This is a genomic window from Nocardioides sp. (assembly GCF_035547795.1).
In the GTDB taxonomy this organism is placed as follows: Bacteria; Actinomycetota; Actinomycetes; order Propionibacteriales; family Nocardioidaceae; genus Nocardioides.
In genome coordinates, this window is record NZ_DASZUF010000064.1 from 1 (window position 1) to 40740 (window position 40740).

Consider the following 40740-nt stretch of genomic DNA (forward strand, 5'->3'; position numbering starts at 1 on the left):
CTGCCCGAGCTGAGCCGGCCGCTGGTGCTCGACGCGGCCGCGGACCCCTACGCCCGCGCCCTGGTCACCCTGGTGGGCCGGGCGGTGCGCGCTCGCGTGCCGGTCCCGGCCGAGGAGCGCGCCGTGCTCGAGCTGGTCTCCGTGATCGCCACCGAGGGCCGGGTCGGGCTGCCGATCGCCCACCGGGCCGCTGCCCGGGCATTCATCGACGACCACCTGGCCGACCCGCGCCTCTCCGCCGCCGAGGTGGCGGCCGGCGCGGGCATCTCCGAGCGGCACCTGTCACGGCTGTTCGCCGAGGCCGGCACCTCCGTGCCGCGCCACATCCTCGGCCGCCGGCTCGACCTGGCGCACAGCATCCTCGCCAGCGCCGCGGACACCGACGTACGGACCGTGGACGTGGCCGTGCGCTGCGGGTTCACGTCGATGTCGCACTTCTCGCAGGCCTTCCGCCGGCGGTTCGGGATCACCGCCGGCCAGGCCCGCCGTCAGCAGCTGAGGTAGGGGTCCGCCCAGGCGCTGGTGATCCGGGCGGCGCGCTGGGCCTGGCCCGGCTTGGTGAGCAGGTGGTCGGAGCCCTCGAGGGAGACGAAGCTGCGCGGGTGGCGGGCCAGCTGGAAGATGGCGCTGGCATTGTCGATCGCGACGGTGTCGTCGGTCGGCGAGTGCATCACCAGCAGCGGCAGCCGCAGGTTGCGGATCGCCTCGTGCAGGTCGGCCCGGCGCACGTCCTCCACGAAGGCCCGCTTCAGGGTCAGCGCCTTGTGACCGCCGACCAGCCACTGCGCGGCCCCGTCGGCGAGCACCCGACCGACCACGGCGTCGTACTGATGCTCGACATGGCTCGGGTCCACCGGCGCCCCGACCGTCACCACGGCCCGTACGCCGGGCGCGCGGCAGGCCGCCGCGATCACCGCGGCGCCTCCCCAGGAGTGCCCGACGAGCAGGTCGGCGGGGGTGCCGCGATCGGCCATGAACTGGGCCGCCAGCACGGTGTCGTCGACCTTCACGGTGAACGAGCCGTCGCCCCAGTCACCCTCGGAGTCGCCGAGGCCGAGATTGTCGAAGCGCAACATGCCGATGCCCTCGCTGGCCAGCTGCCGGCAGATCCGGGCCGCGGCCGGCGAGTCCTTGCCGAGGGTGAAGCCGTGGGCGAACAGTCCCCAGCCTCTGACCTCTCCTTGAGGCAGGTCGATCAGTCCGGCGAGGGTCGGTCCGGTGGAGCTGGAGAAGTGCACGCGTTCGGCCACGGGGAGAATGGTGCCCGATTCGTGGCCGCACGCGAATCTCCGGTAATGTCTGCCCACGGCTTGGCCAGGTAGCTCAGTTGGTACGAGCGATCGACTGAAAATCGATAGGTCGGCGGTTCGACCCCGCCCCTGGCCACCACCCGTCGAACGCCCCCGATCCGTCGGGGGCGTTCGGCCTTCGTGGGCGGGATCAGCCGCGCCGGGCCTGGGCGTACCCGAAGGAGCCGTCGACCTGGACGGTCACGTCGAAGCCGGCCTCGGCCAGCCAGCCGCCGACCTCGTCGGCGGTGGCCGAGCGCCCCACCAGGTCGGCGGCGCGACCGGCGGCGAGGATCGGCCGGTAGCGCAGGCCCGCGTCCGAGCGCAGCCAGGTCAGCGCGATCCGGTCCCGGCTGACCCTGGCCAGCTCGCGTACGGCGGCCCGCGGGTCCGGGAAGCAGTGCAGCCCGGTGAGGCTGAGGCAGAGGTCGACGGAACGGTCCTGCAGCGGCAGCGCGGCCACGTCGGCCTCGAGGGTCTCGACGACGACACCGAGCCGGGCCGCCATCCGTGCCGTGCGCCGCAGCATCGCGGGCGCGATGTCCACAGCGACGTAGCGCAGTGGCGGCGCGCCCACCAGCCCGGACAGCGCCACCCCGCCGCCGCAGGGGACATCGAGCACCGTGCCACCGGCCGGTACGTCGCGGATCGCGGCGATGGCGTCGTACATCCCGGCGAGGTCGGTGCCGAACGCCACCCGGCCGACCGCACCGGCGAGCAGGCGGTGACGCATCCCGAACGTGTAGACCGTCGCCCACGGATGATCCAGTCGCCAGGTGTCGCTCACGTCGCTGCCGCGTCGCCAACCGGTCACGGGCTCAGGCTAGTTGCTCTCCTTTGTCCGCTGCGAACAAAATCCGGGACCCGATCCACGCCGTCTCCACAGGAAACCGCGGGTGAAGACAGCCAGCATGGGCTCACCATGGATCTCATCTACCCCGCGGTCATCGCCGCCGCCCGCGCCTGGGTGAAGCTCGGCGACGTCCGGATCGATCTCACCGGCACCGAGCGCATCCCCACCGAGGGCGGCGCCTTGCTGGCGATCAACCACCTGTCCTACGTCGACTACGTGCTGGCCGGCTACCCGGGCGCCGAGCGCGGTCGGCTGACCCGGTTCATCGCGAAGCGGGAGGTGTTCGACCACCCGATCGGCGGCCCGGTGATGCGCTCCTTCCACCACATCAGCATCGACCGCGCCTCCGGGCGGGAGGGCATGCAGACGGCGGCACAGAAGCTGCGCGAGGGCGAGCTGGTCGGGATCTTCCCCGAGGGCACCATCTCGCGCAGCTTCCTGATCAAGGAGCTCAAGAGCGGTGCGGTGCGGATCGCCGCCGACGCCGGCGTACCCCTGATCCCGGTCGTGCTGTGGGGCACCCAGCGCTTGCTCACCAAGGGCCAGAAGGCCGACTTCTCCCGGCACCGCACCATCGGCATCGAGGTGGGCGAGCCGATGCACCCGACCGCGATCGACCCGGCCGCCGAGACCGCCGAGCTCCGGGCACGGATGGAGGAGATGCTCGACCGGCTGATCCGCAAGCACCCGGCGCAGGAGCAGCCGCCGGGCTCGTGGTGGCTGCCGCAGGCCTACGGCGGCTCGGCGCCCACCCTGGCCGAGGCCGAGCAGATGTACGTCGAGGAGCGCCGGCTGCGAGCCGAGCGCAAGGCGGCCCGCGCCCGCGCCGGCCGGGGGTGATACGTCAGGCGATCGCAGCCCCCAGGTCGCGCAGCACCGCGCTGACGATGCGCTGCGAGGCACCCACGCTGTCGACGATCCAGGCCACCATCTCCGGGTCCTGCAGGGCCGGCACCTGAGTCAGCGCCTCCACGTGCTCGTCGTCGAGCGAGATCAGCAGCAGCACCAGCCACGGCCCACGGTCGAGAGTGCGTGCCGCCTCGATCACCATCGACATGACCTGGGGATCCAGCGTGGCCGGCACGTTGGCCAACGCCGGCAGCGTCTCGGCGGGCAGCTGGGACATGCCGGGGATGGCCGCCTCCCAGGCCCGGATGCGGTGCACCGTGTCGACGAACAGGTTGCGCACCGGCGCCTCCTGCTGCGCCACCTGGGCCAGGATCCGCGCCACGCTGGTGGTCGAGAGCGACTCGACCAGCATGACCGCCTCGTCCAGGTGCGCCGAGATCGCCATCGCCTGCACGAGCGAGCCGAGCCGCTCGTCGGGGAGCAGGTCGATGACCCGCTCGAGGTCGGCGGGCTCGTCGGCGTACAGCGCGATCTGGAGCATCTCCGCGCCGCCGATCAGGCCGACCAGCTCGGTCAGCGGCTCCAGGGCGACCACCGGAACCAGCCGTGCGGCGGTGACCCACTCGCGCCGCCGCAGCAGCAGCCGGCCGACGTCGACGATGAAGTCGTCGGCGAGCTGGGCGACCAGCGGGCCGATCCGGCGGGGGTCGAGGTGGGGCGCCATGTCCGCGATGAACTCGGGCTCCAGATGGCGGGCGATCTTCACCGCGTCCTCGACCGGCAGGACGCCGGCGACGCGGGCGGCGATCTGCGGGCCGAGCGCCTTCTGCGCGATCGCCGCGGTCACCGAGGGCGGCACCATCTTGCTGACGCCGGCCAGGCGCTCGAAGCGGGCCTCGTGCCGGCGGTACGTCGCCGCCAGCAGCTCGTGCCGCAGCTCACGGATCACGGCGGCCGGCACTTCGGCGAGGAACGAGAACTCGCTCGGATCGCTGCCGAGCACGTGCGCGATCTTGGCGACCTCCAGGCGCGATCCGGGATAGGACATCAGGCCTCCATCCCGAGCAGTCCCCGCGCCGCCCCGCGCACCGGCCAGGGCAGCGACTCCAGCGTCTCGCGGACGCCGACCTCGATCGCGTTGTCCTCGACGGCAACCATGGTGGCCACGGCGGCGTCGAGCTTCCACAGCTGCCCGGCGTCCAGCGACGCCAGGTCCGCCAAGCGTTCCGGATCCACCCCGAGTCGCCCGGCAAGCGAGGCAAGGACTTCTTCGTTCACGTTGGGCCTCCCTCCCAGACCGCTCATCGTGCGACGCCCGTCACACCTGAGACAAAGAGACACGGATACTTCTCCCTCGTGACACCGCCACGCTTCGTCCCGTTCGCCCGGCTCCGCCCGATCGCGCTGGTGGCAGAACCGGTCCAGACCACCAGCGACGGCCCCTGCCCGCAGCCGGCACCGTCGGCGGCGCTGGTCGCGTCCGGCATCACGGGGCGGGTCACCATCCGCTGGTCCTCGGGCGCCGACCACCTCGCCGCCTCGTACGCCGACGGCCTGGTCACCGTGGCGGTCACCACCGCCGGCCGCACCAGCACCCATCGCAGCCGCCGCCACGGCCGCGTCGACAGCACTCCCGACCAGCTCGCGCTCACCCTGACCGGCACTCACCTGACCGCGCTCACCCGCGCGAACGGCGCCTGGACCGCCCGCGCCCGGATCGACCTGGCCGATCGGATCGACACGCGGGACGAGTCCTGGCTGGCCGGCCTGGCGGTGAGTCACTCGGGTCGGGTCGACCGGGTCGAGGCGGGCGGGTTCGGCCAGCTGGGGCTACGGGACCTGCGGGTGGTCAGCCACGCGGACGGGACGCCGTACCTGCTGGAGGGGCGGGCCGTGCTCAGCGCCACCAGCGCCGGGCCGGGCTTCTTCGACACCGCGCACACCTCGGTCTGGACGCTCGACCCGGAGACGCTGGCGCTGGAGCACCGCAGCGACCTGTTCTTCCGGCGGCCCGACCGACCCGGCGTGTACGGCGACCACGCCACCCACCTGGTGCGCGACCCTTCGACAGGCTCAGGGCAGGCACGCTGGCTGGTCGCCACCAGCACGTGGGGCGACTTCGACCCCAACCGCCGGGGCGCGAGCGTGGGCGTGACGCTGGCCCACACGGACGCCGACCTGCTGGCCGGGCGGCACGTGCTGGACACCGAGCCGCTGGCGCTGCCGACCGACGGCTTCGCCTCGGTCGGGGTCTGGGACCCGCACCTGGTGCGCACCGACGACGAGTGGCTGGTGGGCTACGTCAGCGCCCGCCGGTTCTTCCGGTTCCACCCCGTGCTCGCGGGCGGGCCCAGCCTGGACCGACTCACCCTGCGCGGCGTCGACGCCCGGCGGCGCGCGACCGAGGGCACCACGCTGGCCCGCCTAGACGGAGCCTGGCGGGTGCTGGCGAGCGACGGCCGAGACGGTCGACGCGGACAGCGCGAGCGCTACCCGGTCTTCGACCTGGCCATGAACGAGCTCGGCGCGATCGAGGCGCCGTACCCGACGAACATCCCCTGGCCGACGCTGCTACCGGTCGGCGACCGGCTGCTGCTGGTCGGGTTCGACGGCACGCGGGCCGGCGGTGAGCTGCTGGGCTACGGCACCCACGGCGACGTGGTGATCGCCGAGGGCGCCGGCTGACGCCTCAGTCGCGCGAGGACCCCCGGTAGTCCGGCCACTCCTCGACCTCTTCGGTCTCGGTGTTGTCCGTGTCGCCATGCAGCTCACGCGCCAGCGCACCGAAGTCGGTGTCGTGAGTGCGGTACTTCAGGTCGCGTGCGACCTTCGTCTGCTTGGCTTTCGCTCGGCCGCGCCCCATAGGGTCCAGCCCCCTCGCACACTTGGCCGGGATAGCTCCCGGGACTGTCTCAAAGAGTTCTCGTGGGGCCAACGCTACCTGCTGACAGGGCGTTCCCGCACACTCGCGGCGCCAAAATGCGTTCGCGGGCGGTGAACGTCACGTCAGCGGCCCCGCAGAGGTCACCAGCCGGGGTGCTGGCCGACCAGCTCGACCCGCCCGCCCGGGGTCGCGTCGACCTCGCCGGCGACCCACGCGTCGACGCCGTGTTCGGCCAGCAGCGCGAGTGCGGCGTCCACGTCGTCGGGAGCGGTCAGGGCGACCATGCCGACACCGCAGTTGAGCGTCATCTCGAGGTCGGCCTGGGCGATGTCGCCGGTACGGCGCACCAGGTCGAAGATCGGCGCCGGGGTCCAGCTGGCGCGGTCGATCCGGACCGAGACCGTGTCCGGGAGGACGCGCTCGAGGTTGGCCGCCAGGCCGCCGCCGGTGACGTGGGACATGGCGTGCGTCCGGGTCCCGCGGGCCAACGCCAGGCAGGCCTTGGCGTAGATCTTGGTGGGCACCAGCAGCTCCTCGCCGAGGGTCCGGTCGAGCTCGTCGACCCGCTGGTCGAGGGAGTACGCCGGCAGCAGCACGTGCCGCACCAGGGAGTAGCCATTGCTGTGCAGCCCGCTGGCCGCCATCGCGATGACCACGTCGCCGGCGGTCACCCGCTCGGCGCCGAGCAGCGCCTCGGCCTCGACCACACCGGTCGTGGAGCCGGCCACGTCGTACTCGTCGGGCGAGAGCAGGCCCGGGTGCTCGGCCGTCTCCCCGCCGACCAGCGCGCAGCCGGCCTCGACGCAGGCCTCGGCGATGCCCTTGACGATCGCGGCGATCCGCTCGGGGACCACCTTGCCGGTGGCGATGTAGTCGGTGAGGAACAGCGGCTCCGCGCCGCAGACCACCAGGTCGTCGACGAGCATGCCGACCAGGTCGAAGCCGATGGTGTCGTGCTTGTCCATGGCCTGCGCGATCGCGACCTTGGTGCCCACGCCGTCGGCCGAGGTGGCCAGCAGCGGGCGCTGGTAGGCCTTGAGGAACGATGCGTCGAACAGCCCGGCGAACCCACCGATGCCACCCACCATCTCGGGACGGCGGGCCTTCTCGATCCACTCCTTCATCAGCTCGACAGCGCGGTCGCCGGCGTGGATGTCGACGCCGGCTTCGGCGTAGGCGTTCGTCGGAGTGGTCACGGACGTCTCCTCGGGGATCGAGCTGGTCGAGATCAGGGGTTGTTGAGGACCGGGAGGGCCTTGCCGACCGTCGGGGACTGCAGCGACACCTCGAGCAGGTGCTTGCCGAGCAGGCTTTCGTCGGGGAGCGCCACCGGGTACTCGCCGGTGAAGCAGGCGGCGCACAGCTGGTCGGCGGGCTGGCGGGTCGCCCCGATCATGCCCTCCAGTGAGATGTAGCCCAGCGAGTCGGCGCCGATGGAGGAGGCGATCTCCTCCACGTCGAGGCCGTTGGCGATCAGCTCGGCGCGGGTGGCGAAGTCGATGCCGTAGAAGCAGGGCCACTTCACCGGCGGGCTGGAGATCCGCACGTGCACCTCGAGCGCGCCGGCCTCGCGCAGCATCCGCACCTGGGCGCGCTGGGTGTTGCCGCGCACGATCGAGTCGTCGACCACGACGATCCGCTTGCCGCGGATCATGTGCTCCAGGGCGTTGAGCTTGAGCCGGATGCCGAGCTGGCGCAGGGTCTGGCTGGGCTGGATGAACGTGCGGCCGACGTAGGAGTTCTTCACGAAGCCCTGGCCGAACGGGATGCCAGACTCTTCGGCGTAGCCGGTCGCCGAGGGGGTGCCGGACTCGGGCACCGGGATGACCAGGTCGGCCTCGACCGGATACTCGCGAGCGAGCACACGGCCCATCTCGACCCGCGACTCGTGCACGTTGCGGCCGGCGATGTTGGCGTCGGGGCGGGCCAGGTAGACGTACTCGAAGACGCAGCCCTTGCGCTCCGGCTCGGCGAATCGGTAGGAGCGCAGCCCGTCCTCGTCGATGACGACCATCTCGCCCGGCTCGATCTCGCGGACGACGCTGGCGCCGACCGTGGCCAGTGCGGCGTCCTCGGAGGCGACCACCCAACCGCGGTCGAGCCGACCCAGCACCAGCGGCCGGATGCCCTGCGGGTCGCGGGCGGCATACAGCGTGTTCTCGTTGATCCAGACCAGGCAGAACGCGCCCTTGACCTTCGGCAACAGTTCCAGCGCGCGCTGCTCCAGGCTGCTGTCGGGGTGGTGGGCGAGCAGCTCGGTGAGCAGCGAGGTGTCGTTGGTCGAGACCGGCTCGGCGGCGCGCACCGGGTCGCCGGCGCGGTCCGGCAGCCGGCCGACGAGCTCGCGCAGTTCGTGGGTGTTGATCAGGTTGCCGTTGTGCCCCAGCGCGATCGAGCCGTCGGCGGTGGGCCGGAACGTGGGCTGGGCGTTCTCCCAGGTGCTGGCTCCGGTGGTGGAATACCGGGCGTGACCGACGGCCAGGTGGCCTTTGAGCGAGTTCAGCGTGGACTCGTCGAAGACCTGCGAGACCAGACCCATGTCCTTGTAGACCAGGATCTGCCGGCCGTTGCTGACCGCGATGCCGGCCGACTCCTGACCGCGGTGCTGCAGCGCGTAGAGCCCGAAGTACGTCAGCTTGGCGACGTCCTCACCCGGAGCCCAGACGCCGAAGACGCCGCACTGGTCCTGGGGACCCTGGTCCTGCGGGTCGAGGGCGGTGGTCAGACGACCATCGCCCCCGCGGCGCGGGCCACGACTGGTGGAGGGCACGCGCCGATTCTACGGGCCGGTCATGGATAGGGCCGAAACGACGACAAGGTACGGCGGCGTGACGCACCCTGGTGCGGTGTCACCAGCCGCCGCGCCCGCCGACGAGGTCACCGTTGCCACGCTGCAGCTGATCGTCGACGCCACCGCGCTGCTGGGCGGCTTCGGTCGCGCCGCCATCCACCTGGTGCGGCCGGACGGCCGGCTGGAGGCGGTCGCCGGGGTCGGTGACGGGGCCGAGTGCCCCGACGGCCTCGACGCCGTACCGAAGCTGATCGAGCGGGCCGAGCCGTGGGGCCGGTTCCGCTTCCGGCCAGCCGACGGCGCGCCCGACGACGGACGCTGGCATGACGGCGACCTGCTGTTCGCCCCGCTCGTGGACGCCAGCGGGGACCTGCGCGGGCTGTTCCGGCTGGACCGCCCCGTCAGCGGCCGGCGGCCGGATCCGGCGCTGCGCGACCGGCTCGACCTGTGTGCCGAGCAGGCCGGCAGCGCGATCGTGACGGCGCTGGAGCGCGAGCGCGTCGCCGAGCAGGTCCGTCACGCGGAGGCCGCCCGGGCACTGGTCCGCCGGGCCACCCACCACGTCGCCGGGGACCAGCCGGTCGAGTCGATCCTGACCGAGCTCGGCGAGGCGCTGGTGACACACTTCGGACTCGCCGCGCTGTGGATCCAGCTCTTCGGCGAGGACGGCGAGGCGCCCGTGCTCGCCCACGCCGCCGCGCCGCTGACCGAACGGCCGCCGATCACTCTCGACCCCCGGTTCGTGCCGTACGCGCCCGCCATCGCGAGCCGGCTGTGGGCCGAGCAGGCGATCGGTGTGTACGGCCGCGGCGAGCGACACCACGTCGACGAGTCGAACACCGAGCCGGTCGCCCTCGCCGAGCGGTACCTGGCCGACCAGGACCTGGAGTCGATGCTCTACGCCCCGCTGGGGGCCGGCTCGGAGTGCCTGGCTCAGGTCACGATGGTGCGCACCCGCGGCGCGCCGCGGTGGACCGGCCTCGAGATCGAGGCCGTCCGCGAGATCGGCCGCGACCTGGGCGCGATCTTGTTCAACGCGCGTGCCGACCAGCGCGACCGGGAGCTGCTCGCCGACCTACGTGCGCTCGACGCCCACAAGAGCGAGATGGTCGCCACCGTCTCGCACGAGCTGAAGAACCCGCTCACCGCGATCCTGACCAACCTCGAGCTGGCCGAGACGGCCGCCCCGGAGAACGTGGCGCAGGTCCTCGCCGCCGTCGATCGCAGCGTGCAGCGGATGGTGAGCATCGTGGCCGACCTGCGCACGCTCGGCGAGATGGGAGCGGAGGACGACCCCGCCGACGTCGTACCCGTCGACCTGGCGGCGATCGCGCGCGACGTGGTCGACCTGGTCGGCGACGCGGCCGGCCGGCGCGGCCTCACCCTCGCACTGCGCTGCCCGGCCGACCCGGTGCTGGTCACCGGACACGCTGCCGAGCTCGACCGCGTGGTGATGAACCTGGTCGGCAACGCGATCAAGTACTCCCCCGACGGCGGCCGAATCCGGGTCGGCGTCCAGCCCACGCCGGACGAGGTCGTGCTCACCGTCGCCGACCAGGGCATCGGCATCGACGAGGAGGACCAGGGGCGCATCTTCAGCGAGTTCTTCCGCTCGCCGAACCCGCGTGCCCGGGCGGAGCCCGGCACCGGGCTCGGCCTGGCGATCGTGCGCCGGATCGTGGAGCGGCACGGTGGCCGGATCGAGCTGGAGTCCGCGCTCGGCGCCGGCGCGACGTTCCGGGTGCGGCTGCCGCGGGAGGCGCGATGACGCCGTACCAGCTGATCGCCGACGGGATCTGCCGCCTGATCGGCTTCGGCCTGGCCGCGGTGAAGGTCGTCGACTGCGACGAGCTGGTCACCGTGGCGGTGGCACACGACCCCGGGTCGAGAGGACCGGGCGGACCGGGCGAGGTCGTCGGCGACCGGGTCCCGGTCGAGCGGCTGCGCCAGGTGTTGAAGGCGGCCGAGGACTGGGGCCGGTTCAGGCTCGCCCGGCGGCTGCCGGAGCACACCCGGCCCGACGACCCGACGCGATGGCATCCCGCGGACCTGCTGATCGCCCCCATCCACGCGCCGTCCGGGGAGCTGCTGGCCTGCCTGACGGTCGGCGTACCCGACGACGGCCGGCTGCCCGGACCGACGAGGCGCGAGCTTCTGGAGCGGTACGCCGAGCAGGCGACCCGCGTGATCGTCACGGCGATCGAGCGCGACCGACTCGCCGAGACCGCCCGACTGGCGACGGCCGCCCGCGACGTGGTCCGGCTGGCCGCCGCCCACGCCACCGTGACCGGCGCGATCGAGGAGCTCGGGCCGGCCCTCAGCTCGGCGTTCGGATTGGTCGGGCTGCGATTGCGGGTCTTCGACAGCGACAGCGGCTTCGTCCACCAGTCCTCCGAGCGGCCGATCGCCCTGGACCCGGCGCTGGGCTCGATCTCGCATGCCGCCGCGGACCGGCTGTGGCGCCGGGGCCAGGCCGGCATCGTCGGACTCTCCCAGCTGCGCAACGCCGACGGCCCACCCGAGAACGTCGCGGCCGTACGGGCCCATCTGGCGGCCAACGACCTGGACTCGATGCTGGTCGTCCCACTCGGCGCCGGCGAGGAGTGCCTCGGCTCGCTCGCCCTGCTGCGCGAGACCGGGGCACCGGCCTGGACCGAGAGCGAGTACGCCGCCGGGATCGACATCGGCCGCGACCTCGGCCTGGTGCTGCGCCGGGCCCGCGCCCGCGAGCGCGAGCGGCAGCTGATCCGCGACCTGGCCGAGCTGGACCGCTACCAGAGCGGGCTGATCGCCACCGTCGCGGCGCAGCTGCAGGATCCGCTCGGGGCGATCCAGGAAGCGCTGGACCGGGCGGTCAACGGACCCGACGGGCTGGACGAGACCGCCGTGGACGGCATCCACGACGGGGCCCGGCGGATGCTGCGGGTGGCCGAGAGCCTGCTGCTGCTCTCTCGGCTCGCCCATCCCGACCACACCCCGGTGCGGCGCGCCGTCGACCTGGCGTCGGTGGTCCGCCGGGTCACCGACCTGACCGCCGTCGCGGCCGAGCGCCGCCGCCTGACCATCACCTCGCGGCTGCCGCCGCACCCGGTGGAGGCCAGCGGCACCGCCGCCGAACTGGAGCGGCTGCTGGTCGAGCTGCTCGGCAACGCGGTGAAGTACACCCCGGACGGCGGCGGCGTGGTGGTCCGCCTGCACCGCGACCCCGAGGACGTCGTGCTGACGGTCGCCGACACCGGGCGCGGCATCGATCCGCAGGAGCAGCCGCACGTGTACGACGACTTCTTCCGCGGCCGGGCCGCCGCCGAGGCCGGCGAGCCGGGCAGCGGCCTGGGCCTGGCGATCGTCGACCGGATCGTGCGCCGCCACCGCGGCCGGATCGAGCTGGACTCCGCGGCCGGGTCGGGGACGACGGTCCGGGTGACGCTGCCGGCGTACCGGCGCTAGCGTCGCGCCCCGACTCAGAGACCGACTCAGAGACCGACGCTGCCCTGCGTGATGCCGCCGTCGACGGTCACGGTCGTCGCGGTCATGTAGCCGGCCTTCCCGGAGGCCAGGAAGACGACCACGTCGGCGATCTCGTCGGCATCGGCCATCCGCCCCAGCGGGATGGCGGCGTCGAGCCTCTTCATCTTCTCCGGGTCGGCCTCCGTGGAGGCGTTGATCGGGGTGCTGACCGCGCCGGGTGCGACGTTGATCATCCGGATGCCGTGCTCGCCCAGCTCGACGGCGGCGGTCCGGGTGAGCATCCGGATGCCGCCCTTGGAGACGCAGTAGGCGATGTTCCCCGGCATCGGCCAGTCCTCGTGCACCGAGGAGATGTTGATGATCAGCCCACCGCCGCCCTGGGCGATGAACTGCTTGGCTGCCGCCTGGCTGCCGAAGAAGGCGCTCTTCATGTTGACGGCCATCACCTTCTCGAAGTCGGCCTCGGTGGTGTCGAGCAGACCGGTCCGGTTCTCGATGCCGGCGTTGTTGACCAGGACGTCGAGGCGGCCGAAGGCGTCCACCGCCTTGCGCACCATCGCATGCAGGTCCTTGGACTTGGAGACGTCCGCCTGGATGCCCACGGCGCGACCGCCGACCTGCTCGATGCGCTGGACGAGGGCGGCGGCCTCGTCCGGGTGCGCGACGTAGTCGATGACGACGTTGGCGCCCTCGCGCGCCGCCGCCAGCACGATCGCCTCGCCGATCCCGCTGTTGCCGCCGGTGACGACGATGGTCCGGTCCTTCAGCAGCATTCCCGCTCCTTCCGCTCGCTCGGACCGGTACGCCGGCCCGCTAGGAGGTCCCGGTAACCCCCAGGCCCGGCGCCACCGGCCGGCCGGGCTCAGCCGAGGTTGCGCAGCAGCAGCGCCTCGCCCAGGACGACCCGCTCGAACTCCGCCAGGTGCAGTCCCTCGTTGGGGCCGTGTGCTCGAGTGTCGGGGTCCTCGACGCCGGTGACCAGCACGCTCGCCGCCGGGAAGGCCTCCTTGAACTCCGCGATGAACGGGATCGAGCCGCCCACGCCCATGTCGATCGGCGCGGTGCCGTCCCATGCCTCGGTGAAGGCGGCGCGAGCCGCGTCGTAGGCGGGGCCGGTGGCCTCCAGGACTGTCGGCTCACCGGTGTCCACCACCGTGGTGGAGAGCTCCGCGCCCCACGGGACGTGCTTCTCGAGGTGCTCCCGGAGCCGCTTGACGGCGTTCTCGCTGGTGTCGCCGGGGGCGATCCGGATGGTGACCTTGGCCCGGGCCGAGGGCACCAGGGTGTTGGAGGCGCCGTCGACCTTGGGTGCGTCGATGCCGGTGACGGTGATGGCCGGCTTCGTCCACAGCCGCTCGACGGTGGAGCCGGTCCCGACCCAGTGGGTGCCGGGCGCCGCGCCCGACTCGGCGCGCAGTCGGTCCTCGGGGTAGTCCACATCCGCGGCCGGACCGCTGACCAGGCCCTCGACGGCCGCCGAGCCGTCCTCGGTCCACAGTGTGTTGAGCAGCCGGGTCAGCGCCATCAGGGCGTCCGGCACCAGGCCGCCCCACATGCCGGAGTGGACGGCATGGGTCAGGGTGCGGACCTCGACGTCGACGCGGATCAGCCCGCGCAGGCTGGTGGTCAGGGCCGGTACGCCGATGTCCCAGTTGCCGGAGTCGCCGATCACGATCACGTCGGCGCGCAGCCGCTCCTGGAACTTCTCCAGCAGCTCGGGCAGGGTCGCGCTGGCGACCTCCTCCTCGCCCTCGATGAAGAGCCGGACGGTGACCGGCAGGTCACCGTGCTCGTTCGAGCGGGCCAGCGCCCGGATCGCGCCGAGGTGCATCGCGATGCCGGCCTTGTCGTCGGCGGCGCCGCGGCCGTAGAGCCGCTCACCGCCCCGCTCGTCCGTGCGCAGCGTCGGCTCGAAGGGCGCGCTCTCCCAGTCGGCCGGGTCGTTCTCCGGCTGGACGTCGTGGTGGGCGTAGAGCAGCACCGTGGGTGCACCCTCGGGGCCCTTCCGCTCGCCGACGACGGCCGGCGGCGCACCGTCGTACGCCCGCACGATCTCGACCTCGAAGCCCTCGGCCGCGAACAGGTCGGCGGTCTTCTGTGCGCTCTTCTCGACCTCGCCCAGCCGGGCCGGGTCGGCGCTGACGGACTGGATCCGGACCAGGTCCTTGAGGTCCTCCAGCAGGGCCGGCATGAGGTCGTGGACGGTCGCCTTGAGGTCGGTCATGGCCCCAGCCTAGGACGCTACAAAGGCAGGTACGCCGACAGGTCGGTCCGCTCACCGCTCGCCCGCAGCCGGCCGGCGTCGACGGCCTCACTCCACGTCAGCTCACCGACCGCGAGCGCGATCCAGGTGGCCGCGTCGGTCTCGATCACCGCGGGCGGCGTACCCCTGGTGTGCCGGACGCCCTCGACGCACTGGATGGCGGCGTACGGCGGCACCCGCACCTCCACGCTCTTCCCGGGCGCCCTGGCCTCGAGCAGTGCGAGGTAGTGCTTGGTCAGCAGCCGCAGGTCCGCTCGCTCGGCACTCCCGGCCGCGAGCCGGGCGCGGGCGGCGGCGACCTCCTCGCGGGAGGAGGGCCGGAGTCGAGCCGGCATCAGGGCGCCCCGTCCTCGTCGCGGACGGCGTCGTAGGGCTGCAGCAGCATCAGCAGACGCTGGGTGCTCCGGTCGCCGTCGTCACGACCCGCCGTGCGCTGCCGCCACTGCTCCACCAGCTCGGTCAGCTCCTCCCCGAGTTGGCGCGACTCCTCCTTCGTCAGCCGGAGCGCGTGGTCGCTGATCATCACGTGGATGGCGGGATCCTCGTGGCGGTAGTAGGCCTGCTCGACGAGTTGGTGCGCCTCGGCGCCGGCCTGGCGGCGGAAGACCGCCACCGCGCTGGCCCCGCCCGGCTCCTTCTCCAACTTGTCCAGGCTGAGGGTCCAGCCGCTCGGGCTGGTGGTGCGCCAGACCCGGTCGCGGCGGTCGCGGGCGAGCTCGGGAGCCTCCTCGACGAGGTGGTACTTCGCCAGCTGGCGCAGGTGGAAGCTGGCCTGGTTGGCCGGGATGTCGATCTGATCGGCGATGTCGGCGGCACGCATCGGGCCGCCCGCCGACAGCTCGGCGAGGATCCGGTTGCGGACCGGATGCGCCACCGCGCGCAGCACCCGGACGTCGTCGATGCGCTGGTAGCGCTCCTGGCTCGACTCACTCACGGCACCATCGTAGCCAAATCCGCACTACCTATTGCGCAATAGTCAGTGCGCAAGTTATGTTGCGGGACATGCCGCGCTTCCGGGACCTCGCTCGCAACCACGACTTCACCGTGCTCTGGGTCGGCCAGACGATCAGCGAGCTCGGCAGCCGGATGAGCGCCTTCGTGTTCCCGATCCTCGCCCTGCAGCTGTCCGGCTCGACGCTGGTCGCCTCGATCGCCGAGGCGACCTATCTGGCCGGCGTGGCCGTGGCCTTGCTGCCCGCCGGCGTCCTGGCCGACCGAGCGGACCGCCGTCGGCTGATGCGGCTGACCAGTGGAGCCGGCGTGTTCCTCTACGGGTCGCTCGTCGTCGCCGGCGCGCTCGGCCACCTGACCATCCCGCATCTGCTGGTGGTCGGGCTGCTCACCGGCGTCGGGGCCGGGGTCTTCTCCCCCGCGGAGATGTCCGCGGTCAAGGACGTGGTCAGCACGGAGGACCTGCCCACGGCGTTGAGCCAGAACCAGGCCCGCCAGCACGTCGCCAGCCTGCTCGGCGGCCCGGTCGGCGGCGCGCTGTACGGCATCACCCGATGGTTCCCCTTCCTCGCCGACGCCGCGTCGTACGCCGTCGCCTTCGTGCTGCTCGGCCGCCTGCGCACCGACCTCTCCGCCGCTCCCGCCGCGGGCACGAGCAGGGTCCGGCGGGATCTCGTCGACGGATTCGGCTACATCGCGCGGCATCGCTTCCTGCGGGTGGTGCTGATCTGGTCGGCGTGGGTGAACCTCACCATCAACGCGATCTTCTTCGTCACACTCGTCCGCCTGGTGCGGGCCGGGTTCCACCCCGGCCAGATCGGGCTGGCCGACGCGGCGGCCTCGGTGTGCGGCGTCGTCGGAGCGGTGCTCGCACCGATGATCATCGACCGCTACCCGACCGGCCGACTGACCGTCCTGATCGCCTGGAGCTGGGTGCCACTGATGATCCCGCTGGCGCTGTGGAACCACCCCCTGGTGATGGCGATCGCCCTGGGCGCGGGCCTGCTGCTCAATCCCGCCGGCAACGCGGGGATCGGCGCCTACCGGGTGGCCACCACGCCGGACGCGCTCCAGGGCCGGGTGACCTCGACCATGCAGTTCACCTCGTGGTCGACGATGCCGCTGGCGCCGGTCGTCGGTGGCGTACTCCTCACCAGCCTCGGCGGCCCCGGCGCGATCCTGGCGCTGACCGTGCTCACCGCGACCGTCGCGCTGGTCCCGACGCTCTCGGCCTCGGTGCGCTCGATCCCACGACCGGCCGACTGGACCGGCACGCCGGCCGGCCCTCGGATCAGCGCTCGATCAGCCGCTGCGGGGTGACCTCGACGCGGAACGGGCGGTCCACGGTCAGGCTCTCCTCGCCGATCGCCTGCCCGACCTCGGCGTAGTGCCCGTCGACCAGCTCGTAGGCGATCACCGACGGCGTGTCGGGGTCGACGATCCAGTAGTGCGCACAGCCGAAGTCCTGCAGCCGGGCGTGCTTGGTGGTGAGGTCGATGGTGCGCGTGCTCGGCGAGAGCACCTCGATCGCGAGCACCGGCGGCGCCGGCAGGTTGTGTGGCGTGAGGTCCGCCATCCGCGCGAGGACGAGATCGGGCTCGAACGAGGTGTGCTCGTCGAGGACCACGTCGAACGGCGCCGTGAACATCTCCCACTCCACCGGAGTCAGCGGATCGAGCAGAAGCAGCAGCCGGCGCACGACCCGCTGATGCAACCGCGATGGCGCGGGGCTCACCAGCAGCATCCCGTCGATCAGCTCATAGCGCCGCCCGTCGTCGGGCATCGCCGCCAGATCGTCGTACGTCAGCGGACGTGACGGGATCGGCAGCTCAAGCATGCTCACGACAGTCATGGTAGGTCTCCTTCTCGCTCATGACCACGAGTCAACGAGCCGCCCCCGAGACGCACAACGACCGCCTCGACGCCTGTGGAAACGGGTGCGAGAGGCGGCCGTTGTGGAGGAGAAGTGGCGCCTATGCCAGCGCGGCCGGCAGGGTGGCCTTCCAGGCAACGGTGAGCTCGTCGAGCGGGATGTCCAGGACGCCCTCGACGGCGTACGACGATCCGCCGGTCTCGCCGATCTCCGTCAGCGGCACGCCGTGCCTGGCGGCGAGCTCGGCGAGGGCGGCCACGGAGGCGTCCGGCACCGTCACGATGGCACGCGCGGCCGACTCCGAGAAGAGCGCCACGAACGGGTCGCCCTCCAGCCGCACCGTCACGCCGATGCCGCTGACCATGGCCGGCTCGGCCAGCGCGTGCATCAGGCCGCCGTCGGAGAGGTCGTGTGCCGAGGACACCACGCCGACCGCGTCGTGCAGCAGCGCCGCGAGCGCCCGCTCGGCGGCCAGGTCCACTCGCGGCGGCAGGCCGCCGAGGTGGCCGTGCACCACGTGCGCCCACTCCGAGCCGGAGAGCTCCTCGCGGGTCTCGCCGAGCAGGAAGACCTTCTCGCCGGCCGCGACGAAGCGCGACGGGGTACGACGCGTGACGTCGTCGATCACGCCGAGCACGGCGACGACCGGCGTCGGGTTGATGGCGACGTCGCCGGTCTGGTTGTAGAGCGACACGTTGCCGCCGGTCACCGGGATGCCGAGCGTCAGGCAGGCGTCCTTGAGGCCGCGGCAGGCCTCGGCGAACTGCCACATCACGGCCGGGTCCTCCGGCGAGCCGAAGTTGAGGCAGTCCGAGACCGCCAGCGGCACCGCGCCACTGGTCGCCACGTTGCGGTAGGACTCGGCCAGCGCGAGCTGGGCGCCGGCGTACGGATCGAGCTTGGCGAAGCGGCCGTTGGCGTCGGTGGAGAGCGCCACCCCGAGGTTGGTGGACTCGTCGACCCGGATCATGCCGGCGTCGGCCGGCTGGGCGAGCACGGTGTTGCCGCGCACGTAGCGGTCGTACTGGTCGGTGATCCAGGACTTGTCGCACAGGTTCTCCGAGGCGACCAGGCGCAGCACCGTCTCGCGCAGCTCCGCGCCCGACGACGGCCGCGGGAGGCGCTCGGCGACGTCGGCCTGGAGCCCGTCCTGCCACTCCGGGCGGGCCAGCGGTCGCTGGTAGACCGGGCCCTCGTGGGCGACGGTGCGCGGGTCGACGTCGACGATGGTCTCGCCGTTCCAGTCGATGACGAGCCGGCCGTTGCCGGTGACCTCGCCGATGGTCGCCGCCTCGACGTCCCACTTGCGGCAGATGGCGTAGAACGTCTCCTCGTCCTCGGGCGCGATGACCGCCATCATCCGCTCCTGGGACTCGCTCATCAGGATCTCCTCGGGAGCGAGCGTGGAGTCCCGCAGCGGAACCTTGGTGAGCTCGACGTGCATGCCGCCGTCGCCGGCAGCGGCCAGCTCGGAGGTCGCGCAGGAGATGCCGGCGGCGCCGAAGTCCTGGATGCCGCGCACAATGCCGGAGGCGAACAGCTCCAGCGTGCACTCGATGAGCAGCTTCTCCATGAACGGGTCGCCGACCTGCACGCTCGGGCGCTTGGCCGGGCCGTCCTCGTCGAACTCCACCGACGCCAGGATCGAGGCGCCGCCGATGCCGTCGCCGCCGGTGCGGGCGCCGTACATGATGACCAGGTTGCCCGCGCCCGACGCCTTGGCCAGGTGCAGGTCCTCGTGCCGCAGTACGCCGACACACAGCGCGTTGACCAGCGGGTTGCCGAGGTAGGAGGCATCGAAGACCGCCTCGCCGCCGATGTTGGGCAGGCCCAGGCAGTTGCCGTAGCCACCCACGCCGGCCACGATCCCGGGCAGCACCCGGTGGGTGTCGTGCTCGGACAGCGGCCCGAAGCGCAGCGGGTCCATCACGGCGACCGGGCGGGCGCCCATCGCCAGGATGTCGCGGACGATGCCGCCGACCCCGGTCGCGGCGCCCTGATAGGGCTCGACGTACGACGGGTGGTTGTGCGACTCGACCTTGAACGTGACCGCATAGCCCTGGCCGATGTCGAGTACGCCGGCGTTCTCACCGATGCCGGCCAGCATCTTGCCGGCGGGGGTCTCCTGCGGGATCTCGCCGAACTGCTTCAGGTGCACCTTGGAGGACTTGTAGGAGCAGTGCTCGCTCCACATCACCGAGTACATCGCCAGCTCGGCCCCGGTGGGCCGCCGACCGAGGATGCGCCTGATCTCGGCGTACTCCTCCTCCTTGAGCCCCAGCTCCGCCCACGGCTGCGCGCGGTCGGGATCGGAGGCGGCGGTGGTGACGGTGTCGAGGGCAGGCTGCGCAGGCGCGGTCACGGCGTCAATCTATCCGCCGGGAGCGCCGGACGCCGAGTCGAGAGCCCGCTCGGGCCCAGCCACCGATCCGGGCTCAGGCCAGCAGGCCGTCCGCGACGACCTCGAGCAGCGGCCGGATGGCGACGGCATCGAGGTCGCTGTTGTCGGCCACGGTCGCCACGCCACCGATCAGCCGGGCCATCTGGATCGCGTCGACGTCCGACCGGAGCGCGCCCCCGAGCTGGTCGATCACCCGGCCGTTGGCCTGGGCGAGGACCTGGCACTTGGTCATGATGGGCGACTCCGGGTCGCCCATCGCGGAGGTGAGCTTGGCCGGGTTGCCCTTATAGGAGCTGATCAGCGCGACATAGGTCTCGAACCACGCCAGCAGGACGTCGCGCGGCGCACCTTCGCGGGCCAGGGCCTTCTCGGTGGCGGCGTGGACGCTGTCGACCCAGGCCTGCATCACCGCGTCCAGCAGTGCGTCGCGGGTGGGAAAGTGCCGGTAGAGCGTGCCCGGACCGACGCCGGCCTTCTTGGCGATCTCGTCCAGCGGCGCGTCGTACCCCTTCTCCCGGAAGACCTGACGCGCCACCTCGACCAGCTTGTCGCGATTGCGCTGGGCGTCTGCGCGCACGGCCTTCCTCCTCCTGATCGGGGTCGCCAGACGATAACCCCTTGCTAACCGGAGACATTCTCCGTATCGTTGTCAGCGAACCGGAGGAATTCTCCGCCTTCAACTGTACCTCGGCCTCTCCGGCCAGAACAGGAGAACCAACCCATGTCTTCGACCGTACTGCCGCGCGCCCACAAGGCGCCCCTGCCGACCGAGCTGCCGCCGAACGCCAGCCGCGCAGCCGCCGGCATCTTCATCGTCCTGCTCGCCCAGCTCATGCTGGTCCTCGACGCCACCGTGGTGAACGTGGCCCTCCCCCACATCTCGACCGACCTGCACTTCAGCCCGGCGGGTCTCTCCTGGGTTCTCAACGGCTACACCCTCGCCTTCGGCGGCCTGCTCCTGCTCGGGGGCCGGCTCGGCGACGTCTTCGGCCGGCTGCGGATCTTCCGCCTCGGACTGGGCATCTTCACCCTCTTCTCCCTGGTCGGCGGCCTTGCCCAGTCCTCGGAGATGCTCGTCGCCAGCCGCGCGCTCCAGGGCGTCGGCGCCGCCATCGCCGCCCCGTCGGTGCTGGCTCTGCTGACCACCAGCGCCCCGGACGAGGCGGCCCGCAACCGGGCGCTGGGTCTGTTCACCGCCGTCGCCTCCGGTGGCGGCGCGCTGGGCCTGATCCTCGGCGGCATCCTGACCGACGCCATCTCCTGGCGCTGGACGCTGTTCATCAACGTCCCGATCGGACTGTTCGTGCTGCTGACCGTGCACCGCTTCGTCGCGGAGACCCCGCGCCGGCCCGGCCGGTTCGACATCGTCGGCGCGATCGCCGCCACCGGCGGCGCCGTCTCGATCGTGTGGGCGCTGATCAACGCTCCGGAGCACGGCTGGGCCTCGGCCCGGACCGTCGCCGGCCTGGCGCTGGGCGCCGTACTCATCGGCCTGCTCGCCGCGACCGAGCAGCGGGTGGCACACCCCCTGCTGCGACCCGCGCTCCTGCGCAGCCACCATCGGGTCGCCTCGCTCGCGATCATGGCGACCTTCTACGGCGGCATGATGGCGATGTTCTTCCTGATGGTGCAGTTCCTGGAGGACAGCCTGGGCTTCTCGCCGCTGGTGACGGGGCTCGCGTTCCTGCCGATGCCGCTGAGCATCTTCACTCTGTCCCGGATCACGCCGCGCCTGGTCGGCCGCTTCGGGCAGGTGCCGCTGATGCTCCTCGGCACCCTGGGGATGACGCTGGGCTTCGCCCGGCTGGCCGTCCTCGGCTCCGGCGCCGGCTACTGGGACGTCTTCCCGTCGCTGCTCACCCTGGGCATCTCCGCCGGCCTGACGTTCATGCCGATCACCTCGCTGGTGCTACTCGGCGTCGAGCCGGAGCACGCCGGCGCCGCCTCCGGCCTACTGCAGACCATGCAGCAGCTCGGCGGATCCGTCGGACTCGCGGTGATCACCTCGGTGTACGCCGCCCACGCGATCCCGGGCGACTTCCTGCACGGCGCGCGCTGGGGCTTCGGCACCTCGGCGATCCTGGCCTCGATCGCACTGGTCAGTGCGGTCAGCCTGGTGGCCCGGCGGGTCGTCGCACGCCCCCAACCGGAGGCCGCCTGACCGCGAATCGGGGATTTCGCACGTCCGAGTCCGGGATGGTGCCCGGCGGCTCGCTGCGCGATCCCCGATTCGGGGGTGAAAAACCTACGACTCGACGTTTGTGCAGGTCAGCGGGCATTTAATTACATTCTTGTAGTTCGGCGGAACGGGTGTTACTCCTGTTACTGGAGTGCTTAGAGTGCTCTCGCCATGCCTGCCATCTCGCCCCGAAACCTGACCGCCGCCGGCCTGCTCCGACTTCTCGGAGCGGGCCTGGCGGCGCTTCTGGTCGCCGCCCTGCTCACCGTCCCGCACCACCAGACCACCCGGTCGGGACCGCTGCACCTGGCCAAGGACGTCTCGACCAACCCGGTCACCCCCGGCAACTTCACCGGCTACGGCTTCGACCAGTGCCAGGCGCCCAGCCAGGCCGCGATGGACACCTGGCTGCGGACCTCGCCGTACCTCGCGGCGGGCATCTACATCTCCGGCGACTCGCGCGGCTGTCGCAACCAGACCTACCTCACCGCCGGCTGGGTCGCGACCCAGCTGGCCAAGGGCTGGAAGCTGCTGCCGATCACGCTCGGCCCGCAGGCCAGCTGCAACCCGCGCTTCCCGCGCTACGGCAGCGACCCGGTGATCAGCGCGACCGCGACCAACGGCGTCTACGCCACCGCGGCGGCCCAGGGCAAGGCCGAGGCCGACAAGACCGTCGGTGTCGCCCGCTCGCTGGGCATCGTGCCGGGCAGCACCATGTACTACGACCTCGAGGCCTTCGACGCCGGCAACACCAAGTGCCGCGACTCGGCGATGACGTTCCTGTCGTCGTGGACCACCGAGCTCAAGGCGCTGGGCTATCTCTCCGGCGTCTACTCCAGCGCCTCCTCCGGCCTGAAGATGCTCGACCAGGTGCGGCAGACCAACCCGGGCGCCTACGTGCTGCCGGACCAGGTCTGGATCGCGGACTGGAACAACCAGGCCAACACCAGCTCCGCCTACGTCTCCAGCACCGGCTGGATGCCGCACGCCCGGGTGAAGCAGTACCAGGGCGGCCACAACGAGACCTACGGACACGTCACCATCAACATCGACCGGGACTTCCTCGACGTCGGGCAGGGCAGCGTCGCCCCCGGTGAGTCGCACTGCAACGGCGTGCCGGTGGACTTCTCGTCGTACAAGGTGCTCAAGCAGCCCGCCAGCGGCGCCAAGGTCAGCGCGAGCCTCAAGCCCTACGTGAAGGCACTCAAGTGCCTGCTCACCGAGCGCGGGGGCTACACCAAGAAGGTCAACGGCAAGTTCGGCAAGCCGCTGGTCGCGGCGGTGAAGTCGTGGCGCGCCGCGCACGGCTTCGGTGCCAAGAGCGCGACGTGGAACAAGCACCTGTGGCTCTCGATGTTCGCCAGCAACGCCCACCCGGTGCTCAAGTACGGCTCCGCGTCGGCGGCGGTGCGCGACGTGCAGCGCGCGATGGCGGTCAGCCAGCCGTCGCTGCACCTACCGATCACGGGCGTGTACGACGCCGCCACCCAGAACGCCGTCACGGCGTACCAGAAGGCTCACAAGATCAAGCACCACGGCATCGTCGCCGGGACCACCTGGTCCGCGCTGGCGGCCGGGAAGAGGTGAGCCGGATCAGGCGAAGGCGCGCTCGACGAGCGAGGTGAAGAAGCCCAGCCCGTCGACGCCCGAGCCGGTCAGCTCCTCGACGGCATGCTCGGGGTGCGGCATCAGGCCGACGACGTTGCCGGCCTCGTTCGCGATGCCGGCGATGTCGTTGGTCGAACCGTTGGGGTTGACCTCGAGGTAGCGCGCGACCACCCGGCCCTCCCCCTCCAGCCAGGCGATGGTCTCGGCGTCGGCGACGTAGCGGCCCTCGCCGTTCTTCAGCGGGACGACGATCTCCTGCCCCTGCCGGTACGCCGAGGTCCACGGGGTCGCCGCGTTCTCGATCCGCAGCCGCTGGTCGCGGCAGACGAACCGGCGGTGGTCGTTGCGGATCAGGCCGCCAGGCAGTAGATGCGACTCGACCAGGATCTGGAAGCCATTGCAGATGCCCAGCACAGGCATCCCGGCCCGCGCGGCCGCGATCACCTCCGTCATCACCGGTGCGAACCGGGAGATCGCGCCGCAGCGCAGGTAGTCGCCGTAGGAGAAGCCGCCGGGCAGGATCACCGCGTCGACGCCGCGCAGGTCGTGGTCGCCGTGCCAGAGCGCGACCGCCTCGTTACCGCCGATGCGGACGGCCCGCTGGGCGTCGACGTCGTCGAGCGTGCCGGGGAAGGTGACGACTCCGACCTTCATCAGGCCTGCTCCACCCGGACGGTGTAGTTCTCGATGACGGTGTTGGCCAGGAACGTCTCGGCCAGCCTGTCGATCTCGGCCAGGGTCGCCTCGTCGGTCGCGGCGACCTCGAGCTCGAACCGCTTGCCCTGGCGGATCTCGCTCACGCCGGTGAAGCCGAGCCGCGGCAGCGCGCCGAGAACTGCCTTCCCCTGCGGGTCGAGGATCTCGGGCTTGGGCATGACGTCGACGACGACTCGGGGCATGGCGCGGATTCTATCGGGCAGACTGGGAGCCATGAGCAATCCGCATGCCCAGTCCGTGCTGGCCGCAGCTCAGTTCCGGCTGCAGTTCCCGCAGTCGCTGGCGACGTACGACGACTATGCGACCGCCCAGAAGACGGTCGACTTCCTCTCCGATCAGGGCTTCCCGGTGGAGAACTGCATGATCGTCGGCACCGACCTCAAGCAGATGGAGCGGATCACCGGGCGGCTGACCACCGGCCGGGTGGCCGTCCACGGCGCGATGTCGGGGCTGTGGTTCGGCCTGCTGGTCGGGATCCTGTTCTCGTTCTTCGGCACCGGCAACGCGCTGGCGGCGATCATCTCCACGATGGTGCTCGGCCTGCTCTTCGGGCTGATCTGGTCGCTGGTCGGCTATGCCATGACCGGAGGCCGGCGCGACTTCTCGTCGGTGACACAGGTGGTGGCCACCCGCTATGAGGTGCTGGTCGAGCACAAGGTGGCGGCCAACGCCAGGGAGCTGCTGGCCAAGCTGCCCGGAGCGCTGCCGAATCCGTTCGCCTGAGGTTGAGACGGATCAGGAGAGCTCGCGCTTGAGGATCTTGCCGGTGGCCGTCATCGGCAACGAGGTCACGATCTCGACGATGCGCGGGTACTTGTAGTTGGCCATCTGATCCTTGCTCCACGCCACGATCTCCTCGGCGGTGGCGCTCGCACCCGGTTTGAGGATCACAAACGCCTTGATCTCCTCGCCGTGGCTCTCGTGCGGCACGCCGATGACCGCCGCGAGCGAGACCGCCGGGTGGGTCATCAGCACCTCCTCGATCTCGCGCGGGTAGACGTTGTAGCCGCCACGGATGATGAGGTCCTTGGTCCGGTCGACGATGTAGTACCAGCCGTCCTCGTCGCGCCGGGCCAGGTCGCCGGAGCGGAACCAGCCGTCCTCGTTGATCGCCGCCGCGGTCGCCTCCGGCCGGCGGTAGTAGCCCTTCATGACGTTGTGGCCCCTGATCGCGATCTCGCCGACCGCATCGGGGGTCCACCGGATCGGCGCCCAGCCGTCGGGCTCGATCAGCTCCATCTCCACGCCGGGGATCGGCAACCCGATCGAGCCGACCCGGGCGGGCTCGCCGTACTTGCTGAACGAGGCCACCGGCGAGGTCTCCGACAGCCCGTAGCCCTCGAGGATGGTGATGCCGAAGCGGGCCTCGAACTCCTTGTGGATCTCCACCGGCAACGCCGAGCCGCCGGCCACCGCGACCCGCAGGTTGGCCTTGAGCGCGGCCACGTCGACCGCTCCAGAATCGGGCGGAGTGTCGAGAGCGCCGAGCAGGCCCCAGTACATCGTCGGCACGCCGGCGAAGAACGACACCTTCTCCGCCAGCATCAGCTGCAGCGCGGCCGCCGGCTCGAAGCGCGGCAGCATCACGATCGTGCCGCCGTAGGCGAGCGCGCCGTTCTGGCACACGGTCTGCCCGAAGGCGTGGAAGAGCGGCAGTACGGCGAGGTAGGTGTCCGGGTTGGCGGCGTCCGCCCCGAAGAGCGCAGCGCCGGACAATGCGTTGTCGCGCAGGTTGCGGTGCCGCAGCTCGGCGCCCTTGGGCTGGCCCGTGGTGCCGGAGGTGTAGAGGATGACCGCGGTGTCGTCCTCGTCGGTGGCGACGGTCTCGAAGGTCTGGTCGGCGCTGCCGATCGCACCGAACAGCGTCTGCACCGGATTCTCGGGGCTGCCCTCGATCGGCGAGGCCGCGAACGGGTCGGCGGTGATGACGAAGAAGTGCTCGCAGCTCTCGACCTCGGTGAAGCCCTCGAAGCCCTGCTGACCGATCGGCATCTGCGGGCTGCCCTCGAAGCAGAAGTAGGCCTTCGCCTCGGAGTCGGTGAGGTGGTAGGCCACCTCGCGGCTCTTGAGCAGCACGTTGAGCGGCACCACCGTCGCGCCGGCCTTGAGAATGCCGAAGTAGACGACGGTGAAGTAGGGCAGATTGGGGCAGGTCAGCGCGACCTTGTCGCCGGGCTGGACCCCGCGTGCGACCAGCGTGTTCGCGACCTGGTTGGCCAGCGCGTTCACGCTGGCGTAGCTCAGCCTGGTGTCTCCGATGACGATCGCGTCGCGCTCCGGGTGCGCGACGGCTCCGCTCTCCAGCAGGGACGACAGGTTGTACGACGACACGTGGCCTCCATCACTCGGGTGTGCGGGGCCAAACCTACCTGCCAGTAGCCGTCGGTGGGCGCGTGTTCAGAATCGCTGACCGGTGAGTCGCTCGTAGGCCTCGACATACCGGCTGCGGGTGCGGTCGATGATCTCGGCCGGCAACGCCGGCGGGCGCTCCCCCGAACTCCTGTCCCAGTTCTCCAGGAGCCAGTTGCGCACGATCTGCTTGTCGTACGACGGCTGGGCACGACCGGGCTGCCACTCCTCCAGCGACCAGAATCGCGACGAGTCGGGGGTGAGCACCTCGTCGGCGAGCACGATCCTGCGCAGGCCGCCCCCGAAGAAGTGCTCGGTGTCGTGCCGCACCCCGAACTCGAACTTCGTGTCGGCCAGCATCAACCCCACCCCGCGGGCGATCTCGTCGGCGCGGGTGTAGACCGCCAGCGTGAGCCGGCGCAGCTCGGCCGCGTCGTTCGGCCCGATCCGGTGGACGATCTGGTCGTAGGAGACGTTTTCGTCATGGTCACCGACCGCGGCCTTGGTGGCGGGGGTGAAGATCGGCTCGGGCAGCCGGCTGCCGTCGACCAGGCCCTGGGGCAGCGGGATGCCGCACACTTGGCCGGAAGCGTCGTAGTCGAGTAGCCCGGAGCCGGTGAGGTAGCCGCGCGCGACGCATTCCACGGGGAACATGTCCAGCTTCTGGCAGATCACGGCGCGCCCGGCGACGGCCTGGGGCACGTCGGTGGAGAGCACGTGGTTGGGCACCAGGTCGGCGAGCCGCTCGAACCACCACAGCGACATCCGGGTCAGGATCTCGCCCTTGTCCGGGATCGTGCTGTCCAGCACGTAGTCGAACGCGCTGATCCGGTCGCTGGCCACCATCAGGAGCTGGCCGGCGTACGGGCCCTCGGTGAGCTGGTAGAGGTCACGTACCTTCCCGGAGTGCAGGTGGCGAGCGCCGGGAAGTGACGGGGCGGGGGGAATGTTCGGCTCGACCACGGGCACAGCCTAGGAGATCGTCTCCCAAACCATCATGTCTTGTTAGTAGACTGCCTCACATCACTAAATGGGTGGGGGTGCACCGTGATCACCGAACGCGAACCGCGACCCGACTTCCTCATCGTCGGAGCACCGAAGGCAGGCACGACGGCGCTGCACAATGCGCTCGCACAGCATCCAGAGGTCTTCATGAGCGCGCCGAAGGAGCCCAAGTTCTTCCTCTGCGACCAGGCTCCGCCGCCGCACTGGTGCGGCCCGGGCGACCAGCACTCCCAGCAGGAGTGGATCTGGCGCCCCTCCGACTACGCACGGCTCTTCGCGGACGCGCCCACGACGGCGATGCGGGGGGAGTCCACCCCGTTCTACCTGTGGAGCCGTGGTGCTCACCGTCGCATCGCCGAGGCGCTCCCGGACGTCCGGCTGATCGCGATCGTGCGCGATCCGATCGACCGGGCGTACTCCAACTGGATGCATCTGTGGTGCGACGGCCTGGAGCCCGAGTCCGACTTCATGGCCGCCTTCGCCCGCGAGGCCGAGCGCGTCCACGCCGGCTATGCGCCGTTCTGGCGCTACCGGGAGCTGGGGCTGTACGGCGAGCAGCTGGCCCACCTCTACCAGCACGTCGACCGCGAGCGTGTGCTGGTGATGCGCTACCGGGAGCTGATCGACGACCCCACCGCCGCCGTCGACAATGCCTGCCGCTTCCTCGGCCTCTCGACCGGGCTGATCGAGCAGATCCCCAGTGACAACTCCCGCAGCTACGCCGAGCCGAGCTGGCGCACCCGGCTCTTCGGGCCGGTGATCCGGAGCGGGGCCTGGCTCGGTCAGTTCGCCCCACCACAGGCGTGGCGAGCGGCGGCACCGCCACTGATCCGGCAGCTGCGTGGCTCCGGGGAGGTCCACCGGCCGCTGCTCACCGTCGAGCAGCGCACCCAACTGATCAAGGTCTATGCCGACGACGTCGCCCTGTTGACCGAGGTCACCGGCCAGGACTTCTCGCAGTGGCTCTCCACCGAGCCTCGCGGCTCGTTCCGCCAGCGGGCGTCCGCCTGACCGCACCCGGGCACGGGCCGGCGGCTCACCGCACCATCGTGACCAGGTGGTGCGCCCCGTCGGGCCGGGCCGCCTCGACGTAGTAGCGGATCCGGCCGTCGGGCAGGGGCACCGCACTGGCGTAGCGGAAGGCGCCGTCGGAGTACGGCGATCGGATCGGGCCGATCTCCGGATCCGGCACCAGCCGGTCGCCGTCCCACCGGGCCAGCCCGGTGGTCTCGTACCAGTTGGAGGCGGCATCGGGCCGGCCGTCGTAGAGGAAGACGTCGTCCCCGATCCGGGTGGTGACCCGAGCGCCGCGGGCGTCCCAGGCACCGGGGCGGCCGGCGAGCACCTCACCCTGGTCGGCCCAGGTCAGCCCGTCGAAGGAGGTCAACCAGCGGGTGCTCATCCGGTCCTCGTGCCCGGGCTCGGTGAGCGGATGGCAGCACAGCCACATCTCCCACGCGCCCTCGGGCGTGACCGCGATGACCGGGTCCTTGACCGCGACGTGTGCATCGCCGGGCAGCACCACCCGCTGGTGGCCGTGCGGCAGGTCCTCGGGAGTGGCCGCGGTGAGGCTGTCGACCCACCAGTGCTTGGAGTTCCAGGTGGCACAGGAGAGATAGAGCCGCCAGCCCTCGCCGTGCGGCAACGAGACCAGCGCCGGCCGCTCCAGCGACTCGCAGCCGAACGACTCGCGGTACACCTGCGCGACGACCTCGAAGTGCACCCCGTCCTCGGAGCGGGCCACGTCGACGGTGACTCCTCGGCCGTCCTCGAGCGGGCGCCGGTTGCGCCAGGTCAGCCAGTAGGTACCGTCCACCAGCAGCGCGCTGGCGGCGCCGGCCCAGTTGCCGGGGCCGGCGCCCGGCGCCTCGACCACCACCTCGGCTCCGTCGTACGACGGCAGGAGCGGCAGCGCGGTGGTCGGCATGCTGCCGATGTTAGACGACCACCCTGGTCGACTATCGGGTCACGGAGCGACCGGGTAGTGGCTCGCGATGGCGATCCGGTTCCAGCCGTTGATGGCGACCGCGAGCCAGCCGACCGCGGCGATCTGCTCCGGGCTCAGCGCCGCCTCGACGTCGACCGCGGGGGCCGGCGAGGCGTGGTCGGCGAGCGCCGTCTGGTCGCGCTGGCCTACCGGCTGCTCGGCACGGTGACCGACGCCGAGGACGCGGTGCAGGAGACCTACATCCGCTGGTACCGGCTCTCCGAGGAAGAGCGCACCGAGATCGCCAACGTCCAGGGCTGGCTGACCCGGGTGGCCGGCCATGTGTGCCTCGACGTACTCAAGTCGGCACGGGTCCGACGCGAGCAGTACGTCGGTCCCTGGCCGCCGTGCGGCAGCTCGCCTCCTCGGCCCGGCGGCGGGTACATGCCGCGCGCGAGCAGGCCGCCCCCGCCGCCGAGCACGCCGCCGTGGTGTGCGCCTTCGCCGCGGCCTGTGCCGGCGGCGACCTGGACGCCCTGGTGGCGCTTCTCGACCCGAGCGTCGAGCTGCGCTCCGACGGTCGAGCTGCGCTCCGACGGCGGCGGCCTGGTCAAGGCAGCCCCGAACCCGATCTTCGGCGCCGCCAAGGTCGCGCGCTTCCTGTTCGGCGTCTTGGACCGGGTACCCGAGTGGCGGGTGCGGCCGTGCGCGACCGCCGACGGGCTGGGCGTCACGTTCGAGCGCGACGGCCGGGTCGAGGGCGTGGTCAATCTACGCGTGGCCGACGGGCGGGTCGGCGACGTGTGGATCGTGCTCAATCCCGAGAAGCTCACCCGCTGGGCATGACGCATCGTCGGCCACGCCACGGGCACCGGACGACGTGAGCACCGAGACGACCAGGCAGCGAACCCGCCCCGACCGCGATGCACCCGACCCGCGGCGGTGGCGGATCCTGGCGGTCTCGCTGATCGTCGGCTTCATGGCGCTGCTGGACGTCTCCATCGTCAACATCGCCATCCCGTCCATGCAGCAGGGGCTGCACACCTCGGCCGGCTCCATCCAGTGGGTGGTCTCCGGCTACGCGCTGACCTTCGGGCTGGTGCTGGTGGCCGGCGGGCGGCTCGGGGACGCCTACGGCCGGCGACGGATGATGCTGATCGGGCTGGCCGGCTTCGTGGTCGCCAGCGCCGGCGTGGGGCTGGCCCGAGCGCGGCCGCGGTCATCGTCGCCCGGCTGGTCCAGGGGCTGGCCGCCGGGCTGCTCACGCCACAGAACTCCGGCCTGATCCAGCAGCTGTTCCGCGGGGCCGAGCGCGGCCGCGCCTTCGGGCTCTTCGGCTTCACGGTCTCGGTCTCCGCCGCGCTGGGGCCCGTCCTCGGCGGGCTGATCCTCGCGCTGGCCGGCGAGGACGTCGGCTGGCGCTACCTGTTCCTGATCAACGTCCCGATCGGGTTGGTCGCGCTGGTCTTCGTGGCCAGGCTGGTGCCGGGACGCACGGAGGCGGTCAGCGGCGACCCAGGGCTCGACATCGGCGGCGCCGTGCTCCTCGGCCTGCTGGTGCTCGACGTGCTCTATCCGGTCGTCCGGCTGGAGAGCGACGAGTACTGGTCGCTGGCCCTGCTGGCACTCGCGCCGCCGCTGGGCTGGGGGTTCGTCCGCTGGGAGCGGCGGGTTCGCGAGCGCGGCCGGCCGCCGCTGCTCGACCTCTCCCTGCTGGGCCGGATCCGCGGCTATGCCAGCGGCATCACCATCGGCACGCTCTATTTCACCGGGTTCACCGGCATCATCCTGACCAGCTCGTTCTACCTGCAAGACGGGCTCGGGGTCGGGCCGCTGCACGCCGGCCTGCTGGTGGCGCCGTACGCCGTCGGCGCCGCGATCAGCGCCCCCGTCGCCGGCAACCTGGTCTCCTCCGTCGGACGTCGCATCACCGTCGCGGCCCTGTCGGCGGTGCTGGTCGGCGTCGCCGTGTACGCCGTCCTCGCCCCCAGCCGCTCGGTCGACGGGCTGTGGTGGGTGGCGGTGCCGGCGCTGCTCTTCGCCGGCCTCGGCGGCGGCGCGGTCGTCTCGCCCAATCTCACCTTGAGCCTGGCCGAGGTGCCACCCGCGATGGGCGGCGCCGCCGGCGGGGCGCTGCAGACCGGCCAGCGGATCGGCTCCTCGATCGGCGCCGCGGTGCTGATGACGGCGTACTCCACGATCGCCAAGCGCGCCTCCCCCGGCTGGGGGCTGCGTGGCGCGCTGATCACCGGGCTGGTCGCCGTCGTTGCCGCGCTGGCCGTCGCGGTCCGGGACTGGCGGCGGGACTAGTCGGGCTCGCCCGGCTACAGGATGTCGCCGGGCTACAGGATGTCGCCGGGTCGGTACGCCGCCGCCTCGGGGTGCGCCCGGGCGACCTCCTCGACGCGACGGACGACCGCCTGCACCTGGGCGACGGCGGCGCCGGTGAAGGCGATCGGCTCGGCGACCAGGCTGTCGAGCTGTGCCTGGCTGAGCCCCAGGCGCGGGTCGGCGGCGAGCTTGGCGAAGACGTCGTTATCGGCCTGGCCCTGCCGCATCGCCAAGGCGGTGCCGACGGCCGCCTCCTTGATCGCCTCGTGGGCGGCCTCGCGACCGACACCGTTGCGCACCGCCGCCATCAGCACCTTGGTGGTCGACAGGAAGGGCAGGTAGCGGTCGAGCTCGCGCTGGATCACCGCCGGAAAGGCGCCGAACTCGTCGAGCACCGTCAAGAACGTCTGGAAGAGGCCGTCCGCGGCGAAGAACGCGTCCGGCAGCGCCACCCGGCGCACCACCGAGTCGGAGACGTCGCCCTCGTTCCACTGGTCGCCGGCGAGCTCCCCGACCATCGAGAGGTGGCCGCGGAGGACGACGCTGAGGCCGTTGACCCGCTCGCAGGAGCGGGAGTTCATCTTGTGCGGCATCGCCGAGGAGCCGACCTGGCCCTCCTTGAAGCCCTCGGTGACCAGCTCGTTGCCGGCCATCAGCCGGATCGTGGTCGCGAGGTTGGACGGCCCGGCGACCAGCTGGACCAACGCCGAGATCACGTCGAAGTCGAGGCTGCGCGGGTAGACCTGGCCGACGCTGGTGAGGACCCGGTCGAAACCGAGGTGCCGCGCGATCGCCACCTCCAGCTGCTCGAGCTTGGCGGCGTCTCCGTCGAGCAGGTCGAGCATGTCCTGCGCCGTACCCATCGGACCCTTGATCCCGCGCAGGGGGTAGCGGCCGATCAGGTTCTCGATCCGGTCCAGGGCCACCAGCATCTCGTCGGCGACGGTGGCGAACCGCTTGCCGAGCGTGGTCGCCTGCGCGGCGACGTTGTGGCTGCGCCCGGCCATCACGGTGGCCTCGTGCTCGGCGGCGAGCCGGCCAAGTCGGGCCAGTGCGGCGACGGCGCGATCCCGGATGATCCGCAGCGAGCTGAGCACCTGGAGCTGCTCGACGTTCTCGGTCAGGTCCCGGCTGGTCATGCCCTTGTGGATGTGCTCATGGCCGGCAAGGTCGCTGAACTCCTCGATCCGCGCCTTCACGTCGTGCCGGGTCACTCGCTCCCGCGCGGCGATGGACGCCAGGTCGACCTGGTCGACGACCTTCTCGTAAGCCTCGATGACACCCTCGGGTACGTCGATGCCCAGGTCGCGCTGCGCCTTGAGCACGGCGATCCACAGCTGGCGCTCGAGCACGATCTTGTGCTCCGGCGACCAGATCCCGGCCAGCTCGGCCGAGGCGTAGCGGGTGGCCAGGACATTGGGCAGAGCGGGCGCCGTCACAGCGCCCAGTCTCCCATGTCCGGCGTGAGGGAATCGACTCGCAGCTTGCGGCCGGTCGGCCAGCCCGGGATCACCCACTCTCTCCCGCGGCCCCTCGTCACCCGGGTGTCGCGGAACTGTCCGAACCACGCTCCCGGCTCGCCGAGGGTGAAGTCGTGGCAGCCGCGCCCGTCACTCGCCGCGGCGACGATGTCGAAGCCGTCCACCAGGCGTTGGTGCTCATCTGCGGCTCACCCGCCAGCCCGCACGCCAGCACCCGCCGCGCCGAGCGCTCGGTCAGCGACCCCGCCACGAGCCCTGGACCACGCAACCCTGGGGATGGGCCGACAACCGGAGCCCGCTCCGGGCGACCCGCCCTGAAGCCGGCGAGTGGACCCGACGGCGAGGTCTACCAGGCGGAAGTGGGGTCTCCGGCATGTAGGCATGAGGACGCGTGTGTGCCCCTATGCCTACACGCCCGAAGGGGACCCGAAGCTGGCCCGACCGACCTGACCGGCCCGACAACGGCGGATCGCACATCGCCGCATGATCGCCCGCCGCCGCGGTCACCTCAGCCAGGTGAGCACGAGGCGGACTGGTCGGGTCGTGGTGGTGACGGGCGCGAGCGCGGGGATCGGACGCGCGTGCGTGCGGGCGTTCGCCGCGCGCGGCGACGACGTCGCCCTGCTCGCCCGCGGGCGGGCCGGACTCGACGCCGCCGCCACGGAAGTCAGGTCCGCCGGCGGGCGCGCCCTGCCGATCGAGATCGACGTGGCCGACCACGAGGCGGTCGAGGCTGCGGCGACACGGGTCGAGGAGGAGCTGGGCCCGATCGCGGTGTGGGTCAATGACGCGTTCGCGGCGATCTTCGCGCCGTTCGACCAGATCGAGCCCGACGAGTTCGCACGCGCCACCACCGTCACCTACCTCGGCTACGTGAACGGCACCCGGGCGGCGCTGCGACGGATGAAGCCACGCGACCGGGGCGCGATCGTTCAGGTGGGCTCGGCGCTGGCCTATCGCGGCATCCCACTGCAGTCGGCCTACTGCGGCGCCAAGCACGCCGTCCAGGGACTGCACGACTCGCTGCGCGCCGAGCTGCTGCACGAGGGCAGCGGCGTGCACGTGACGATGGTGCAGATGCCGGCGGTCAACACGCCGCAGTTCCGCTGGGGGCTGTCCCGGCTGCCGCAGCAGGCCCAGCCAGTGCCGCCGATCTACCAGCCCGAGGTGGCCGCCCGCGCGGTGGTGTTCGCCGCCGACCATCCCCGCCGGCGGGAGTACTGGTGCGGGGCCAGTACGGCGGCGACGATCATGGCCAACGCGGTCGCGCCGGGATTGCTGGACCGCTATCTCGCCAAGACGGGGTGGACGTCCCAGCAGACGCCCGAGCGGCGGCCCGAGGGCCAGCCGGTCAACCTGTGGCAGCCCGCCGACGCCACCACCGACCACGGGGCACATGGCGCCTTCGACGCTCGATCGCACACCCGCGCCCCCCAGCTGTGGGCGACGCAGCACCGCGGCCTGCTGGCCGCCGGCATCGCCGGGTTGACCGGCCTGGTCGTCACCGAGGCGTTGCGGCGACGCTAACGGACGGAGGCGCCCTCGACCACCCCGAGCGGCTCCGCCGCGATATCGGAGCGGCGCTGCATCCCCTCGAAGGAGATCAGGTCAGCGGCGGCATAGGCGCGGGCACGGGCATCGGCGACGTCGGACCCGGTGGCGCGTACGGCGAGGACCCGACCGCCAGCGGTCACCAACTCCCCGTCGAGGAGCGCCGTACCGGCGTGGATGACGTCCGCCCCGGCGGCCTCGGCGGCCTCGACACCGGTGACGACATCACCCTTCGAGGACGACTCGGGGTAGCCGGCCGAGGCCAGCACCACCGTGACGGCGGCCCCCGCCCGGAAGACCGGTGCCGACCCCAGTGCGCCGGTGGCGGCGGCGTGTAGCAACTCGCCCAGGTCGGAGTCGAGCAGCGCCAGCACCGGCTGGATGTCGGGGTCGCCGAAGCGGCAGTTGAACTCGATCACCCGCGGACCACGCGCGGTCAGCGCCAGCCCGACGTAGAGGCAACCCACGAACGGCGCGCCGCGCCGAGCCATCTCGTCCAGGGTCGGCTGGACCACCGTGTCCAGCACCACCGCGGCGAGGTCCGACTGCGCCCAGGGGAGCGGCGAGTAGGAGCCCATCCCGCCGGTGTTGGGCCCGTGACCCCCGTCGAAGATGCGCTTGAAGTCCTGGGCCGGCTGCAGGGCATGGGCGCGCGCGCCGTCACAGACCGCGAACAGCGAAACCTCGGGACCGTCCAGGAACTCCTCGACCACCACCCGCGCGCTGCCCTGCGCCAGGCAGAGCTCGACATGGGCCAGCGCCTCGTCCCGGTCGCGAGTGACGACGACGCCCTTGCCGGCGGCCAGGGCGTCGTCCTTGACGACGTACGGCGCGCCGAACTCGTCCAGCGCCGCGGCCGCCTCCCGCGGCGTCGCGCAGGTGCGTGAGCCGGCGGTCGGGACGCCGGCGGCGGCCATGACCTCCTTGGAGAACGCCTTGGAGCCCTCCAGCCGAGCCGCGGCCCGCGACGGCCCGAAGACGGGTACGCCGACGGCGCGGACCGCGTCCGCCACGCCGGCGACCAGCGGGGCCTCGGGGCCGACGACGACCAGATCCGCGGCGAGGGCGGCAGCCAGCTCGGCGACCTCCGCCCCCGACATCGGGTCGACCGGGTGCAGCGTCGCGACGCGCGCCATGCCCGGGTTGCCGGGCGCGGCGTGCACCTCGTGCCCGTCCTGCGTGAGCTTGAGGGCGAGCGCGTGCTCGCGGCCGCCGGTGCCGATGACGAGGGTCTTCACGGGCGAGATCCTTTGGTCGGTTGCGCGGTCAGATGAGCGGGTGGACGACGACCGTCTCGTGCCGGCCCGGGCCGACGCCGATCACCGAGATACGGGCGCCGGAGAGCTCCTCGACCCGCTTGACGTAGGCCTGCGCGTTGGCGGGCAGGTCCTCGAAGGTGCGGGCCTTCGAGATGTCCTCCCACCAACCGGGCAGGTACTCGTAGATCGGCACCGCGTGGTGGAAGTCGGTCTGGTTGACCGGCATCTCGTCGTGCCGCACGCCGTCCACGTCGTAGGCCACGCAGACCGGCACCTGCTCCAGACCGGTGAGCACGTCGAGCTTGGTCAGCACGAAGTCGGTGACGCCGTTGACCCGGGCGGCGTAGCGCGCGATGACCGCGTCGAACCAGCCACAGCGGCGCGGCCGGCCGGTGGTGGTGCCGTACTCCCAGCCCGCCTTGCGCAGGAACTCGCCCTGGTCGTCGAGCAGCTCGGTGGGGAACGGCCCCTCCCCGACCCGGGTGGTGTAGGCCTTGACGATCGCGATGATCTGGTCGAGCCGCGTCGGCGGGATCCCGGAACCGGTGCAGGCGCCGCCGGCGGTCGCGCTCGACGAGGTCACGAACGGGTAGGTGCCGTGGTCGACGTCGAGCAGCGTGGCCTGGCCGGCCTCCAGCAGCACGACCTCGTCGCGGTCGAGGGCCTGGTTGAGCAGCAGCCCGGTGTCGCAGACCATCGGAGCGAGCCGGGCGGCGTAGGAGCGCAGTTCCTCGACCACCGCGTCCACGGTGAACCCACGCCGGTTGTAGATCTTGGTGAGGATCTGGTTCTTGAGCTCGAGAGCGCCCTCGACCTTGGCCTGCAGGATCTTCTCGTCGAACAGGTCCTGGACGCGGATGCCGATCCGGTTGATCTTGTCCGCGTACGTCGGGCCGATCCCACGGCCGGTGGTCCCGATCCTGCGGGAGCCGAGGAAGCGCTCGGTGACCTTGTCGAGCTGGCGGTTGTAGTCGGCGATCACGTGCGCGTTGGCACTCACCCGCAGCAGCGAGGTGTCGACGCCGCGCGCGTTGAGCCCGTCGATCTCCTCGAACAGCACGGACAGGTCGATGACCACGCCGTTGCCGATCACCGGCGTGACGCCCGGCGTGAGGATGCCGCTGGGGAGCAGGTGCAGCGCGTACTTCTCGCTGTGCCCGTCTTCCTGGCTGACCACGACCGTGTGGCCGGCGTTGTTGCCGCCGTTGAACTTCACCACATAGTCGACGTTGCTGCCGAGCAGGTCGGTCGCCTTGCCCTTGCCCTCGTCGCCCCACTGGGCGCCGATGATCGCGATCGCCGGCATCTTCTTTCTCCCACCTGATCGGGTCCGGAAAAGCAAGAAGCCCCGGCAAGGACCATGTCGTCTAGCCGGGGGCTCTTGCAGCCGTACGCTACCGCATCACCGAGGGACCCATCCCCTCGTCGTCGACCCACTCGGAGCCGTCGTCCCACAGGTCGGGGGCGGTGTCCTCGCGTTCGTCGTCTCGCCGACGGCCGCGGCCGCCCGCCGCGGCGCCGGTACGCCGGCCGCCGGCTGCGCCGGTGCGCCGACCGCCACCCGCGCCGGCCCCACCACGGCCCACGGTTCCGCCCGGACTGAGCGCGCGACCGCCGACACCACCGACGGCGCCCTCCTCCTCCGCGCCGAGCATGCCCGCCGATCCGATCGTCGACCGGCTGACGCCGATCGCCTGACCGGGGGTGAACCTGAGCGCGGCGCCGCTGCCTCCGGCACCGTAGGCGCCGAGCCCACCGAACGCACCCGCACCGGCCAGACCCGCGCCACCGGCGCCGCTTCCGCCGACGCCTCCCCCGGTCGGGACCAGCGGTTCACCCGCACCGGGACCGCCCACGCCGGGGACGGTCGGCACGGTCGGCGGGTCACCACCCTGGAGCCAGCCGCCACCACCGTCGCCGCCACCGGGGCCGCCGGGGTACGGACCACCGGGATGCGTGCCGCCGCCGGGGTGGGTGCCACCACCCGGATGGGTGCCGGTGCCACCGGTCGGGCCGCCGTTGCCACCACCGCCCGGGTAGAACCCACCGCCCGATCCGCCGCCCGGGTAGCCGCCGCTGGGCATGCCCGGATACGACGGGCCGCCGTCACCGGAGCCCGAGGTCGGCGGCGGCGCCGGCTGGTCGCCGTGCACCTTGCGCATCGCGAGGATGGCCGCGCCGTACGCCGTGTCGATGGCGTCGGTGTAGGTCTTCGACTGCGTCTCGTCGTCGGTCTTGTTGGTCTCCGCCGACTTCGCAGGATCGGTCGCGCTCGCGTCGCGCTTGTCGATCTTGGTCTTGTAGTTGTGCGCGTTCTCCAGCGCCGTCGCGGCGTCGTTGAGCGTCTTGGCGCCGTCGCTGAGCTGCTTCGCGTGATGGGTGAGCTTGGTCGACGCCTCGGTGAACGCCTTGCTCGCCGCGCGGGCCACCTCGCTCTTGTCGCCGAAGCCCTCGGCCATCCCCGAACTCCGCGTGGTGCCGAGCGCATAGGCGACGTCGTTGAGCGTCGTCGCCTTCTTCGACCAGGTCGTCGCGGTGTCGCGGATGTCCTGGATGCTCTTCTTGCTCACACCCTCCAGGTAGCTGTTCAGCTTGGTCCTGTTGTCACCGATCACGGCTCACTGCCCTCCGCTGGGATCGCTGGTGCTCGACCCGGTGGACGGCGGGGTCGAGCTGCCCGGGTCTCCTGTCGCCGTCGGCGTGCCCGGCCCGCCGGTCGTGGTCGGTGAGCTCGCGGGCGTCTGGCTGAACGGCGTCGACACGTCGGTGGTCGACTTGTCGAGGGCCTTGTTGACCCCGTCGATCGCCTTCTGGCTGTGGTCGTCGGCGTCGAGCACCGTGGTGGTCGCCTTGCTGACCGCGGCGGAGTAGCCGTGCACCCCTTGCGACATCACGTGCAGCGTGCTGACCAGGTGCGCGTGCGCCTTCTCGACGTGGCCCTGCAGCTCCGGCCCGAGACCGCCGCCGAACACACCCGCCGGCGTCGCGGTCGGCAGCTTGTCCTTGATCGCCTCGGCGTCCTCGGCGAGCGCACTGGAGACCTGCCCGGCGACGTACTCGTCGACGATCAGGCTGACGTCACCCGGCGGCACGTCGTTGTAGCGCAAGAACGACATGAACTTGCCCTCGGGCATCCCCGGGAGGGGAGCACCCCCCACGGGCTCGTATCCACCGGTGGACATCTCGTCGTCTCCTCAGGTCCCGACATCCCTGCCCGGTCCGCATTCCCTGTGACCCGACGGCGTAAACATGCAGCGCGAACATCCCGATAAGGTGCCAGGGACCCTCACTCACGAAGGAGCCTCGGGTGCGTCTTCGACAGGCAGGCGCGGGCCTCGCCATGCTCTGCGTCCTCCTCACCGGCTGCGGCGGGGGCGGGGGCTCCTCGGCCGCCGGTACGGCGTCCTCGGCCGGCGGCACGAGCCCGAGCGCCGCAGCACCGTCCAGCGTCTCCAACTCCTCGGCGGTCCCGACCGTCCCGGCCGGCCCGGTCATCCGGGGCCAGGAGGTCACCCTCACCGCTCCCGCCGGCGCGGTCGTGGACCAGGGTGACGCGCCCTGGCAGAAGACGTTCCACGTCGGCAAGCGAGAGGGGCTGGTGGTCCAGCTCAACGAGCAGGACTGCACCTGCGGCCTGAGCGACGACCAGGCGGGCGTGGATGCATTCGCGAAGACCGCCCTCAAGCTCAACACCTTCGGCCTCGAGCGGCAGCCTGACGCCACTGTCGGCGGTCATCTGTTCGCGCACCTGGCCGGGCGGAAGGGCGGCTACGCCCACGAGACCTACGGCACCTACGACAACGGGCTGCTGATCACCATCGAGTTCATCGTCGACCCGAGTGCGCTGCCGCTCGCGCAGGCCCGGCCGATGATCTCCTCGATCCTGGCCAGCGCCCGGTTCTCCTAGCGTCTGGCCAGGAGCCGGGGTTCCGCGCGAAGCCGTGCCGAGCTCAGTTGGTGGGCAACACAGGGAAAGCGTCGATTCCTTAGACATCCCAGTCCAGCGAGTGGTAGCAAGGATTGACTTCGCCATCTTTTTAAGGGCGGCTGCGTCGCCGTTCGGGGGGTGCTCAAATGTCTGACTCGACGGAGCAGGAGACTCCAGTTATCGCCGTCCCGGCCGCGAGGAGTGCCACGCGCGGGCAAGGTCGGGCCGTCAGCGCCGCGGCGCGCCTAGTGGCGCGTGTCGTAAGTGTCTAGATGGTTTGGGTCTGAAATCATGAGGTATGGCGAATCGTCCTGCTCCTGCACTGGTCTTGCGTGATGGTGATCGTGAGGAGCTTGAGCGCTGGACGCGCGCCTCGACGGTGACCGCGGCGGCCGCCAAGCGGGCACGGATCGTGCTGTTGGCCGCGGACGGAGTGGCGAACACCCGCATCGCGGAGTTGGCGGGCTCGACGGTGACCACGGTGCTCTCGTGGCGGAACCGATATCAGTCCAAGGGAATTGCCGGCCTAGCAGATGCTCCTCGCTCGGGGCGCCCGCGGGAGCTGGATCATCGCAAGATCGTGACCGAGACGCTGAAGCCACCGCCCAAGAGCCTGGGTGTGACGCACTGGTCGACCCGGCTGCTGGCCGAGCGGTTGAAGACCTCGAACACCTCGATCGCCCGGGCCTGGCGCTCGTACGGGATCAAGCCGTGGAAGGCGGAATCGTTCCGGTTCTCCACCGACCCCGAGCTGGTCGGGAAGGTCACCGACATCTGCGGGCT

At 71.5% G+C, this 40740-nt stretch carries 41 protein-coding genes and 1 tRNA gene; 17 read left to right on the forward strand and 25 right to left on the reverse strand.

The window, feature by feature from the left end:
• Positions 1-504: helix-turn-helix domain-containing protein (locus VHA72_RS04670; protein WP_325573280.1), on the forward strand; the 504-nt coding region annotated here is incomplete at its 5' end.
• Here the strand turns inward: VHA72_RS04670 and VHA72_RS04675 are convergent.
• Positions 489-1250: an alpha/beta hydrolase family protein gene (locus VHA72_RS04675; RefSeq protein ID WP_325573281.1), complete on the reverse strand. Its 762-nt coding sequence runs from the start codon at positions 1248-1250 to the stop codon at positions 489-491. The two genes, VHA72_RS04670 and VHA72_RS04675, sit on opposite strands and share 16 nt — an antisense overlap.
• A 62-nt stretch (positions 1251-1312) precedes the next feature.
• On the opposite strand from VHA72_RS04675, the gene VHA72_RS04680 reads away from it, so the two are divergent.
• A tRNA-Phe gene (locus VHA72_RS04680) sits at positions 1313-1389 on the forward strand.
• Between the two features lie 51 nt (positions 1390-1440).
• Here VHA72_RS04680 and VHA72_RS04685 read toward each other — a convergent pair.
• The gene (locus tag VHA72_RS04685) at positions 1441-2103 is read right to left on the reverse strand and encodes a class I SAM-dependent methyltransferase (RefSeq protein ID WP_325573282.1); all 663 of its coding nucleotides are present in this window, start codon (positions 2101-2103) and stop codon (positions 1441-1443) included.
• Positions 2104-2211: 108 nt separating this feature from the next.
• On the opposite strand from VHA72_RS04685, the gene VHA72_RS04690 reads away from it, so the two are divergent.
• The gene (locus tag VHA72_RS04690) at positions 2212-2982 is read left to right on the forward strand and encodes a lysophospholipid acyltransferase family protein (protein ID WP_325573283.1); all 771 of its coding nucleotides are present in this window, start codon (positions 2212-2214) and stop codon (positions 2980-2982) included.
• A gap of 4 nt (positions 2983-2986) precedes the next feature.
• On the opposite strand, the gene VHA72_RS04695 is transcribed toward VHA72_RS04690, so the two are convergent.
• Together VHA72_RS04695 and VHA72_RS04700 are read right to left on the reverse strand one after the other, a co-directional pair.
• On the reverse strand, positions 2987-4039 hold the full coding sequence (locus VHA72_RS04695) for a hypothetical protein (RefSeq protein WP_325573284.1): 1053 nt from the start codon (positions 4037-4039) through the stop codon (positions 2987-2989).
• Positions 4039-4212, reverse strand: a complete 174-nt coding sequence (locus tag VHA72_RS04700; protein WP_325573285.1) for a hypothetical protein — start codon at positions 4210-4212, stop codon at positions 4039-4041. The genes VHA72_RS04695 and VHA72_RS04700 overlap by 1 nt, the downstream gene beginning before the upstream one ends.
• Before the next feature lie 135 nt (positions 4213-4347).
• Here VHA72_RS04700 and VHA72_RS04705 point away from each other — a divergent pair, with 135 nt between their 5' ends.
• Entirely contained in the window at positions 4348-5676 is a 1329-nt protein-coding gene (locus VHA72_RS04705) for a hypothetical protein (RefSeq protein ID WP_325573286.1), read from the forward strand.
• 4 nt (positions 5677-5680) lie between these two features.
• Here VHA72_RS04705 and VHA72_RS04710 read toward each other — a convergent pair whose 3' ends face one another.
• The 3 genes from VHA72_RS04710 to purF all read right to left on the reverse strand — a co-directional run bounded on the left by VHA72_RS04710 (position 5681) and on the right by purF (position 8645).
• On the reverse strand, positions 5681-5854 hold the full coding sequence (locus tag VHA72_RS04710) for a DUF3073 domain-containing protein (RefSeq protein ID WP_325573287.1): 174 nt from the start codon (positions 5852-5854) through the stop codon (positions 5681-5683).
• Positions 5855-6015: 161 nt separating this feature from the next.
• Entirely contained in the window at positions 6016-7071 is a 1056-nt protein-coding gene (gene purM, locus VHA72_RS04715; protein WP_325573288.1) for a phosphoribosylformylglycinamidine cyclo-ligase, read from the reverse strand.
• A gap of 32 nt (positions 7072-7103) precedes the next feature.
• Positions 7104-8645 (reverse strand): amidophosphoribosyltransferase, encoded by a 1542-nt coding sequence (purF, locus tag VHA72_RS04720; protein WP_325573289.1) that lies wholly within the window; start codon positions 8643-8645, stop codon positions 7104-7106.
• Between the two features lie 76 nt (positions 8646-8721).
• Here purF and VHA72_RS04725 point away from each other — a divergent pair, with 76 nt between their 5' ends.
• Both VHA72_RS04725 and VHA72_RS04730 read left to right on the forward strand, forming a co-directional pair.
• Positions 8722-10434, forward strand: a complete 1713-nt coding sequence (locus VHA72_RS04725) for a sensor histidine kinase (protein ID WP_325573290.1) — start codon at positions 8722-8724, stop codon at positions 10432-10434.
• Entirely contained in the window at positions 10431-12113 is a 1683-nt protein-coding gene (locus VHA72_RS04730) for a sensor histidine kinase (protein WP_325573291.1), read from the forward strand. The genes VHA72_RS04725 and VHA72_RS04730 overlap by 4 nt, the downstream gene beginning before the upstream one ends.
• Positions 12114-12139: 26 nt before the next feature.
• Here the strand turns inward: VHA72_RS04730 and VHA72_RS04735 are convergent, their stop codons facing one another.
• The 4 genes from VHA72_RS04735 to VHA72_RS04750 form a co-directional block, all read right to left on the reverse strand.
• Entirely contained in the window at positions 12140-12907 is a 768-nt protein-coding gene (locus tag VHA72_RS04735; RefSeq protein WP_325573292.1) for an SDR family NAD(P)-dependent oxidoreductase, read from the reverse strand.
• A gap of 89 nt (positions 12908-12996) precedes the next feature.
• Positions 12997-14358, reverse strand: a complete 1362-nt coding sequence (locus VHA72_RS04740) for a dipeptidase (RefSeq protein WP_325573293.1) — start codon at positions 14356-14358, stop codon at positions 12997-12999.
• 17 nt (positions 14359-14375) lie between these two features.
• Complete coding sequence (locus tag VHA72_RS04745) at positions 14376-14732, reverse strand: sterol carrier family protein (protein ID WP_325573294.1); 357 nt, start codon at positions 14730-14732, stop codon at positions 14376-14378.
• Entirely contained in the window at positions 14732-15331 is a 600-nt protein-coding gene (locus tag VHA72_RS04750; RefSeq protein WP_325573295.1) for a winged helix-turn-helix domain-containing protein, read from the reverse strand. The genes VHA72_RS04745 and VHA72_RS04750 overlap by 1 nt, the downstream gene beginning before the upstream one ends.
• 68 nt (positions 15332-15399) lie before the next feature.
• Here VHA72_RS04750 and VHA72_RS04755 point away from each other — a divergent pair, with 68 nt between their 5' ends.
• Complete coding sequence (locus VHA72_RS04755) at positions 15400-16668, forward strand: MFS transporter (protein ID WP_325573296.1); 1269 nt, start codon at positions 15400-15402, stop codon at positions 16666-16668.
• Here the strand turns inward: VHA72_RS04755 and VHA72_RS04760 are convergent.
• From VHA72_RS04760 to VHA72_RS04770, 3 genes are all read right to left on the reverse strand, one after another.
• Positions 16640-17185 carry a Uma2 family endonuclease gene (locus VHA72_RS04760; protein WP_325573319.1) on the reverse strand — a complete coding sequence of 182 codons (546 nt, stop codon included), beginning with the start codon at positions 17183-17185 and terminating at the stop codon, positions 16640-16642. The two genes, VHA72_RS04755 and VHA72_RS04760, sit on opposite strands and share 29 nt — an antisense overlap.
• A gap of 136 nt (positions 17186-17321) precedes the next feature.
• Positions 17322-19583 (reverse strand): phosphoribosylformylglycinamidine synthase subunit PurL, encoded by a 2262-nt coding sequence (gene purL / locus VHA72_RS04765; RefSeq protein WP_325573297.1) that lies wholly within the window; start codon positions 19581-19583, stop codon positions 17322-17324.
• Between the two features lie 73 nt (positions 19584-19656).
• The gene (locus tag VHA72_RS04770; protein WP_325573298.1) at positions 19657-20199 is read right to left on the reverse strand and encodes a TetR/AcrR family transcriptional regulator; all 543 of its coding nucleotides are present in this window, start codon (positions 20197-20199) and stop codon (positions 19657-19659) included.
• A gap of 144 nt (positions 20200-20343) precedes the next feature.
• Between VHA72_RS04770 and VHA72_RS04775 the strand changes: the two genes are divergently transcribed.
• Complete coding sequence (locus VHA72_RS04775; protein ID WP_325573299.1) at positions 20344-21783, forward strand: MFS transporter; 1440 nt, start codon at positions 20344-20346, stop codon at positions 21781-21783.
• Between the two features lie 189 nt (positions 21784-21972).
• The gene (locus tag VHA72_RS04780; protein ID WP_325573300.1) at positions 21973-23388 is read left to right on the forward strand and encodes a glycoside hydrolase domain-containing protein; all 1416 of its coding nucleotides are present in this window, start codon (positions 21973-21975) and stop codon (positions 23386-23388) included.
• Positions 23389-23394: 6 nt separating this feature from the next.
• Here VHA72_RS04780 and purQ read toward each other — a convergent pair whose 3' ends face one another.
• Positions 23395-24063 carry a phosphoribosylformylglycinamidine synthase subunit PurQ gene (purQ, locus tag VHA72_RS04785; protein WP_325573301.1) on the reverse strand — a complete coding sequence of 223 codons (669 nt, stop codon included), beginning with the start codon at positions 24061-24063 and terminating at the stop codon, positions 23395-23397.
• Positions 24063-24308, reverse strand: a complete 246-nt coding sequence (gene purS, locus VHA72_RS04790) for a phosphoribosylformylglycinamidine synthase subunit PurS (RefSeq protein WP_325573302.1) — start codon at positions 24306-24308, stop codon at positions 24063-24065. The genes purQ and purS overlap by 1 nt, the downstream gene beginning before the upstream one ends.
• A 31-nt stretch (positions 24309-24339) precedes the next feature.
• Here purS and VHA72_RS04795 point away from each other — a divergent pair, with 31 nt between their 5' ends.
• Positions 24340-24849 (forward strand): YflT domain-containing protein, encoded by a 510-nt coding sequence (locus VHA72_RS04795; protein WP_325573303.1) that lies wholly within the window; start codon positions 24340-24342, stop codon positions 24847-24849.
• A 12-nt stretch (positions 24850-24861) separates the two neighbouring features.
• On the opposite strand, the gene VHA72_RS04800 is transcribed toward VHA72_RS04795, so the two are convergent.
• Together VHA72_RS04800 and VHA72_RS04805 are read right to left on the reverse strand one after the other, a co-directional pair.
• A complete protein-coding gene (locus VHA72_RS04800) occupies positions 24862-26457 on the reverse strand; it encodes a long-chain-fatty-acid--CoA ligase (protein WP_325573304.1) in 1596 nt (531 codons plus the stop codon).
• Positions 26458-26523: 66 nt separating this feature from the next.
• A complete protein-coding gene (locus VHA72_RS04805; RefSeq protein ID WP_325573305.1) occupies positions 26524-27438 on the reverse strand; it encodes a phosphoribosylaminoimidazolesuccinocarboxamide synthase in 915 nt (304 codons plus the stop codon).
• A gap of 84 nt (positions 27439-27522) precedes the next feature.
• On the opposite strand from VHA72_RS04805, the gene VHA72_RS04810 reads away from it, so the two are divergent.
• Entirely contained in the window at positions 27523-28491 is a 969-nt protein-coding gene (locus VHA72_RS04810; protein ID WP_325573306.1) for a sulfotransferase family protein, read from the forward strand.
• 25 nt (positions 28492-28516) lie between these two features.
• Here the strand turns inward: VHA72_RS04810 and VHA72_RS04815 are convergent, their stop codons facing one another.
• Positions 28517-29407: a hypothetical protein gene (locus tag VHA72_RS04815; protein WP_325573307.1), complete on the reverse strand. Its 891-nt coding sequence runs from the start codon at positions 29405-29407 to the stop codon at positions 28517-28519.
• Positions 29408-29581: 174 nt separating this feature from the next.
• Here VHA72_RS04815 and VHA72_RS04820 point away from each other — a divergent pair, with 174 nt between their 5' ends.
• The 3 genes from VHA72_RS04820 to VHA72_RS04830 are packed head-to-tail and all read left to right on the forward strand — an operon-like array spanning position 29582 to position 31717.
• Complete coding sequence (locus VHA72_RS04820; RefSeq protein WP_325573308.1) at positions 29582-30253, forward strand: sigma factor; 672 nt, start codon at positions 29582-29584, stop codon at positions 30251-30253.
• A 34-nt stretch (positions 30254-30287) separates the two neighbouring features.
• Positions 30288-30692, forward strand: a complete 405-nt coding sequence (locus tag VHA72_RS04825; RefSeq protein WP_325573309.1) for an MFS transporter — start codon at positions 30288-30290, stop codon at positions 30690-30692.
• A complete protein-coding gene (locus tag VHA72_RS04830; RefSeq protein WP_325573320.1) occupies positions 30665-31717 on the forward strand; it encodes an MFS transporter in 1053 nt (350 codons plus the stop codon). Before VHA72_RS04825 ends, VHA72_RS04830 begins: the two co-directional genes overlap by 28 nt.
• 32 nt (positions 31718-31749) lie before the next feature.
• Here the strand turns inward: VHA72_RS04830 and purB are convergent, their stop codons facing one another.
• Both purB and VHA72_RS04840 read right to left on the reverse strand, forming a co-directional pair.
• Complete coding sequence (purB, locus tag VHA72_RS04835; RefSeq protein ID WP_325573310.1) at positions 31750-33177, reverse strand: adenylosuccinate lyase; 1428 nt, start codon at positions 33175-33177, stop codon at positions 31750-31752.
• A complete protein-coding gene (locus tag VHA72_RS04840) occupies positions 33174-33383 on the reverse strand; it encodes a hypothetical protein (protein WP_325573311.1) in 210 nt (69 codons plus the stop codon). Before VHA72_RS04840 ends, purB begins: the two co-directional genes overlap by 4 nt.
• A 352-nt stretch (positions 33384-33735) precedes the next feature.
• Here VHA72_RS04840 and VHA72_RS04845 point away from each other — a divergent pair, with 352 nt between their 5' ends.
• The gene (locus tag VHA72_RS04845) at positions 33736-34746 is read left to right on the forward strand and encodes an SDR family oxidoreductase (RefSeq protein WP_325573312.1); all 1011 of its coding nucleotides are present in this window, start codon (positions 33736-33738) and stop codon (positions 34744-34746) included.
• On the opposite strand, the gene purD is transcribed toward VHA72_RS04845, so the two are convergent.
• From purD to VHA72_RS04865, 4 genes are all read right to left on the reverse strand, one after another.
• Positions 34743-36008, reverse strand: a complete 1266-nt coding sequence (purD, locus tag VHA72_RS04850; RefSeq protein ID WP_325573313.1) for a phosphoribosylamine--glycine ligase — start codon at positions 36006-36008, stop codon at positions 34743-34745. The genes VHA72_RS04845 and purD overlap by 4 nt on opposite strands.
• A 28-nt stretch (positions 36009-36036) precedes the next feature.
• Positions 36037-37335, reverse strand: coding sequence for an adenylosuccinate synthase (locus VHA72_RS04855; protein WP_325573314.1), 1299 nt, complete (start codon positions 37333-37335; stop codon positions 36037-36039).
• Positions 37336-37423: 88 nt separating this feature from the next.
• Complete coding sequence (locus VHA72_RS04860) at positions 37424-38644, reverse strand: hypothetical protein (protein WP_325573315.1); 1221 nt, start codon at positions 38642-38644, stop codon at positions 37424-37426.
• A 3-nt stretch (positions 38645-38647) separates the two neighbouring features.
• Positions 38648-39163, reverse strand: a complete 516-nt coding sequence (locus VHA72_RS04865; protein WP_325573316.1) for a hypothetical protein — start codon at positions 39161-39163, stop codon at positions 38648-38650.
• Between the two features lie 173 nt (positions 39164-39336).
• Between VHA72_RS04865 and VHA72_RS04870 the strand changes: the two genes are divergently transcribed.
• Positions 39337-39936: a hypothetical protein gene (locus VHA72_RS04870; RefSeq protein ID WP_325573317.1), complete on the forward strand. Its 600-nt coding sequence runs from the start codon at positions 39337-39339 to the stop codon at positions 39934-39936.
• A 319-nt stretch (positions 39937-40255) separates the two neighbouring features.
• The coding region (locus tag VHA72_RS04875) for a helix-turn-helix domain-containing protein (protein WP_325573318.1) at positions 40256-40740 on the forward strand (485 nt) is incomplete at its 3' end.

What these genes read in the sequence shown, in the direction of transcription:
- VHA72_RS04795 (WP_325573303.1), top strand. Translation starts at nt 24,340, where the DNA reads ATGAGCAATCCGCATGCCCAGTCCGTGCTGGCCGCAGCTCAGTTCCGG.
- VHA72_RS04710 (WP_325573287.1), bottom strand. Translation starts at nt 5,854, where the DNA reads ATGGGGCGCGGCCGAGCGAAAGCCAAGCAGACGAAGGTCGCACGCGAC.
- VHA72_RS04865 (WP_325573316.1), bottom strand. Translation starts at nt 39,163, where the DNA reads ATGCCCGAGGGCAAGTTCATGTCGTTCTTGCGCTACAACGACGTGCCG.
- VHA72_RS04855 (WP_325573314.1), bottom strand. Translation starts at nt 37,335, where the DNA reads ATGCCGGCGATCGCGATCATCGGCGCCCAGTGGGGCGACGAGGGCAAG.
- VHA72_RS04740 (WP_325573293.1), bottom strand. Translation starts at nt 14,358, where the DNA reads ATGACCGACCTCAAGGCGACCGTCCACGACCTCATGCCGGCCCTGCTG.
- VHA72_RS04695 (WP_325573284.1), bottom strand. Translation starts at nt 4,039, where the DNA reads ATGTCCTATCCCGGATCGCGCCTGGAGGTCGCCAAGATCGCGCACGTG.
- VHA72_RS04815 (WP_325573307.1), bottom strand. Translation starts at nt 29,407, where the DNA reads ATGCCGACCACCGCGCTGCCGCTCCTGCCGTCGTACGACGGAGCCGAG.
- VHA72_RS04735 (WP_325573292.1), bottom strand. Translation starts at nt 12,907, where the DNA reads ATGCTGCTGAAGGACCGGACCATCGTCGTCACCGGCGGCAACAGCGGG.
- VHA72_RS04745 (WP_325573294.1), bottom strand. Translation starts at nt 14,732, where the DNA reads ATGCCGGCTCGACTCCGGCCCTCCTCCCGCGAGGAGGTCGCCGCCGCC.
- VHA72_RS04755 (WP_325573296.1), top strand. Translation starts at nt 15,400, where the DNA reads ATGCCGCGCTTCCGGGACCTCGCTCGCAACCACGACTTCACCGTGCTC.
- VHA72_RS04760 (WP_325573319.1), bottom strand. Translation starts at nt 17,185, where the DNA reads ATGCTTGAGCTGCCGATCCCGTCACGTCCGCTGACGTACGACGATCTG.
- VHA72_RS04775 (WP_325573299.1), top strand. Translation starts at nt 20,344, where the DNA reads ATGTCTTCGACCGTACTGCCGCGCGCCCACAAGGCGCCCCTGCCGACC.
- VHA72_RS04690 (WP_325573283.1), top strand. Translation starts at nt 2,212, where the DNA reads ATGGATCTCATCTACCCCGCGGTCATCGCCGCCGCCCGCGCCTGGGTG.
- purQ (WP_325573301.1), bottom strand. Translation starts at nt 24,063, where the DNA reads ATGAAGGTCGGAGTCGTCACCTTCCCCGGCACGCTCGACGACGTCGAC.
- VHA72_RS04730 (WP_325573291.1), top strand. Translation starts at nt 10,431, where the DNA reads ATGACGCCGTACCAGCTGATCGCCGACGGGATCTGCCGCCTGATCGGC.
- purS (WP_325573302.1), bottom strand. Translation starts at nt 24,308, where the DNA reads ATGCCCCGAGTCGTCGTCGACGTCATGCCCAAGCCCGAGATCCTCGAC.
- VHA72_RS04780 (WP_325573300.1), top strand. Translation starts at nt 21,973, where the DNA reads ATGCCTGCCATCTCGCCCCGAAACCTGACCGCCGCCGGCCTGCTCCGA.